Genomic DNA, 57671 nt, shown 5'->3' on the forward strand with positions numbered 1-57671 from the left:
ACGCGAGAGCAGCCACTTCCTCGCCTTCCTCGGCCTCGCCGCCGCACTGACCTGCTACAAAAAGCTGGCGAAAGCGACCACATGAGACACACTCTTACTCTGCATAACAGTGACCTCCTGTTTCCCCAAGCAGGGATGATCGCTAAGCGAGGCCCCCGACCATTCTCGCCAAAGATCCGGCCGGGGGCCTCATCACGTGCTTTTGAAGTTATAGGACGATATGCGGCAATTCAAATACCAAACCTGCGAACCACCCTTGTGTCGCAATGATTCGGCATTCCCATCCAGAAGCAATGCATATATGGGAAAAATGCATCGAAACCGAAAAACCACCCTCAGCCTTGGCCTGGCAGCGGGCACGAGCCAGGTGCGCCGGTCGGACCCCGGGCCGCAACAGCAGCTGCGGACGATCCCGTAACTACGCGACACCAGGGTCTGACCTGGGGATATTTCCCACGCCGGTTACCCTTCATGAACACCGTTGATAGATCTCAGCCGCCGAGAGGGCCCGGCGAGACCACCATCACCTGCCACCCGCCGGAGCGGGTGACCTTCTTCAGCCAGTGCGCCGGGATGATCTGGTCGGTGTCGACATTGCTGCGGCGCTGGCCCATGAGAAATACGCCCGAGAAAGTGGCTTCACCCTGGGGTGAGGACTGTCCTATACAGCCCAGGAGATCACAATTTCTTGTTTTGCGGGGGCCGTCTCGTAGATAAAACGCACCAGAAAACGCCACAATGTCCAATTCTGCCCCGAATCGTGGTGTAGCCGGTCTTGGGCGAGATCTTCACCGCCGCCCAGCCGCCGGCCGACCGCGAGGCCGGCTCCTGCCGAAGCCACGGGCTCGTGCCCCGTCGGTCCACCGGCGACTCGATGCAGAGAAACAGGATTGAACTTGCGTCCCACGATCTGATACTGCACTCCCAGGATGTGGTCCTGCGAGAGTTCCCCGGATTCTCGAAGGACCTCTGAGCGGCCATCAGCGCGTAGCAGCCTGGCCGCGCACTTGGCCATACAGTGGCAGTCAACGCCCCGACAGACCGCTGAAACGTTCGCGCGCTCGGCAACCGGTCACCGCTCGCACCTCCTCAGAGCGAGGGGTCGGTGGCCCGCCGTCCGGCCTCGGTGAGCCTGGCCACCCACCTGCGTCCTTCGCGGTCCCGTTCCGGATAATCTTCGACGGCGGCCAGGCCGAGTTTCTCCAGGGACTTGATCGTGGCGAGGTGAATACCGCCAGGCTGCTGGCCTGCTGTCAGGCCGCGGTCCTCCAGGCGGCGCAACTCGCCCAGCGCCTCCCAACCCCGCTCGGACAGTGCGCCGGTATCCACGGCCCCCGGCCCACTCTCCCTAGCCGGCATCAGGCAGCCCTCGCTGACCCGGCACCCGGGACCGGCAACCACGCCACCGGCCTGACCTCGGAATCAAGCACCCCGTCTTGAAAAATCAGCGCCGTCGCCTCTGCGCCCAGCAACTGGCGGTGCGTCAGCCCGAGCGCCCGCTGCAGCACCGGCGAGGAGACCGCCACCATGATCGCGCCCTGCCTGAAGTGGTCGAAGACCACGAACGCGGAGCCACCCGGGTCAGTGGTCATACGGACGATCCGCGCCGGGGACCGCACCGGGCGCGGCGAGGGTATGGACACGGTGCTCAGCCCCGCCTGCGCGGCTGCCCGCCACGGACACAGGCGCCGCCCCCGGAGGCGCTCTTCAGCTGTCCGCTCAGCTCGGCGCGGCCAGCACCGGTGATCCGGATGCCCTCCACGGTGGGTGCGTCCATCGGGCGCGTCCCCCTGTCTCTGCACACGATCGGTCGTGGGCCGCCACCATCGCGCACCAACGGGCCCGCCACCAGCAGAATCCCGGCACCCGAGCAGCTCACCACGCCGACGGCACTGAAGGCGACCGGCGAGCGGGAGCTGGTGACCGTCGACGCCCCTGCGGCCATGAACGCCTGTGGCGGGGCGCAGCAGCAGGTGGTGGGCGAGGTGCTGGCGGATCGGTTACCCGCGGCGGTGGCGGCGCGCGGGTCTGCCCGGCGGGGCAGGGCGGTGAGCGCGCCGGAGCATCGCCGTCGGGCCTCAAAGCGGACGCCGACGCCCCCGAGGAACGGGCCGACGCCGCGCTGCGCCTGGTCGCCCGGGACCCGCGGTAGCGTCTGCAGGTCCACCCGGTTTGCCTCGCCGCAAAAGAATCTTGGAATCAGCTCCCCGATCATGCTCGGCCTCGGCCACATATAGGCGCGGGGCACGTACCGGCCCCCGTACGAACGGGAAGGGCAGGCTCAGATGGAACCAGCTGTGACAACGGTGGCCCTGGCCGCTGTGAGCGGGGTCGCCACCTTGGGGATGGGCTGGTTGAAAGCCCGGGTGCAACAGCGGCGGGCCCGGGAGGAGTCCCGACGCCAGTATGTGCGGACCCTACCCGCATACAGTCGCATCATCGATCTCGGAGAGCACGGGATCATGATCGAGGTCGGCGCACGGGAAGGCGGGGCCGGTGGAAGCCGATGACTCGGACCCGATGCCGACCAACCTCGGCAACAGCTCCCAGGTGGGCGGGGAGATCACCGGGCAGGAGCGGATGCGCGAGAGCTTCCTGGACCTCGTCGAACGCGACTACCGCCGGGTGATCCGGATGCTGATGCTGCTCGGAGCCAGTCAGCAAGATGCTCAGGACGCGGTCCAGGACGCGTTCCTCCAGGGGTGGAACCGTGTTGTCAACGGCGACTGGAACAACGTCGACAGCCCCGGCGCCTGGATCCGACGGATCGCCATTCGCTCCTACCATCGGCCTCCCGGGCGAGCCCGAACTCAGCCGCTCATCGCCCAGGGCGTCGACCTGCCTGACCACGCGGAACATGTCCCAGGACACGCTGAGTTGACCGAGCAGATCCTATGGGTCGTTCAACTCCTGGACACGCTGCCTGCGGATCTCCGGATGGTCACGGCGCTCACCATGGACAAGCTCACCTGCACCGAGATCGCGCAGGTGATGTGGCTGAGACCCCAGCAGGTGCTGGATCTTCGCAAAAAAGCCCGCTCGGCCCTCAGCCAGCGCCTTGCCGTGACCGGCGGAAAGGAGGACGTCCGATGAACCACCCCGACGACACCCCACACGACATCGAGGAAATCGCCGCAGCGCCCACCCAGGAAGGCATCCCGGCAACCGCGGACGCCGCCGCCTGGGAGCTCACCCACTGGTCGCCCGCAGAGGCCTCCATCATCACCACCGGGCATTCGTACGAGTACCCGCTGCCAGACGATTCCCCCGACGATGCGGACCTGGACCAACTCCTGGAAGCAGCCGGCGACAGCCTCATGAACCACCTCGAGGCCACCACCGACCCATGCGACCTCCTGCTGGCCCTCCTGGAAGCCGTCCCTCAACAGGACCCTGACGAATGACCTACATGTCGCTGCTGATGCTGCTCAACTACCGGCTCCATCAGCACAACGGCAGCGCGCCGCAGGACGGACCGACCTGAGTCATGTGCTGTGCGGCGGTCCGGCCGCCTGGTGCGAGTCCTGGCGTCCGGGGCCCGCACCAGGCGTGGCACCGCCCTGGTCCCACGGTGGCCGCGCGGGCGCCCGGGAGTGCTCGGCCAGGCGCAACAGCAGATCGGCCTGCCGCTGGGGGTCCGGGATGTGCCGGGTGGCGGCGACGATGCCGGTCCAGGTCACGCTGCCACCTGGCGTCCGCGCGGATCTCGCGGGCACGCAGGTGAAGCAGCCACCGGCGGTGGCCGAAAGCGGCTGCAGCCACCGTGGCGATGAGGATCTGGAGCCAGTGCGGGAAGGGTCGCGGCGGTAGTGAGGCCGCCGGCCCAGCGCAGGACTACGGCAGGGCGGGACGGGACGGACGGCACGGAGCTGGACCTCCTGAGGAGGGCCAGCGGCAGCTACGCGGCCAGCACCCAGCAGCGGGGCCCTGACGCGAGCGTGCGTCGGCCCTCGGCGGCGTGGGCGAGGACGTCGACATGGCGCTCGGGCCCGCGCGGGGCACCGGGGCCAGGCGAGGGTACCGGTGGTCGCCCCGGACCGCGGCGGTTGAGGCCCGGACGGGCAGGGAACGACGGGGACCGGTCGCTGCAGGGTCCACCGGCGTCCCGGCCACCAGGCCGACCTGGACCACCCACTCCTCCCGGGGCCGGCTCCGTTGTCCGGTCGCCCGTGAATGGGCCTGCTGGCGCAGCTGCCGTCTCAGGGGGCACCCTGGCGGTCGCGAAGTTGGGCGAGGTCCTACGGCAGTGCAGTGCGCTGCTGGCGCCGGAGCTGGACCAGCCCCGGCTGCCAGACCGGCGGCCGGGCATCGTAGCCCTCGCACAGGGCCGGGCCCGCAGGCACTGCCCCTCCCACATACACGGGTTCCTCCACCGCTGACGCCAGTGACGCACCGACACCCCCAGGCCCACACCGCCCCTTCGGCGAACATGCGCGCCACCTCCTCGCGGGCGATCCGCGTATGCTCCAACCACTGCCGGGCCGCCTCCGCCTGCACCTCGGCCTCCCGCAGCATCTCCAGCCAGGACTCCAGCTCCTCCCGGGCCCGCGCCTCCCGGACCTCCAGCAACGCGATCACCGACGGCACCCGCACCTCCACGAACCAGACGAACCCTCCGCTGGCTGCCCACAGCCAGCCACACCGACACCACGACCACCCGAAAGCGCCAGGTCATCGAGCTACAAACCGCTTCACCACCACGCTCTAAGTGCCTTGACTGCAGGGGAGGTTGAGAGTCATGGCAGCCAAGAGGCGGAAGTTCGACGCGGAGTTCCGTGAGAGGCCCCCAGCTGTCAGCCCCGATCACTGCCACTGTCCTGATCCGAAGATCAACGCCGCTAGCCGTAGGTGATGCACTGGGATACGTCAGCTCACTCTGCGCGCTCGGGCGTGCCACCTGCTCCGCATCACCCGAGCCACGACCTGATCACTATTGCGACGCTGTCCATGTACCGTCTGACCCGACGGCCGCCGCGTAGGTACTGCTGGAGCCGTCATCAGAAGGTAACGAGACAAACGTATCCCTGGACTGGGTCACTCCCCCACCAGCTATCACCGTAGTTCCCCCCAGCATTCACCGTAGTTGCAGCCCAACGGTCGCGTCCAAGATCCAGTTGCGCGACTGGGTCAGGTCTGCGCCGGCCGGAGAAGTTGGGGGTAGCTGCGGGAAAGCGTCGCTCGCGCTGGTCGCGGTCTGCAGGTGCTGCGCGACCGCTGCTGTGGCAGGGTAGCGGGCACGACCGGCGCCGGGCTTGCCGCCCGCGTACGTCTTGCTGTCCAGTCGTGCGCTGGCCTTGAAGTACTGGCCGCGTCGAAATCCTGATCGGCCAGGGCCGCGGAATCCCTCCCGCACCAGGCCCGGGAGGTAGCCGCAGTAGTCCAGGTGGACGCGCGTCAGTACCACGGCGTGGATATCGATGGGGTTCAGCGGCAGCGTTCTCCAGTTGCGTCGCCGTAGAACTTCGGCGCGCCAAGATTCATGAATGCTCGGAGCGGAGAAGATCAGCGATCTCTTGGTAGTCCGGTTCCTCCTGCAGGATCGCCAGCAGCTCAAGGACAACCTGCGCTGTCTGCCGTGCGTCCAACGCGGCACGGATGATCTGTGCGGCCGCAGGTGCGTCTGAGGGGCTCAGTAGCAAGGTGACCGGCTCCGACGTCCGGCGTTCAGCGGCATCGCGTTGTTCAGGCACCCCTTGGGGGTAAACGCCGTTTACGTCCCAAGCCGCGTGGGGCCTGCTGCTGTCGTCCGGCAACACGGGTACTTGCTGAGGGTAAACGGCGTTTACGCCAGTCTCGGATTTGGAGCCTGCCGGTTTCCGCGACGCACGTTCCGCCCTGGCTGCTGCTCTCGCTACTTCCTGCTCCTTCGCCGCCTTTTTCGCCGCCTCCGCCCGTTGCTGCTGCTCGGGGGCTGTGAGCTTGCCGGCCCGCGCCTGGGCTCCGATCTTGCGCGCTTCCTCGATCGGCAGCCCTCCGCTGCCGGCTTGCTCCTGCAGCTCGGGCGTCAGGTAGAGCAGCGCCAGTCGCTGGCCGACCCAGGCCGCGGATTTGCCGAGTCTCCGCGCAAGGGCTGCCTGATTGCCGTCGTACACCGTGACCAGGAGTTGCTCGATGGCCTGCGCTTCCTCGAAGGGCAGAACATCCTCGCGATGCACGTTCGCTACGAGTGCGGCCTCCACCATGTCTGCGGCCGTGGCCACAAGGTCGTCGTTCAGGTCGACCCGGAGGCTCTCCAGGCCTGCCCGCTGGGCGGCCAGGAGCCGCCTGTTCCCGTCCAGCGCGACAAAATCGGCCTTGCCGAGCGCTGCGGCCTGGTCGGGGTGTGCGTCCAGGAAGGCGTAGCGGCTGACCACAGTGATCGGGACGATCTGACGACGACGGAGGCTCTCCGCCAGTTCGTCGATCGTCTCGTCCAAGATCGTCCTGCGTGGGTTGAGCGGATTGAAAATGATCGACGACACCGGGGCGAGCGAGGAACGGCGTACCCGCCCAGTGGCATCGAGCGCCTCGCTGCGGGCAGCGGACTCGGTCCTTCCACGAGCTTCGCCGTGTGTAAGGGCGTCGAAGGATCCCCCGCCGCCCTGGAGCCTCTTGGCAATGGTCATCCCAGCCTCCGGCGGATCTCGCGCATGCGCTGTGCCTGTGTTGATGTCGGTGCGTACATCAGCAGAGGCTGCTTGACGTGGACTGCCTCGCGCTGTTCCTTCAGGTCGGGGACAATCGCGACAACGGGCGGTGTACCGAGGGACTGCCAGTTTTCGAGGGAGTGGGTGGCGACGTAACCCTTGCGCTTGTCGAACTTGTTGACGACTAGTCCGAGCCGGTCGATGTCGACCTCGTAGTCCAGGCAGACCGTGCGGATCTGGCTGTCGAGCATGGCGTAGGCGTCGGCGGAGGAGTCCTCGGCTTCGACGGGGATCAGGACTCCGGATCGGTCAGCGAGCTCGCTCTTGCGGCGGTGACCGTAGTAGAGCCCGGCGTCCATCGCGAGGCCCAAGTTGGGGGGTGCGTCGATGACGATGGTGTCGAAGTGTTCTTCGAGTGGAGCGAGGGCCCGTTGCAGACTGGTCTCCCGGGGGCCGCGGACGGAGCCGAGCCGGGAGTCGAGCAGGAACGCGTCGAAGCTGGAAGGCAGGAGGAAAAGGCGCCCGTCGAAGTGCTCAGGAGCGATCGGTACCACCTGGTCGAGCAGTGCACCAGTGACGCGATCCCGGTCGACCATGTGCGTCACCAGGCTCTCTTCCCCGGAGGCCACCTGCTTGACGCCGAATTGTGAACTGAGATGGCCCTGCGGGTCGTAGTCGACCAGGAGAGTACGGCGGCCGGGCATGGCGGGTCTGCTCGTGGTGGCCGGCAGCCCCAGCGCTATGGCCTGGCCGATACCCGCTGCGATGGTGGTTTTGCCGACACCGCCCTTCTGGTTGCACACGACGATGCGGCGCGTGTACTGAGGGATCGCCAGTTCAGTGAGTGACGCGCTGTGGGAGTCAACCCACACGCGGATGGCCTGAGCGAGCCCCTGAGCATAGGAGATGTCCCGGGCTCCGCATTCGGCCTTGAACCGGTCGTACCGGCCAACAGGGAGCCAGGTGTTCCAGCTTTCCGCTCCGGCGGTGGACACCGCCGGATTGTCGCCGACGGGACGAATCAGCCACTGATCCACAGCCTCAGTGACCGCCTCCTGCATGTCGATGCCGAGTTGTGCCGCTCTGGTTTTGAGTTCCTGACGGAGGGTGACCGGCAGCTTCGACGCAACCTTTTCCCTCGTTCCTTCAGCGTAAGGAGATGCCATGGCGTCACAGTAGTGGCGTCAAGGGTGTTTGAGTGCATCTGAGGCCCGTGTGTCCGCGGCCTTTTCCCGGGGCGGAACGTAAACGGCGTTTACTCCAGACCCTGCCGATCGCCCCTCCGGCCGCGAACGTCCCAACGCAGCACCGGCGCTGAGAACGAGGGTCGGCTCGCGCGACGTCGCGCGAGCTGCCGCTGCCGGAATCGACGTCCGCACGCGGGACGCACTGCCGCGCGAGCGCCGGGCGAACCGCGTGGTCCACGTCGCCTACGGGCAGACGCTGGTCGGCTATCGCGCGCCCGTGGAACCTGTTGTACGGACCGCTCCACGGCGCTCGGTCCACGGCTCGTCAGCCGCCAAGGTAGGTAATACGCAGGACGTAGATACGCTCCTGACGACGGATGATGCTGTAGTGGAAATAGCCGTCAGGGATGAACTGCAGTCCGTCCAGGTACAGCGCCTCAGCAGCGCGGACCAACTCGTCGGCTTTCTCCTCCACCTCGGCGATCACTACCGGGGATACTCCCTCGGTGACGTACTACTCGCTGGGTGCGTACTCCCAGGCCCAGCTCACTCCTCAACCGCGGCCTTGGCCTCGTCCATGATGGCCAGCGTCTGCGACAGCGCAGACTGCCATCGGGGATCGTTGTGATCGAGGGTGTTCGTCAGGTGTTCGGCCTGGCGCATCCGCGTCCGCAGATCCGTGCGTCGCTCCACTTCCACCACCGACGCCCACCAGATGACCCAGGCGTGGATATGACCGATATTCCCGGTTTGCGCGGCGAGGGCGAACGCGTCGTCCTTGCTCTCGGCCATCTCCGCCAGTCGTCCCGGGTCGAGCTCAGCCAGAGCCGACCGCAGTGCCTCGGGTGTCTTCGGCGGCCTCGGGATCGACACGCTCAGTCGAACCTCGCGCATGTCTCGTGCGCTATGGGCACCACCGTACTGCCGAGGCGGCGCACACTGCTCCGCCTCCGAGGAAGAGCAAGCGATCCGTTTCCAGGTCCTTGGGCCGTCTATTGCGCTGAGACGGAACCAGGTGCCGCCTCTGAGGCCCGCTCGCCGTATCGGGCCGAAGCGTGGCCTCGCCACGTCATCCGAATCCGCCCACGGCCTGGCAGCATGCTCAGACCAGGGCCCGTTTGCAGAACGCCGACAGGCCGTCGACGACCGCGTTGGTGTACAGCCGCCGTGCGTAGGCCTCCCCCTGCACCTCAATGGCGAGCCGGACCAGATTCGGATTCTGCTGGGCCAGGGCGCGCAGGTCGGTCACCTCGGCGCGGGTCAGGTCCTCCAGCAGCACCTCAGGGTCATCTGGCCCGTGGACGGTGACGGTCATGACCTGCCCGGCGCGGGACACAGGCGCTGCCATGGCCTGGGCTACCTGGCGCTGGACGGCCAGGCTGGTCGGCTGGCACCAGGTGCCGTCCCACTCGGTGTGCCGCGCTGCGGCGGCTCGCCGGGAGTCACGTCGACTCTCGGCGAGCTGGTTGCGCTGCTCCGGTGTGGCGATAACCAGGTGCGCAGCCTTCACGCGGGCAGCGAGGAACGCGGAGGGGCGGCGGATGTGGTCGGGGGCGGGGGTGCTGTCCAGCCAGCCCAGCACCTCGTCAGCGGTCCAGCCTGCATCGGCGAGGTCCTTGATGACCCAGGCGATCCGGGGCACGGCTGCCCGCTGCAGCCAGGGCACCTGCCGTACGAGCTCGGCGGCCAGCTGGTAGCGGCGCCCGACGCGGTTCACTGCGCGTCGGCACGGTCCTGTGGTCCGGCTCTCCCTCACGCTGCTTTGATCGACATCCCCGTATGCGAGCTTGCTCTCAGGGGGAAGGATGGGAGAACCGTCAGGGAGACAAGTACAGCAACCGCCCTCCATTGGGGTGCAACGGCAGGACACGGTCGGGACGGCAGGAGAGCGGTGTGACGGGGTGGACCGGAGCGGTGCGGCCGACGTCTTGGACGTGCTCTTGGTCTTCCCGGCGCGGGTCGTGCGGCGGGTTGCGAGGCGGCCCAGCTTCGCCAGCAAGGTGCGGCCGGCCTCGGCGACTCCGGTCATGCGGCGCTGGGGGCCGTCGCCTGTGGTGCGCACTCCCAGGGCGGCGTCGAACGCGGCCGGGACCACGAGGGCGAATTCGGAGGCGTGGGCGTGCTGGCCGCGGCTGCGTGTGCCGCGCTCGATGTAGGCCAGCAGGCCGGCCTCGCGCAGCATGTCCAGGTGGTACTGCACGGTTCGCTCCCCCACGCCGACTCGGCGTACCAGGTAGTCGATGCCCGGGCGGCATGGGGACAGTTCGGCAAGGAGCTTGGCCAGGCGCACTGTGGTTGGCCCCATGTCCCGCGGGCCGTGGGTGCGGTGGGGGATGTAGAGGCCGGAGCTGATGACCCAGTGGACGGCCTGGAGCCAGGAGTAGCCGTCAGCCGCGATGCGGCCGGGGGTGGTCTGCAGCCACTGGTGGCGGGCGGGCACGGTCAGGGCGGGCAGGGTGTCGGCGGGGGCGCACGGGGAAAACCTCTGGGTGGTGGCCGCAGGTGTGCTGGGACGGGTGTGGTGGCGCGGGGCGGGGGGCTGGAGGGTTGGGGCGGAGTGGTTGTCGGCTGGGGTGGTCATGCGGATCCTTGGTCGGGAGCGGAAAAGGGCGCAAAAAGCCGTGCTCCGGACGGGGTGCGTTGTCCGGAACCTGAAAATGGGCGTACAAATCCGCGGCAACGAATGTGAGCTGCCGGAGGGAACACAAAACCCACGACCCGGCATGGATGGGCGCGTTGAGCGTCCAGGGCGGGCGGTGGGTCGCTATTCGGTTATGGGGCGGGCATCACCTGCTTGGGCGTGTTGGGGACAGGGTGGTCCGAACTGCTGTGCGGGGCCGTGGGCGGCGCACAGCAGCGGGGTCAGTGGACGGCTCTGGCCGGGGTGCGACGCAGCCGGGGGGTGGGGATGCCGTCGAGGGTGTCCCCGAGTTCGGCGATCCACTTCCCGATCGGGATGCGCATGGCGGTGCGGCCGCCGAGTGTGTCCAGTTCGACGGCCGCGCGTTCGCCGGCGGTGGTCGCGACGCGGACGGCGTCGGGCATCACCCACAGGACGGTGTCCTGGGTGGTGGTGCGGTCCGAGACGGCGTCGCGGGCGGCGTTGACGGCCAGGGTCTGCCACAGCTGCAGCTCGTGCTTCTCGCTGCGGGCGCGGCGTTCGCCAGGCCAAGCGAGTTGGGAGACGCACACGTAGACGCGCAGGGCGATGACGTCGTCCTCGGAGTGCGGGGCCAGGATGATGCCCGAGTCGCGGGCCTTCCAAGCCCAGGTCTGACTGACGCCGGCCGCTATCGCGACGGCGTGGGCGGAGAGCGCGCGCTTCATCTTCTGCCTTCCCAGGGGTGACATGTGTTACAGGATCACATTAGCGCAACCATAGGGGGTTTCCTTCGAGTGACACGAGAATCGCACGTGTCGGCTTGTCCGATTTTTTACGGTATCCCGACTGGTATTGCCGGTTTTTGACCCATCGTCCGACGATTTACCCTCTAGTGACACACAGATAGAGGGATGGCTAAGCAGTACTATGGTTAGGCAGAAAGACCGTCGGATCCCTCGTTAGATCGACAGTTAGACCGTGATAGGAAACGCACTAGGGATCACAACAACGATGGGTGCACCCATCGGCATAGCCGACGATGCACCCATCGTTATATCCAGCAGGTGAAAGCCCCTCAGCCCTCCCGGGCGAACATGTTCGGCGACGGCAACTCGCCCTCAACATCCAACGACAGCAGCAGCGACTCCAACGCAGCCGACACTACGAAGATGCCCTTGCGCGCGTGGTCCGCCTCCTGCAACGCCGCGTTCAGACTCGTCGCCAAGGCCTGCGCCTGCGGTCCGACCCGATAGGTCGACTGGCGCCCGGAGTCCACGACACCCATCCGCTGCGTCAAAAAAGCCTGCGCCGACGCCACCTGATCGCCCACCTCCGTCGGTGCGTTGCGCAGCGCCGCGTCCAGGTAATGGCCCACCGCCAGCTTTGAGTTCCCCGAACTGCGCCGGTCTGCGGCCAGCCGGACCTTCACCGCGTTCAGTATCTCCGGCACGATCCGGAACCCAAGGGTGATCCAGGTGTTCGACGAGATCACCGAGTCGGCGAAGCTCTCGGTCACGGCCTGGTGCGCCCACAGGCCGCCCGGGCGGCGGGAGACACGCCGACGCGGGGCCGGAGCACGGGGTGCAGCCGGCGGCGTCGCGGTGGCTGGGTCCTGTTCCGCTGCAGAACGCGGCTGGTGGGGAACGGCGGCTGCGGCAGGTCCGGCCACAGGGGGGATCTCCACTGTCGGGGCCGGGGGTACCGGAACTGACGGTGCCTCGTTGGGAACGCGCACCACCGGCCCTGGCGCGGGCGCCAGGGCCGCGAGGGGCTGCTTGGTGGCGGCAGCGGGCTCCAGCTCTGGCGCTGGGTCTTGCACCGGTTCGGCCGGCGGTGCAGCGGGCGGTGCAGCGGGCGGTGCAGCGGGCGGTTCCGTGCCGAGCGGGGCCGAGGTCTGGGCCGGGGCGGCCGTCGGCTCGGAAGCGGGTGCTGGTGCATGAACCGGCGCTGTCGGCGGAGGCGCGGCGGGCGCAGGAGCGCGGAACATGGCCGGCGGCCCGGGCTGTGCCGGACTTCCCTGGGCGATAAAGGAGTTGGCGACGACCTCGTCGGCCCCGGCGATGACCGAGCCGAACATGCTCTCGCCGCCCGGGCGTTTGAACGCGGTCGGGGTCTTCTTCTTGCGTGTGCCGTTCGCCGGCTTGCTGGCGTCAGACAACGTTCTCCACCTCCGAGAACGGCCCTGGCGCGATCTGCCACTGGTCCTGGGGCGTGTCCATGCGGGTCAGGACCTCCTGCATCAGGGCCGCATACTGCTTGCCTGGTGGCAGGTTCGTGTAGCCGAGCACGGCGGGCACCCCGCCCGCAAAGGACCGCGAGATCAAGTCGCTCTGGCGGATGTCCCCCACGAAGGGCAGTAGCCCCGAGGAGATCATGCCCTCGCGTACGTCGACTTCCTGCTGCTTCCAGTTCGAGGGCGGGTTCGACTTGTTGAGGATCGCGCCCAAGTACTGGGGTCGGCACTCATTGTCGGTGTTCTTCGCGACGAACTTCACCGATCCGGCCAGGGTGACCGCTCCGCGGACGGTCGCGTACTCGGGGAAGCAGACCGTGACAACCCAGTCCCCCGCCGCCCAGCCGACCGCGGCAAGCGAGGAGATCGCCGGCGGGGTGTCGATCACCACGAAGTCGTAGTGCGCCTCCAGGCTCAGCAGCATGCGCCGGAGTATCGGCGTGGCTGCGAAGCCGGCCCCGACCAGCAGGTCCTGGGCACGGCTCATCGTGGACTCCTCCGAGGCCAGCAGATGGAGCACGCCACTGGTCTCGAACGGCTCCAGGAGAGTGCTGCGGTCATAGATGATCCCGGGCAGGTCCGTCTCGATGCCCTGGACATAGGCCTGCAGGGCCCAGCCCAGCGACCGGGAGACCTCGGAGGAGTTGATGTTCAGGCCCAGCGCGGTGCCGGCCTGGGCCTGCGGCTCCAGGTCGACCACCAGCGTGCGGGCTCCCATCAGCGCCAGGGACGCCGCGAGATTGACGGTCGTCGTCGTCTTGCCGACTCCGCCCTTCTGGTTCGCCACCGTGAGCACCTGCATGCCCCCACCACACTCCCTATCGAATCCTGTCGAGTGACACAAGATCAGGTCCGCATACGGACCTGCGGCAACTTGAGACGCTATGTCCGTTTACTTGCCCCTGGTGTGCTGCCGAAGCAGCTCGCCAGCCCCATTTCTGTTCTCGTGTCACATGATTTTCCGCCACGACGATAACAGCAGCCACCACTCCCCCGTCAGCCGACGCGCTCATTGCCCCCACGGATGAGCAGATTCTTTGCTTTCCGCCCCTACCGGGACCGGATTCGCTGTACGGGTGGACGCGCCGGTCGGCGTCGGTTGCCAGCGCGCAGGTCCGGCAGCACGATCAGCCGGTGGACGGCGGTCAGTTCCGTTGATCGCCGGGCCGACCGTACGAGCGACCGTCCGTCGGTCTGATGCATCGGTAGCCGGTCCGCTCGGCCGTGCGTGCGCTCGCGCGTGAGGCCGTCCGTGGGATGCGTCAGCGGACCGGCCGATCGACCGATCCGTCGTCAGTTCGTCCGATCGCACGATGGTGAGCTCTCCCGTTGGTCCGTCAGATCCATAGTGCCGAAGATCGGCAGTCTGGCAGCCCGGTAGTCAGGCAGTCACCTAGCCAGGTCGCAAGTACGGCGGCAAGACAGCGAGATCCATCGCTCCGTGCCAAGCCAGGCAGCACAGCAGACAGCCAGGTCGACAGCCAGACCGAACGTACGCAAAGCAGAAAGCTGAGTCAGCAGGCCGACAGTCAGTTCGTTCAGCAGTCGGTCAGTAAGACCGGCAGATCGACAGTCACGTAGCTAGTGGGACAGGTAGACCGCTAGATCAATCGATAGTCCGTCAGTAACGCGACGAGACCGACAGTACGACGGTACGGCAGATAGAACGACCGTAAGGCATGTCGTCGGCAAGGGAGGCAGTAAGTGAGACAGCAAGGTAGGCAGGAAGAAGGGCAGATTGAAGGAAAGTCAGTAGCGCAGGCAGTCAGCTTGTGAGGCAGCTAGAAAGACAGCAAGTGAGACAGTACGGTATATAGATCGTTATAGAGTTATAGAGATCAATGCATTGATCAGTACCTTAATCACTATGCAGATCACTTCGCTGATCGTTAGATGACTACATAGATAACTCGTTCTATCGATCACTCTCTCTATCGTGAGTCTGCTCAAAATATCTCTGCCTCTAGCTATCGTTATATTGATCGATCTAGCGACCCCTATCCTGCGTGGCGCGGGCGGGCCCCGTCCTGTCGCGTCAGCTATCCGCGCGCCCGCCGGGTCCATGCCTATATCTATCGTTATAATGCCAGTTCAAGTCCCATGGGAGAGCAGCCAGGTCCCTGTAAAGCAAGGGGCTTCCCGCGCTCGCGGCCGCCGACGTGGAGCTCGCCGATCCGGGACTTGCTGCGCCGTTTCTGAGTCTGCGATGTGTGACAGCGACGCATCTGGCCGCTCTATCCAGCGCATCTGGCAAGCCCAAGCATGCCAACAGAAATGGGATATGACGGCCCACCAGCGTGCACGAGGACCCGTACGGAGAGCCCCCTGGGAGCCCCTCGAAGCAGAGTGTGAAGCGCGCTCTGCAGTGCAAGCCTCGGCCACTTCCGCGGCAATGAGCGCTCACATCGAGGCGGCAGGAACCCGGGCATCGTCCGCTCACCTCTGGTTGCCTGGTAGGGACAAAAGAGCCGAATCCCGGCACGGTCTGGGAGGCGATCTTGTTTCTCGCCATGCAGCGAACGCGCTTCCTGGAGGCAAGAAGTACAGGGAATCCCCTCCAGCAAACAAGCTCGGCGTGTGCAAACCGGATGCGAACCAGTCGCCAGAATCTGCATGCGAGGAACACGGACAGCTGCCTGGGGAGCCGAACGGAACACGGAACGGGGGCCCGGCCTACCGCAGCGCACCCGTCGCACTCGGCTCAAGATTGCTGCACAGATGTGAGGCGCAAGCCATCGACAGACGCTGAGAGGCGCCGCAGGCTCGACCGGGGGACCGAACCGAACCTGACCAGCAGTTGCCTGCGACGCCAATCTCCGCCGAGCCCGAGGCGCCGGCTGGCGCTATGGTGCTGCCCGACCAGGTCGATACCGAGTTCGTATCGGCGGCCCCGCGCAGCCGCCGCGGCCCTCGCGCGCGAGTCGCCGGTGGCCGAGGTTCACCGGATCGCCCGGGCTCGGGTACCGGGCTCGGTCTTCGGCACCGAGGAATTCCGCACCACACTGATCGTCTCCTACCTGGACGGTCGGAGCGAATACACAGGCACCACCGACCAGCCCCGCGTGCACTCCCCGCTAGGGTCGCGTAGCTCGCCGGGAACCGCCTCCGGTGTCTCTCGACCCCTACGGGGAGAGGTTGCCAGCCGAGTAACCTGATTGGTTCGAGGCGCAGTTGCGCTCAGCGGCGAGCCGCCGCAAATCTGGTGCCGCCGGTGCACGGGGGGCGAGGTGCTCACTTCCCCGCACCGGCCCGGGCAGGGTAGACGAGCAGTTCCAGTTCACCACCCACCGGTGTTCGGAACGGGCTGTCACTGCTCGGGCAGGATGGCGACCGGGCAGGGTGCGTGGTGCAGCAGTGCGTGGTTTGCCGCGCCCAGTTCCAGTCCCAGCAGTCCGCGGCGGCGTCGCGCGCCGACCACGATCAGGTCGGCGACGGCTCCCGCCCGGAGCAGGACTGCTGCCGGGCTGCCTTGCGATGCCGACCTGCGAACCTTGACGCCCATGGGCAGAGCGTCTGGCAGCGGTACCGCGTCCAGTTGTGCCCGGGCGCGTTCGGCGCCGATCCTGGCCCGGGCCACGGACGGGAATCCGGGCTTGTCCGGTACTGCCTGCCAAGCTCGGACCAGATTGAGCTCGGCCTGCCACAGGCGTGCCTCCTCGATGGCGAACTCGGTGGCCCGATCCGAGCGGTCGTCGGGGCCGCTGCCGAGCACGATCCTGCCGTGACGGGGCTCTTGAGCCTGGCCGGCGCCGCGAACCACCACGACCGGGTAGGTCGCACGGCCGGCGACGCGCAGGCTCACCGAGCCGAGCAACAGCCCAGGGAACCCGCCGAGGCCGTGTGTCCCCAGAACCAGCAGGGGGGACAGCGGCCCGAGTCCCAGCAGGGCGGGCACCGTCTCCTGGGGCACGATCTCCGTGTCCACCCGGATGCCCGGTCGGCGTGCCCGGGCCCTCAGGACGGCGTCGGCCAGCATCGAATGCACCAGGGCGTGCTCCGAGGCTGGGTCGTCCTCCTCCTCATCGGCGTCCAGTTCGTATCGCTCGCGCAGGGAGGCGTGGACCACCAGCAGGTGGACGCCGCGGCGGTCCGCTTCGTCCGAGGCCCAGTCCAGCGCGTGCAGGCTCGCGGGCGAGCCGTCGACTGCTGCCACGACGCATGTGATCGGCATGGGGCCCTCCTGATTCCGGTACAGCAGCGACCCTCGCCTCGGCGAGCGGCCGGGCAACGCCCTTGAAGGAGGCACAGCGGTTCACTGTGACCACGTCCCGGGTCATACCTCGCGCGCGGTGCGGTGCTTCATGCTCATTCTCCCCTCATGGCTACTGCCCCCGCCGAGCGAGCAGTCGAGCGTCGGGACGCTCCTTCACTCAGTCCCTCACTCCGGGGGACATCCGGCCTTTCGGCCCAACGCGACGGTGCCGGACCATGGAAGGTGGGGTCGCCGCATGCAACAACCTCGCAACCGAGTCACGGTGGACGTGAGGATGCCCGGCTCGACGAGCCGGGCGATTGGTTCAGCAGAATTCGGACGGAGGGAGCTCGCCATGGTGGCCGCCTCCGCGACACGGGAGCTGGTGGTAGTCCGCCACCGCACCACCGGGGGCTCGTGCGGAGGCTGGGCTGGGTGGGCTTGGCCGTGGCTCACATCGCCGAGTGCCCTGTCGCGGTCGTCCCGACGGATTGAGGAGGAAGACCGTGGGTGATGCCGTCCTGGGGTCTGTGGTTGAGACCCGAGCGTGGGTGGTTGAGCGACCCGGTCCGATCGGCACCGGTCCGCTGAGCCTGGTCCGGCGGGTTGTCCCGGAGCCCGGGCCGTATGAGCTGCTGCTGGCGGTCTCCGCGTGCGGGGTGTGTCGGACCGATCTGCATCTGGCCGAGGGCGATCTGGCGCCGCGGCTGCCTCGCTGTGTGCCGGGCCATGAGGTGGTGGGCCGGGTCGTGGGCCGGGGGAGTGGCGTCGAGGGGTTCGCGGTCGGCGAGCGGGTCGGGGCGGCGTGGTTGTCGGGCACGTGCGGACGTTGTCGCTACTGCCGCAGTGGGCGTGAGAACCTCTGCCCGCAGTCGCGCTACCTGGGATGGGACCTGAACGGCGGCTACGCCGGACACATCCTGGTGGACGCCCGGTACGCCTATCCGCTGCCCGGTGACCGCCCTGACGCCGAGGTCGCGCCGCTGCTTTGTGCGGGGATCATCGGCTACCGTGCGCTGCAGCGCGCCGAACTGCCGGCCGGGGGTCGGTTGGGCATCTACGGCTTCGGCGCCTCCGCGCATCTGACCGCGCAGCTGGCGCAGGCCCGTGGCGCCACGGTGCATGTGCTGACCCGTTCCGCACAGGCCCGGTGGCTGGCCCTCGACCTGGGAGCCGCCTCCGCAGGCGGCGCCGACGACATGCCGCCGGAGCCGCTGGACGCGGCAATCCTGTTCGCCCCGGTCGGCGACCTGGTGCCGGTCGCGCTGTCGGCCCTGGATCGCGGCGGGACACTGGCGGTCGCCGGAATCCACCTCAGCGACATCCCCGCCCTGAACTACAACGCGCACCTGTTCCAGGAACGCACACTGCGCAGCGTCACCGCGAACACCAGGGCGGACGGTCGTGCCTACCTCGCCGAAGTGGCCGGACTCCCGCTGCGGGTGCAGGTGACCCGCTACCCGCTGAGGCGGGCGGACCAGGCCCTGGCCGACCTTGCCGGAGACCGGGTCAACGGCGTCGCCGTACTGGTCGACGGGGACTGAGCCCGGATCCACCGGCTCGCCCTCTACCGCCACTACCTCGGCCTGCTCCTGGTCGTCGAATGCGGTCCGCGCGGCTTTGACGCTGCCCACCTCGCGTTCTGCCGGCGCACCCTCGACGGCTGGGTGGCTGACCTGCGCGATCACCAGGAGATGTCGCCGACCCGAATGCCCCGACCAGTCTGACCAGCCCAGCCAAGACGCTGAGCGACTGGCGGTCACTCGCGAGGCCAGCCGCCATCGATCCGATGGCTGTACCGCAGTGGGCCGACGCCGGGGGTTCTGGGATCTGGGGGCGGTGTAGATCCGTGCGAATGTCGGCTGCCGACTGCGGAGTGGCGGGTTGTGCGCCGCCAGGGCGGGGTCAGGTGAGGGCGGCGGCCAGCAGGGCGAAGGCGGCGGTGATGACGGCGACACGGATGTAGTGGTAGCGGTCCCAGCGGTTCGTCTGCTCCTTCCAGTCCTCGGGCCGGTTCTCGGGGGTCCAGGTCTTGCTCTGGTTGTTGATCGGGACGAGCAGCAGGATCGACATGATCACGCTGAGGATCAGCAGCGCGCCGGCGGTGACGACCAGGCCGGCGCCGTGGTGGTGCCGTCCGGCGACGGCCCGGACCGCGACGAGGACGAGCGAGCCGATGTACCAGAACGGCATCACGGCGCCGAGCATCCGGCCCCCGTGGGCGCGGCCGAGCTGGCCGCTGTCCTGGGGAAGCGCGTTGAAGATCGGGTTCATGACGAAGGCGACGGAGAACTCCACCCCCACCATCACGCCGGTGACCACGGTGGTGAAGACCTCGAGTGCGTCGAGCATGATGACCCCTCCCGGAATCTAGTGCTGCTAGCTGATGAGTCAACGCTAGTACTGCTACTGCTTGATTGTCTAGCGGTGCTAGGATCGCACCATGTCGGTACAGGAACGCAAGGAGCGCGAACGGGCGGGCCGCGAGCGCCTCATCGTGGCGACGGCCCGCGAACTCGCCGAGCAGCAGGGCTGGGACGCGGTCACCACCCGCCGGCTCGCCGAGCGCATCGAGTACAGCCAGCCCGTCCTCTACAGCCACTTCCGCGGCAAGCGCGAGATCATCGGCGCCGTCGCCCTGGAGGGCGCCGCCGAGATGGCCGCGGCGCTGCGGGCCGCGACCCGCGGGACCGCGCAGGGCCCGCGCGAGCGGGTCGCCGCCCTCGCCCGCGCCTACCTCGACTTCGCCGAGCGCAACCCGGCGGTCTACGACGCCATGTTCCAGCTCGACGGCGGCCTGGCGTTCGCGGCCGAGGACACCCCAGAACCACTGAAGGACGCCTTCGCCGCCCTGCTGGAAAGCCTCGGCGAGGTCGCCGGGGACGGCGTCCACCCGGGGCTGTTCACCGAGCTGTTCTGGGCGTCCCTGCACGGACTGGCCACCCTGACCCGGGCGCGACGGCTGCCGCCGGAGTACACCGAGTCGAGGGTGGAACTGCTGGTGGACCGACTCGCCATGGCCTGAAACTCCGCCCGGGCGGAAGGGCAGCTGGGGTCGTCCGACCCGGCTGTCGGCCTACAGCATCGCCGCCCAAGAACCACTGCACTGAGAATCTGCCAGCACGAACGAGACCGAGTGGGAATCCGACAGCTCCAAGTTGGACGCTCCCCTCTCAGTCGCGGGCATGGCCGAGCGGCGCTTTCCTGGAAGGAGGGGTAATCAATCGCCGGAGGCCGGCATGAGCGACGTCAGCGATCTCGAAGACCGCATCCGCGTGGCCAAGGACTGGGCGGAACGGGAAGCAGGTCGGCACCGCACGGTAGTCAGGGGCGGCGGCCCGGACGCAGCCGGTGAGTTGAGCAAGGCGTATGCGTATGAGGCGATCAGCCGAACGCTGGACCAGATCCTCCAACCAGCAGACTCCGGCCAGCCGGGCCAGGTCGGGCTAACCAGGCATCTCGGTCCGCTCCCACCACTCGTAGACAGGTAGCCTGCCCTCCGGCGTGTCCTCGTGCCGTGAAGTGGCCTTGAAGTGCTCGTATCCGTTGCGGAACGGAACCTTCACGTCGGTCCCCGGCGAAGCGATCGGAACGATCCGTTCAGCCAGTTCATCCGGTCCACCCTCAAGAACTGCCTTGGCACTGTTACTCACGCGTTGTTCCTCCTCCCTCTTCCGCACCCCGATCACCGGACCTGCCGTCAGCTGCCCGGCCATTCACCGGGGTGGTCGGCCCAATGGACCTGTTTCGGGTCAGTGGGGTCGATGTCGGGGCGTTCCCGGTGCAGGACATCTTCGAATTGCTGCCGGCTGGAGCACGCGACCACGACGGGGGTTGTTTCAGGACGTTCGATACGCACATGTCGATCCCGGTCCCCAGGCACCAGGGCTGAGACTTCGACGGGGTGCCCTCTGTCGAGGGCTTCGTGGATGGTCATGGCACCAGCTTCTGCCTGAACCGGGCATTGCGCATGAGGACCTGCGCAGCAGGATGCGCTGAAAGTAGCGACAGTCGGAACCCAGAGGCGCCATCGCGCGCTGGAACCGACCATGTCAGCGCCTCCGCGACGGTCCGCACGCTCGTCGGCAGGTTTGACCGGGGCATGCCTGACGATCTCGCAATGGTGGGGATCACGACCTAGCGGCGGGCCCAGGATCCAAGTCCGAGCGCGGTGCTGCGCGGCTGCCGGGGAGCCGCGCAGCGGGGGAAACCGTGGTCAGGGGGCCACGGGTGCGCTCAGTGCGACCACGGCGAAGGTGGCGCCCTGCGGGTCCTGAAGGACGGCCATTCGGCCGACCTTCTCCATGTCGAACGCGGGAGCCATCACCGAGCCGCCGGCCCGCACCAGTGCGTCGACGGTGCTGTCGGTGTCGTCCACGGCGAAGTTGACCAGCCAGTGGGGCGGAACCCCGGGTGGGAGGTTCTCCATGCCCTGCACGCCGCCGATGACGCGGCCCTTGACCATGAGCCCGGTGAATTCCGGCATCTCCGGCATCGGACCGGCCTCCAGGCCGAGCGCGGCCTGGTAGAAGGTCCCCGCGGCCTCGGGGTCCGTGGTGCTGAGCTGGTTCCAGACCAGTGCGCCGGGCTCGTTGACGATCTGGGCTCCGGGGAACTCCAGCGGCTGCCACACCCCGAACACCGCGCCCTGCGGGTCCGCGGCGATCAGCATCCGGCCGATCTGGCCCACGTCCATGACCGGGGCGATCACGGCGCCGCCGTTCGCGGTGATCGCGGCCTGGGTGGCGTCGGCGTCCGCGCTGGAGAAGTAGGTGGTCCAGACGGTGGGCGGCGGAGGCTGGTCGCCCATGGACATCGACTTCATGATGCCGGCGACCGACTTGCCCCTGAGCGTGCAGACCGAGTAGCCGCCGAACTCCTCGGAGCCGATCTCGCCCTGCCAGCCGGAGCAGTGACTTCAGACATGTGTCATCTCCAAACGGTTATCTGCCCCGGCAGGCGCCCGGGCAGGTTTCGCGTCCCCCTGTGGACCAACTTCCCCGCGCTCCACCGACGACGCCATCCGACGCACCGCAGGCGGCCCCGGCGGGGGAGGCTTCACAGCACCGGGGGGACGACGTCTCGTGTCAGCTCTTGACGGAGATCGGTGTCAAGGGCCCTGCGGGTGCCGGGTTGGGCTTTAGCACGTGGATGCCGCACTGGCCTGACCCGTGCCCCGCGACCTTGTTCGGGGCGCCGCCAACGGCACGCGTGCATTACGCAGTTGCTGACTGCTTGTGGAACGCGCCCAGGCCCAGTCGTGTGATGGCGAGGCGCACGGGTGCGGACCGGGGCATAGGTGCGAGGGTCCCGAGCGGGGGAGTGGGTGCCGGGTGGGTCGTGGTGGTCTGCGGAGCGGGAGTTGACGGCGTCGTGGGGGAGTGCGGGCGGTCGGTGCCGCAGGCGCTCATGCCCAGGCTCAGCAAGGCGGCCGCGATCCAAGCTGCGGTGGTGGCCGCCGTGAGGTGACCACCACCAAGGATGCGCTTGTCAGACACCGATGTGCCGGGTGAGGTCGGCAACCGCGGCAGCCATGCCGCCACCGCCCGCATCCACGCCGTGGCTATGACACCACCGGTGGTCCCGATCCCGGTCACGGTCCCGATCCCGGTCGCGATCGCGGTCGCACCAGCCGTGGTGGCGGTGACCGTCGTCCGTGTGGACCACGGCAATGGTGCCCGGGGCGGCCGCCTGGGCGGTGACTGGGGCGACGACACCCGCCAGGGCCGTGGCGGCCAGAGCCGCAACCAGAGCGTTGCGCAGCAACTTCATGTTTCCTCCATCGTTTACGGGGCGGCGGAAGCACGGACCCCGGTGAGCTTCCGTCAGTTGTTCCCGCTTCGATGCCGAGGCGTCGGGTGCCGGTCCCGGTTCACACCATCGGACGACCGTGCTGTGCGCCAGCTGCTGTTGCCGGCGCAGACTGCGGGGAACCAGCCAGTGAGGAAGCTCTGTGAACCTCCTCAGGGATGCACTTCCCTTTGGTCACTTGACTGTTGAACGTGTGGGGCTCTCGGGTGATCGGCGAGCGTGGGCGACTTGATCGCCAGCAACCGCGCGCCCGCGAGCCACGCAATACCGCTGGTTCAACCCAGCCGGCCCGAGGCAGCGCGCTCCGCGTCCGGACCCGGCCTCGGCGCTGTGGCCCGCCGAGCGGGCACCGATCGTGGCGCTGATGAGCCGGGCCCAGTTCGTCGACCAGCCTCGCCCGCAGATCTGAGCCCGCGAACTGGACGTGGGCCGCCACTGATGCTCCGAGCGCACGATGGACCGGACCCTGGCCGCGGCCCGAAGGAACGGGGAGCGGCGGCGCCATCCTGCCCACCCGGCCAAGACCGTTCCACAACTCGTGGCCACCGCCCCGTGCCAGGTGCTGAGCTGGGACATCACCAAGCTCAAGGGTCCTCCACAGAAACCTCGATGGGGCTTCGTCAGTCCATGCTCTGACGAAACCCCATCGACCGGTTGTCTCGCCGAACCGGCTGCGGTTGACTATTCCGACAGCCGGGGGCCCGGAAGTCAGCTAGGGCCGTGCTGCCCAGAGTCGGCACTGCTGTGCAACGCCGAGGCAGTCATACCCTTTCCGGATCCAAATGGCGGCGATCCCCGGACCACCAGCGTCCGTCCCCGTCCCCTGGGTGGACGTCACGGATCCGCGGTGGGGGGCCTGGGGAAGGAGTGCGCGTGAGAGTGCCGATCTGGCCGGGCGGAATCCGAAGAGGCCGGTCACTGCAGCCCGCGAGAAGTGTTCTCGTCCCCGGCCGATGCCGCGGCCGGGAGTTGGCATGCATGCGTGGCGCTCGGATCCCTTGTCGGCTCAGGCAGTCTCCAACACCTCACCCTGGTAGGTCTGATGCAGTACAGACGTGCGGCGATGCAGATGCAGAGAGTCTGCTGCCGTGCTCATCGCACGGGGCCGCACTTCACGTCGGTGGTGTGGAACCCCCGGAGTCGATCCGACCGACACGGCACCGGGGGTCCGAGAGGAACGAACTTGCCTCCCTGGAGGCCTAGTCGTCCTCCTCCTCGACGTGCAGCGTGGTGTTCTTCGCGAAGAACAGGACCTCGGACTGGGTGAAGTGGATGTTGAGCTCGTCCGGGAAGTGAGCCTTCGCGCCGACGTGGGGAGTCACCATGTTCGCCTTGAGGGCCGTGGCCTTGGCGCCGACGGCCGGCGCCTTGGCGCTGATCGCCGTGTGGGGCGCGATCACAACACACGGCGCCGCCATGGCCTGCCCTCCCGCCACCATGATCATGCCCGACGCCAGAACCGACGTGCCCACCGCAGTGAGCACACGACTACGCGCTGAACCAAGCATCAAACTGCTCCTTACGCTTTTGCCAGACAGGTGCGGTTTTCCGAACCAGCCACCAACATCTCTACGGTGATATAAGCGAACTGACACGCTGGCCCCGGCAAATACCGCTGAACAGGGCATCAGGTTCCCCCGGGCGGCGGATCTCTCAGCTTGCTGTCTGAACTTGGGGAGCTTGAATCCGTGCCCGCCCTGCACCACCCCGCTCCATCGCGAGGCAGCGGCCGCCTAGAACCGACCCGACCCCGTGATCTCGGCGACGAGCTGCTCGCCGGTCAGGGCCCGGCCGCCGATGCCCCAGCCGCCTTCCGGGGCATTGAGGATGTTGACCCAGGTGTTCTCGCGCAGATGGTCGGGTCCGGTCAGTTCGTCGACAACGTCCGTCGCGGCGTGCACGAAGGCGGCGCGGGATTCGATGCTGGGCAGGCCGATGTTCGGCAGCTTCAGCTCCACCATGATGACCGGGCGGTTCTCGCCGCCGGCGTAGACGTCCGCCGCGGGCAGCACGTGCACGGTGCCGCCGACGAAGGCCAGGAACGCCTTGTTGTCGGCAAGCCCGCTCGCTTCGGCGAGCGCGGTGGTCAGTCGGGGCAGGATCTCGCGCTCGCCGGCCGGAGCGAGCACTCCGCGAGGGGCGGTGACGGTGATGGGCATGGGAGTTCCTCCCTGGAACCTAGCTAGTACGTACGTCCTAGATTCGCCAGCATGGGCTAGGATGCTCGTACTAGTCAAGGCTCTGCTTGGAGGATCCATGGCCGGAGACACCCGGGACCGGATGATCGAGGCCACCGTCGACGCCCTCCAGCGGCACGGCGTCTCCGGCATGTCCTTCACCGAGGTCCTGCGCGGCAGCGGCGCCGCGCGAGGCGCGATCTACCACCACTTTCCGGGCGGCAAAGGTCAGTTGGTCGCCGAGGCGGCCGCCAGGAACGGACGCGATGTCCACGCCCTCCTGGCCGCGCTGCCCAGCGACGACCCGATGACGGTCGTCGAGTCCTTCCTCGCCCTGACCCGCCCGGTCGTCGCCGCCTCCGCAGACGGTGGCGGCTGCGCGGTCGCGGCGGTCACCGTTGCCCCGGGCGAGCCCACGGAGAGCGCGTCGCTGCGCGCGGTCGCGGCCACGGCCTTCACCTCCTGGACCGATGCCCTCGCCTCCCGCCTCACCGCCTCCGGCCTGGCCGCGGACGCCGCCCACGACCTGGCCACCACGCTGCTCGCCCTCCTGGAGGGCGCCCACGTCCTGTGCCGCGCGGCCGCCTCCATCACCCCGTTCGACCAGGCCGCCCGCACAGCCGCGGAACTGACCCGGAGCCGGTTCGGCAACGGGGCCGCGGCAACCGGAGCGGCTACGCCGTAGCCCGTTCGGACCCAGCCGTGGACAGGGCAGGCTCAACACGCGATCTAGTGGCGGCGGCGAGTGCGGCGGTAGCCGACCAGGGCGAGCAGGCCGAGGGCGGTCAAGCCCAGCGATGCTGTGAGCAGGGTGGTGATCGGAGTGCCGGACTTGGCCAGGGCTGATGCCGGGAGGTGGGAGGCGGGAGGCTGGTGCACATCATCCCCGCCCTCAGGCTCGGCCGAGGTGCTGGGCGGCGGGGTTGAGGGGCTGGGAGTGACGGCGGGGTAGTGGAGGCAGAGGGTTTGGTGGTCCACGGTGGCGCAGATGCTCTGGGGGCGGGGCTGGCCGGCGGGCCACAGAGTGTGGGCGTGCAGGAGCGCGTCGGTGGTGACCTGATGGGGCGTCACCGTGCCGGGGTCGGCGGTGAAGGTGGTGAGGACCGGGTGGAAGAACGGCCCGGTGGGTGTCCCGCCGTTGGAGTCGCCCTGCAGGTCGGCGTTGATCCGGGCGCCGGAGCCGGCGGGGATGTCTGTGGGTACGGAGTGCAGGGACAGGATCAGCCAGGGGTGGAAGGACAGGAAGCCGGTGGCGGCGCGTAGCCGTCCGGCGGGGGCCTCGGTGAGGTGGTCGCAGCCGGTGCCGCTGGGCAGGCTGTTGCAGCCCCACCAGTTCCAGCGGGCGTCGATGTTCGCGTCGGCTGCGTGGTTGACCAGGCCGTGGCCGGCACCGCTGTCGACGATGCGATTGAACTGCACGGTCATCGGCCCGGTGTAGGTGTCGGCGGCGACGGTGATGGCTGAGCCGCCGGATCCGCGGATGGTGTTCTCGGTGAGGCTGGCGTCTGTGCTGGCCACGCTCTGGTTGCGGGCGGTGAAGCCGACGGCGTCGTGTCCTGAGTGCAGGATGAGGTTGTCGCGGATGGTGACGCCGCTGCTGCGGGAGACCTCCACGGCGTAGCGTCCGGGGATCGTGCCGGTGCGCTCGATGGTGTTGTGGTCGATCGTGATGGCGGTGTTGGTTACGGCGGCGAAGCCGGTGAAGAGCAGGATGCCGCCGCGGGTCTTGTCCTTGATGGTGTTGTCGGTGATGCGGACGTCGTGGCAGGCGCCGGAGACCTGGACGCCGCTCCAGCCGCCGATCATGCTGTTCCCGGAGACGACGATGCGGGAGACGGCAACAAGAGTGACGGGGAACTCGCCGTCCATGTCGTTGTCGGCGATGGTGATGTCGTGCGAGCCGCCGAACACCTCGCCACCCGCGATATTGACGGACGCGTTGTGGTTGCCCAGGAACCTGCTGTCCTCGAACCGGGCGTTGGCCAGCGGTCGGTAGGTGAAGACGCCGTTGCCCTGATGACCCGGGGACAGGGCGACGTTGTTGTTGTCGACGAAGAGGTTGCGTGTGAAGACCGACGGGCTTGCGCCGTTCGACGAGGGGGCGAAGCCCTTCAGATTGTTGCTGAAGATGGTGTTCTCGACCCGGTAGCCGCTGAACTGTTCGCTGGTGGACACACCTGCGCCGGCGGCGTTGCCCTCGAAGGTGAAGCCGTCGATGGTCACCCCGTTGGCCTGCGCCACCCACAGATCCCGGGCGGTCGGGCCGTTGACGGTAGTGGTGACCACCGTCTCGCCGGATCCACCTGAGGTGCGCCCGCGGGCGTCCACGCCCGCCTTTGCCCCGACGAAGTGCAGGTCGGGCTTGGCGATGACCAGCGGAGTGTTCGCGTCGTAGGTGCCGGCAGCGATCCGGATGGTGTCGCCCGCAGCGGCGCGGGCATAGCCGGCGGTCACGGTCTTGCAGGGGGTCGCGGCGCTGCCGCATCCTGCGGTGTCCGACCCGCTGGGTGCGACGTTGATGACGCTCGCGGCCGCAGCCGGGGTCACTGCCCCGAACACGGGGGTCATCGCGGCAAGGGCCCCTGTGAGGAGGCAGGCCAACCATCTCCGGTTCATTCCGACTCCGCACTAAAAGCGTCAATATGATGACATGCAGTGATGAATCGGAGGTTAACTTCACCCCGGGAAGGACTGCGATTGACGACACGCCACGTCCTGCGCCTGACGAGAATGTCATCCAAGTGGGTCAATCCGTGCCACTTGGCCAGCTGCCGGATCCGCAACTGGGGCGCGCAAACCCCGAAGAGGCGTTGCCGTCGGCGGTTGTAGCTCTGCGGACGGCCGGGGTCTCAAGACTCGGCTCGCTCCGAGCAGGCCGCTGCCGGCTGAGAGGGCGCCACGGCTTCGCTGCGTGGTTCTGGCACTGTTGCGGGCGGGGCCCAACCGTCCGCCGGGGCCGGGGTCACCAGTCGACGTCGCCCCGTGGTCCGAGGCCAGGCGGAGGCTCCTGCCAAGGCATCCCACTCCTGGTCGTCCTGGCCCGGCACGGTCCGTCCTGTGTCGGACCACCGCCGAACGAGCTCATTGAAGATCGGTTCCTCGGGCAGCAGCAGAATCGTTTCGCTGCTTGCGGCCTTGGGCCGCCACAACACTGTCATCGCCGTCACAGCCCTTCAACGCCGACCACGGCCGCCAGGTCACCGGGTGCCGGCGGTGGTCGCCCGAACGAGGTCCTTGGTCTGGTCCCGATGTGCCTGTCGGCGGACCTGGGACCGACGGGGCGCGGGGTTTGCCGTGAGGCTGGGGCGAGTTCAGCCGATCTCCAACTGAATTGAACTCAGCGACGTTCGTACGTCTTTCCGATGGAGATTCGCTCGACCGTCCCGGGATGGAGAGCCACGTGGTCGTAACCCGCCACAGGTGGGGAATTTCGTGAGCGCCGACAGACGGGTGAAGCCATTGCGCGCGTCGCCTGACGAGGTGTGAGGGTGGCCTGTTATCTTCGTGGCGGAAACCGCGTGACACCAGAACAGAATCGAGAATTGCCACTCGGGCAGCCGTCAAGAAGCGGTTAGAAGTTGCCTTTCTCGCATGTCTCAATAGTCAATAGATTCTTGTGTCACTTGACTGAATACGAATGAGGAGCGTGGTGGGGGCATGAAGGTACTTACGGTGGCCAACCAGAAAGGAGGTGTCGGTAAGACCACGACGACCGTGAACCTGGCGGCCTCGCTGGCTCTGATGGGTGCCCGGGTGCTGGTGGTGGACTTGGAGCCGCAGGCGCAGGCAGGGACCGCGATGGGCATCAACATTCCGCGCGGGGAGAACTCACGTTCCCTGGGGTGGGCGTTGCAGGCGTACGTGCAGGGGATCGAGACGGATCTGTCGGGCATCATCTACGACCGGTCCTCGCTGTTGGAGGGCTGGGAGGATCCAGGTGTCCTGCACTTGTTGGCGTCGGAGGAGTCGACGATGAGCCGGGCGCAGGACCTGTTGGTGGGTGCGGGGTTCGCGGCGACGCCGATACTGAGGCGGATGCTGCTGAGCCTGGAGGACTGCTACGACTATGTAGTGATCGACACTCCTCCGGCGATCTCGTCGCTGGCCGCGGTGGGCTGGGCTGCGGGGGACTGGGTCCTGACGGTGTGCTATCCGGAGTACGCCACCGTGCGCGGTGCGGTCACCTTGGCCGGTTCCGTCAACTACGTCGCGAAGAACACCGACAACGAGTGCAATCCGCAGTACCTGGGGGCGGTGCTGAACAAGTCGAACCCGCCCTCGGGCTGGAAGCAGCAGGAGGTCGACGTCCGTGCGGGCATGGTCACCTCGGGGCTGCTGCCGTTCGTGCGCGATATCCGCCAGGACAACCGCATCTCACGGTCATTCGGCGGTGGTGTGCCGGCGGTGCTGGCGTTTGCGAACATGCCTCCGGGCAAGAACTACGCGGCGTTGATGCACGAGGTGCTCAGCCGGATGAGTCTGCCGCGTGAGGGGTGGGAAATCGCTCCTCCCCTGATCGAGGAGGAGATCGTTGCCTGACGCCGCGGGCTCGGGGAACCGGACACCCAAGAAGAGGAGCGCGAGCGCTCTGAGGCGACCTGCCTCCGGCGTCTTCAACGCAGTCATCGCCGGCGCAGACGAGGTGGTGGCCAACTCGTTCATCGCCCAGGGCGTTTTCAATGCCTCAGCGACCGGGCCGGCGCCCGGCACACCGCCCCCCGCCGCTCCCTCCCATCTGATCGCCCTGGGCCCACAACGGGTCCCCAATCCCGGGTCCTCATCGTCCGCCGCCATGAGTGCCGTGCTCGATTCTCGACGATCACCCGCGGACACCCCGGTGTTGAGTGGTTCGTTTCCGGTGCGGACGGTGGCTGCGCCGGACAATGCGGGCGAGCCTCCCGCGCCGACGCACGACGACGGCGCGAAACGGCGAGCAACCGGCCGACGTTCCGGGACACCGTGGGCTCAGCAGGCTGTGACCGAGAGCTTCGTGGACGCTGTGGTCTCCTCCAACACCTGGACCACCCACGGTTTTCGCATCGTGCCCGACGTACTGACCGCACTCAAAGTCCGCCTCGCCATGGACCGGAGAACCTGCGCCAACCCCAAACTGGCCGTCGGCCACTACCTCGATGCAGCTCTGCGCCACGCTCCCACTGACGTCGCCGAACAAGTCGCCTCTGCCCAAGCCTTCCTGTCCCAACGCATGGGCATCGTTGACTCCGGTCGGCAATCCACCTACCGCATCGGCCCCCAAGCACGAGCCCTGGCCACCAGTCTCAATGCGGCACTCCAAGAAGCCGACCACGGCCGAAAAGGCATCTTCGTCGTCTCCGCCTCCCTCCAAACCCTCCTCCAGGCCCTGGACGCCGAGGGCCCACTCCAACGCCCCCCGAACCCCAACCACACCCACCTGTTTTGACATCCGCTCCTCCGGCCGGTGATGACACGCCACCAATATGCCCATAACGGACAAATTGGGACGTGATTGGTAGCCTCGCCGAATGCGCTTCAAGCAAGGCCCTCAGTGGCCAAAGGGTGCGATGCCCACTCATCCGGGCGGCATCGAGTGGTGTGGCAGTGGGAGGCGATCGTGGCCCCGACTGTTGAGGACCATCGTCGGGTTGTCGGTCCTGCAGACGCGGACAGTACCCGGCCGGCCACGCCCGCTGCACTTGAGGCAGACGTCGGCCGCACAGGATCGGCCCAAGGTGAATGCCGAACAGATGATGCAGCGTCACGCCATTCCAACGCCGCGGAAAGCCACCTCGAGCCAAGCCCTGGAGCGTGGCCTGGACTGGAGGGCCGGACTGCCGGGCGTGCCGCAGCAGGCAACCCGAAAGCGTCTACGTAGTGTGTTGGTGGCTTTTCCCAGAGAAGTCCCCAGCCAACGGCAGTCGACCCCAGTACCTACGTGCGGTCACTGCTTCACGCGAGGCACATCGATCACCGCGCGCTGGCTCTACTTCCTCTTCACATGGTCGATGAGATACCACGGTGATCGGGGCCAGCGCCCTGAACCGAGGCGGATGGAAAAACACGAGAAATCACGCAGCAGCCGCCCGAGAAAGATCTCCGCTGCCCGGTGAATCCAGCGGACTCCGTGACCGACTCCTTCGCCGCAATCAATGAGCGATGATTCAATAGGAGCTTCTATGTCGGCATCCAGGCGGGTGCTTGCGATAATTCTCGCTGCATTGTTCATCCTGGCCTCCGCTGAACAAGCCTTCGGCGCCGCGACCCTGAAACAGGACTCTCTGGGGCCGGTCACGTCAACGCCGGAAGCCCCGTTCGCGGCCACCCTGAGAGTGCATTCATCGGCATGTACTCATGTGCAGGCGCTCGGCGTGGCGGTGCGCGACGCCCAGGGGAACAATCTTGACTTTCCCGGATCAACGGGCCCCGTGGTGATTTGCCCAACCGGGTTCAAGCTCACCACGGCGGCGCGCTCCTTCCGCGCCGGCACCTACACCATGTTCGGCTTCTACCGCGACGCCGCCGGCTACCACAACTTCCCCTCGAAGAACCTGACCGTGGGCCAGGCGCCCGGAACCACCCCGGGAACTGGAAAAACCCCCTACTGGAGCGAAGAGTTCAACCATCCCCTCGCCTGGGGCTGCCGCTGGACGGGAAACACCACAAGCGCATACCAGTACGGCAACCACAACCCCGCGGACGACAAACTCGACTGGCTGAACCCCGCCAACGTGAAGGTGGCCAACGGCGTTGCCACCTTCACCGCACGGCCGAGCTCGCACATCCTGGAGAACGGGCGCCAGGCGTGGGACACCGGGCTGCTGACTACAGAAGGATCTACCGAAGGCTTCCAGATCAGGACGGGTGACTACGTCGAGACCCGAGTCCAGCTCCCCACCAGTATCGGAGCCTGGCCTGCCCTGTGGACATGGAAGAACGGCAACAACGAGATCGACACCTTCGAGTACCACGTCGACAACCCGAACCTGCTCGAACTGACCGATCACATCAACAGCAACCAGCTCTACTGGACCAACACGCATGCGGTTCAACCCGGAAAATGGATCACCATCGGTGTCTACTACGGAGCCAGCAGCCACGACTGGTACGTGAACGGCACCAAGATCTTCGCAGACAGGAAGCCGGCCCCTTCGGGCTTCTCGGCCTATCTCATCCTGAACCTGTCCATCGTGGCCGGCACTTACCACCCCGCACCGACGAGTACCGACCCCATCACCTTCGCTGCCGACTACATCCGGGTCTACCGGTGACGGCGGGACCCACCCCATTCCCTTCACAGCGCAGGACCCCCGGTCGGCACTGCTGCGCTATGCCGTCAAATCGATGTCACGAAAACCGAAGAGGTGTCGCAGAGCATGCCTGATCGAACCCACCTGATTCGCATGGGCCTGTGTGCCGGGCTCGCCCTGGGCGCCACCCTCGCCACGCCCGCGATTGCCGTGCCCGCACTGTCGACTTCCAGTGCGCAATCCCAACACGCCGCGCGCCACGCTGACATGGCGGTCGAGCATGTGGACTCCCTGCCCGCCAGAGCTGGTGGGCAGACCATGGTCAGGGCACTGGTGTCCAACCGCGGAACCGTGCGTGCACCCGCCTTCACGCTGACGGTTACGCTCCCGAAGGGAGCGACCGTGGACGGTGCGACGTTCCCTGCACGGTGCGCGGTCGACCCCACCCGGCGCAAAGTCGCCTGCCCCTTTCCCGCGGGACTGGGCGGAGGCGGGCGCACCGCCGTGGCTCTGGTGCCGGTCCGCATCGCCGCCGACATCCCGCCCGCCACTCACTTGGGCGGTGGATTTGCAACCGTCAGCAGCAACCTCGGTGACGTCAGCAGGACAGACAACAGGATGGCCTTCACCCTCCTGGTCTCCGCAGCCGGGGCGTCGCTCTAGTAGTCCGCGAAAATGTGGGCTGACCTGCGGAATCGACACTGCGTTCTTGCGGGGATCGTTCAGGGTGGCCCGGCCGGGCCACCCTGAAGTGTTGATGGACGCCCACCTGCTGGAGACTGTCAAGATCAAGTCCAGCTGATGTCAGGAGTGGCCCAGAGACCGGTAGGTCCAGCCCGCCTCTCGCCAGTGGACGGGGTCAAGGGTTCCGCGCCCGTCGATGACCTGGGGGGAGGCGACACGACCGCTCAGATGGTGAGGATCAAGTTGCGAGAATTCCGGCCACTCGGTGAGGTGCAGTAGTAGCGCTGCCCCTTCCACAGCAGCGGTGGCATCGTTGGCGTAGTCCAGTTGGGGGTACAGCTTGCGGGCGTTGTCCAGGGCCATGGGGTCGTAGACGGTGACGTTGGCGCCCATCTGGTGGAGCGTCTGGGCTACGGCCAAGGCGGGAGAGTCGCGGACGTCGTCGGTGTTCGGCTTGAAGGCAGCACCCCAGACGGCGATGCGCTTGCCCTTGAGGGTTCCTCCGCACTGCTCGCGGGCCAGGTCGACCATGCGGGACCGCCTGCGGGTATTGATCGCGTCGACCTCGCGCAGGAAGGACAGGGCCTGGCCGGCTCCGAGTTCGCCGGCGCGCACCATGAACCCGCGGATGTCCTTTGGCAGGCAGCCGCCGCCGAACCCGAGGCCGGGCTGCATGCCCGCCGGCCCGATCCGCACGTCGTGGGACAGTGCGAAGGCGAGTTGATGGACATTGGCGCCGGCGGCTTCGCAGACCTCGGCCATGGCGTTGATGAACGAGATCTTCGTGGCTAGGAAGGCGTTCGCTGCGGTTTTCACCAGCTCTGAGGTGACCAGGTCGGTGACGATGAAAGGAGTCCCACGATCGAGGAGCGCTGCGTAGATGGTCCGCAGCAATGTCTCGTCGGCACCCCCGCTCGGGTGGAGGCCGACAACGATGCGGTCAGGGTTCAGCGTGTCCCTGATGGCGAAGGACTCGCGCAGGAACTCAGGATTCCAGGCGACACGGACCGCCTGGCCTGCGGGGGCGGTCGCATGGAGGAGATCGGTGATGCGGGCGGCGGTACCGACTGGAACGGTGGACTTTCCGACGATCAGGGCGGGCCGGTTCAAGCAGGGCGCCAACTGGGTTACGGCGTTGAACAGGTGTGAGAGGTCGTAGGCCTGCTCACCGTGCAGCTGGGGTGTTCCCACGGCGAGAAAGTGGGTGTCGCCGAAGTCTGCCGCTTCGGCGTAGGAGGCCGTGAAGCGGAGTCGGCCGGTCGCGGTGTGCTTGGCCAGCAGGTCGTCCAGACCCTGTTCGAAGAACGGGGCCCTCGCGGAGTTCAGGGCATGGACCTTGTCGACGTCGCTGTCCATGCCCAGCACTTGGTGGCCGAGTTCGGCCATGCACGCAGCGTGGGTCGCACCGAGGTACCCGCAACCAATGACGGTGAGTTTCACTAGCTTTGTCCTTCCGCAGGGCGGTGGATCCGGTTCCAGGGGTGGGTTGGGCCGGGGAGCCGGGAGAGTCAGAGTCGGCTGCGTACGCGACCTGTGGAGCACTGGCGCTCAGATCCGCACGGTGCCCGCTGCGAGGTGCTCCAGGTACCAGGCGTAGGTCTGGGAGATCCCCTCCTTGAGCTTGATCTGTGGGGCCCAGCCCAGGTCCTGGATCCGTGAGATGTCCAGGAGCTTGCGCGGGGTGCCGTCGAGCTCGTTCGTATCCCATGCCACGGCGCCCGCGTAGTCGACGACCTCTGCGACCAGGGCGGCGGCTTCCTGGATGGTCAGGTCGGTTCCGGTGCCCACGTTGACGGGCATGTCGCCGTCGTAGCGTTCGAGCAGGAGCAGGCACGCTCGCGCCAGGTCGTCGACGTGGAGGAACTCGCGGCGCGGTGTCCCGGTGCCCCAGTTGCGCACGAGTGCCTCACCTGCCTCTCTGGCCTGGTGGAAGCGCCGGATCAGGGAGGGCAGGACATGGGAGTTCTCGGGGTGAAAGTTGTCACCGGGTCCGTAGAGGTTGGTCGGCATGGCGCTGATCCATGGCAGGGCGTCCTGTCGGCGGACCGCCTGCACCTGCAGGATTCCGGCGATTTTGGCGATGGCGTAGGCATCGTTGGTCGGCTCCAGCGGGCCGGTCAGCAGGGCGTCCTCGCGGATGGGCTGGGTCGCGTGCTTGGGGTAGATGCAGCTGGAGCCCAGGAAGAGCAGTCGGGTGATCCCCTGCCGGCGGGCCGCGTCCAGCACGTTGACCTGGATACGCAGGTTGTCGGACAGGAACTCGGCAGGACGGGAGGCGTTTGCCTTGATGCCGCCCACACGCGCTGCACTCAGGATCACCACCTGAGGTCGTGTCGCCGCGAACCAGTCGAACACGGCGCCCCGATCGCGCAGATCGAGAGCCGCAGAGCTGGGACCGATGAGGTCGGTGAAGCCCTCCTGCACCAGGTGGCGCCAGATTGCAGACCCGACCATGCCGTGTGCCCCGGCCACGTACACGCGCGCCGAGCGGTCCAAGGGGCGGTGATCAGTCTGCGGCTTGCCTGCGGTCGTGGTACTCAACGGGTCGAACTCCGTTCGGCCGCAGCCGGATGCGGCTGCCTGTCGAGGGAGGGGGCGATGATGGTCGCCTCGCCGGCGGCCGCGTGGCGCGGAGGGGGACCGGTGGGGGCCGGCGCGAGGGGCCCGCTGGGCCGCACGCGGCTGCCGCGTCCTCGGCCCAACAGCCTGGAGATGGGTGTCGCCGCGGTGTGCTCGGGCTGGTATTCGTACGCGTAGCCGTAGGTGCCCCCTTCCCCCTTGATCGGCGCCCTGTTGAGAACGACGCCCAGCAGGGGCGTGCCGACACGGTCAAGGGAGCGAATCGCGTCGGTGACCTGGCTGCGGGTGGTCCGCTGAGCGCGCACCACCAGCAGGTATCCGTCGACAGCGGGAGCGATGACCGAAGCGTCCGCGACCGGGAGCACGGGGCCCGTATCGACGACAACGTGGTCGAATTCCTCGGCCAGGGCTCGCAGGGTGGCGCGCAGTTGTTCGGTGCTGAGCAGCTCGGTCGGATTGGGCGGTACTGCGCCGCTGGTCAGCACAGCGAAGGACGGGGTGCCTTGCAGGACTTCGTGGATCTTGGCGATGCCGATCAGTACGGTGGTCAAGCCCGCGTCGCGGACCAGGCCCAGGGTGCCGGCGATGGAAGGGCGCCGCAGGTCTGCGTCGACCAGGCACACCGAGGCGCCGGATTCCGCCAGCGCGGCGGCGAGGTTGACGGCGACACTCGTCTTCCCCTCGTCGGGCAGCGCGCTGGTCACCGCGATGACCTTCGTCTGCCGGTCGACGTTGGCGAAGTGCAGGTTGGTGCGCAGCCGGCGGAAGCCTTCGGCCCGGCGACCGTGCAAGTCCTCGCGTGTCGCCAGCGGACTGCGCGGGGCCTGCGGGTCGTAGGCGATGCTGCAGAGCACCGCTGGTCCAGCGATCCCGGCCAGGAACTCGGACAGGGCCTGAGAGTTGCGCACCGAGGTGTCGAGCGATTCCAGGAGTACGGAGAGGCCGATGCCCAGAGCCAATCCGGCTACGAGCCCGAGCGCCAGGTTGAGGGTGGTGTGGGGTGAGAAGGGGGCATCCGGGGGAGTGGCCGGCGCGGTGATGCTCAACCGTACGGGGGACTGGCGGGCCGTGGAGGGGCGCTCCAGATCGGAGATCACCTCGGCGAAGCGGGCCGCCACGGCGTTGGCGATCCGAGCGGCTCGCCTTGGCTGGGTGTCAGTGACGCTGACGTGCAGGAGAACTGTGTCGAGGGGCACCTCGGCGGTGATCCTGCCGCTCAGCTGCGCCGGTGTCATGTCGAGCCCCAGGGACTGCACGACCGGGCCGGTGACCTGGGGGCTTGCCGCAACCGCCGCGTAGGAGCGCACCCGTGCCTGAGCGAAGCTGTTTCCCTGGTTCATCGCCGCGGTGTCGGCCCCGGCCTGCAGGGACACGAAGAGCGTGGCAGTGGCCTGGTACTCCGCGGTAGCGGTGTACGTGGCGCAGGCGCCGAGGAAGGTCCCCAGCAGGGCAAGCGCGGTGATGGCACGCCAGCGGCGAGCGAGGACCCGTAGGTAGGCGCGCAGATCCAAGGTGTCCGTCCCTTTCCGACCACGAACGATGGAAGCCTCAACATATGCCCTAACGGGGCAAAGACCTCGTGTCGCCACGAAATGCAACAACATATCCCGAACGTTCCGTAGGCTGACGGTGTGGCGGGAGTCGGGCGCCTGCCTGTCCGCCGCTCCCGCCACCGAGCGCTCAGATACGAACAGGAATGCGTGTGACGAACAGAACGGCGCTGATTACGGGCATCACCGGTCAGGACGGCTCCTATCTCGCGGAGTTGCTGCTGGAGAAGGGGTACCACGTACACGGAATCGTGCGTCGCGCCTCCACCTTCAACACGCACCGCATCGACCACCTCTACCAGGACCCGCACGATCCACAGGCGCGCCTCTTCCTGCACCACGGGGACCTGACGGACGGAACCCGGATGGCCAACCTGCTGGAGCAGGTGCGCCCGGACGAGGTGTACCACCTGGCCGCTCAGTCGCATGTGCGAGTGTCGTTCGACGAGCCCGAGTTCACCGGAAACACCACCGGACTCGGGACGACCCGGCTCCTGGAGGTGATCCGGGTCATGGGCCTTCCCTGCCGCTTCTACCAGGCGTCCAGTTCGGAGATGTTCGGCGCGACTCCGCCGCCGCAGCACGAGGCCACGCCGTTCCACCCGCGCTCGCCCTACGGCGTGGCCAAGGTGTACGCCTACTGGGCGACGCGCAACTATCGGGAGGCGTACGGCCTGTACGCCGTCAACGGCATCCTGTTCAACCATGAGTCCCCGCGCCGTGGCCTCACCTTTGTCACCCGAAAGGCGGCCGTTGCTGCTGCCCGGATCAAGGCCGGTCTGCAGGACGTGGTGTACCTCGGCAATCTCGAGGCCCGCAGGGACTGGGGCTACGCGGCCGAGTACGTGGAAGCCATGTGGCGGATGCTGCAGCAGGATTCTCCGGACGACTACGTCGTGGCAACCGGCTCCAGCTACAGCGTCCAGGACTTCGTCGAACAGTGCTTCGCGCATGTCGGCCTGGACTGGCGGGACCACGTACGATTCGACGCGCGATACCTGAGGCCCTCCGAGGTCGACAACCTCGTCGGCGACGGGTCCAAGGCCGAGCGCCTTCTGGGGTGGCGGCCCCAGGTACTGGCACCGCAGCTGGCACGACTGATGGTCGATGCCGAAGTCGCCGCGCTCCTGCCGCATGCCGCCGCGGAACCGGCGTCGGTCACGCGCCCACTGTCGCCGACACCAGGGCTGACCGTTGCCCTCTAGCCGGTCCATCGGGCCTCGAAGAGCTCAACTCCGTGGCGCAGATGGCGCGTTGACGCCTCCGCCCGGCGGTCCCTCCGGCAGGCGGCCGGCGGCGGCAGTCAGGTCTTGCGCGCCCGGACGTGCAGGCCGTGCGCGAGCAACTCGTGCGAGCCGGTGTCCGCCGCGGACAAGGCCCGAAGGCGTCTGAGCAGTGCCAGGGTCACCCAGTCGTCCAGCCGGCTGCTGGTGCGCCGCGGTGTGTAGCGTCGCGCGACCTCGTCGGCGCGCACGACCTCCTGGGCCACGAACTGGAAGTAGTCCCCGTTCGCGCTGATCTCGATGACCTCGAGACCCAGCGCGGGCAGATGGGTCTGGTAGAAGTACCGGCTGTAGCCGTTGTAGAAGTAGTACGGCGCGAAATGCGTCAGCGAGGAGACCGGTGTGGTCACGATGAGCTCTCCGCCCGGCCGCAGAAGTCGTGCGAACTCCTGGAGTGCATCGATAGGCCTGGGCACGTGCTCCAGCACCTCGACGCACAGCACCGCGTCGAAGGACGCGTCCGGCTCGGGGATGGCGGTGATGTCGCAGACGATGTCCAGCCGTGAGCTGTCCCATGCCTCGGTCTGGAGGCCCGTCGCGTCACCGGTTCCGTCGTACTGCGCGAAGTCCTGGCTGACGTAGTCCAGATGCCGGCACAGCGGCTCGTACTGCAGCTCTCCGGCGCCGGCGTCCAGGATGCGGCTGCCCGTGCGGACATCGGCAAGAGCCTTGGCCAGCCACTGGTCGCGGTTGGTCCTGTTGCCCGTGCCCGCGCCGAGTTGAGCGACGGACTGTTCGAAGAGACTGCGCCGCCGTGATTCCTGGGCGATGAAGACTGAACGCAGCGTATTGGGGCCGCCCTCGACGGCTCCGCGAAGCTTCCTCTTGATCCCTTTCATGGGGCCACGTTAGGTGATCGAACAGTGGCTCTGCGGTGTGTCGGCGTGCCCGCGTGTCGTCACTGCGGGTGGCCGATATGCACGGATTAGACGGATACATGATGGATAGTCAGTTATGATCTGAAATCGGACGTACCGGGTGCAGCGACAGCGGTCCCTACCGCCTCCGCCGCCCGACGGAAGGAGCCGTACCGATGTCGCCTTCGACTGCTCGAACCTGTGTCGGCAGTCCCGACCTGCAGGTGCCGTCGTGACGGTGGCCGAACAGGCAGGCAGTACCGTTCTGGGCGCGCTCGGCAGGAGCGGCGGGCACCGGGCGATCCAGACCTACCGTCAGGTCCTGGCAGGGCACCGGGGAGCCGCATACACGGCGGTGTCGGTATCGGTCGCCGCCGGCGCCGCAGAAGCGCTGGGGCTGGCCTCGCTGGTTCCCCTGCTGCAGCGCGGTGTGGCCCATGCCAGTTCCGGCGGCGCCCTCTACGTCCCGCTGTTCTTCCTCTGCACCGTCTTCGCCGTGGTCCTGCGAGTCGGCGCCGAGGTCCTCATCGCGCGCCTCAGCGGTTGTCTGGAGCGGAAGCTGCGCATCGAGCTCCTGGACGGACTTCTCCGGATCGACTGGCGCCAGTTCGCGTCGCTGCGCTCCGGAGACCTCGTCTCCGCCCTGATGTCCGAGGCGACCCAGGTGGCCAATGGCGCCTCCGCCCTCCTCACCGGAGTATCAGCCCTCACCGTGGCACTGGTCTTCGCCGTCACGGCAGGCGTGCTCGGCGGCACTCTCACCGTCGGCGCGGTGATCGTGGTAGCCGCCTCGGTATGGATCTACCGACGTGCCACCCGTGTCGCCACCCGCTGCCAGCAACGATTCGGGCACGAGATCGCGGACCTCAACGAGGAAGTGACCACACTCCTCCACGGCCTGAAGTACTTCCGCTCCAGCGGGACGACGCACCGCTGGCAGAAGCAGCTCTCGCAAGGAACCGAACGAGTCCGCCGACTCCAACTGCGCAACATCTCGACCCCGCTCGTCACCCGAGGCGCCGTCGAGTCCATCGGAGCCCTCTTCCTCGCAGGCGTGCTGCTCACCGCGATCCTCCGCGGCCGCGACTTCGCCACCGCGCTGCTGTTCGTCGCGGTCTTCTACCGAACCATGCCCAAGATCCAGGCGGCCCAGGGCCAACTCCTCACCGCCAGAGCCCAGACCATCTGGTGGGACAGATGGTCCAGCCGCCGCGAATGGATCGCCGAGACATCCGACCGACGCGACGGGCGACGGGCAGTCCCCGAGGCGATCCGCTCCATCGAACTGCGGGACGTCACCGTCCAGGTCCCCGGCCGAGCCGAGAGCGCTCTGCACAACGCGTCGGTGCACTTGCGCTGCGGCCGGACCTACGCCGTCATCGGCGAGACCGGCAGCGGCAAGTCGACCCTCCTCGACGTGGTGACCGGCCTCATCCGCCCCGACCAGGGCAACATCCTGGTCGACGGTGTACCTCTCGACGAGTACAGCGTCCATCAATGGCAGAACCGGATCGCCTTCGTTCCGCAGGAGCCAGTGGTCTTCCACAACACCATCGGCCACAACATCCTGTGGCCGGACACAGGCGGCGACCAGGAATCAGTGCACGCGGCACTGGACGCCGCGCAGCTCTCGGCGTTCGTCGCGACCCTCCGCCACGGCCTCGAAACCTCGGTGGGCCAGCACGGCGGAGCGCTCTCGGGCGGGCAGCGCCAACGGCTCGGAGTGGCGCGGGCCCTGTTCGCCAACCGTCCCGTACTCATCCTCGACGAAGCCACCGGCGCGCTCGACCCCGACACCGAAGCCCGCCTCCTCGACGAGGTGATCCTCGCATCGGCGGACCGGATCACGCTGTTCGTCACCCACCGCCATGAGGCCGCGCGCCGCGCCGACGAGGTCATCGTGGTCCACGAGGGCCGGATCACGATGACCGGCAGTCCTGAAGAGATCCTGGGAGGCACCCGTGCCGCCGTATGACGCAAGCGCAGACCGCGCCCCCCGACGCGGGTCGCGCCACGCGGTGCTGCTGGCACTCGCCGACGACTACGGGGATGCCACCGCCGGACCGAGCTTCGAGTACGAGACATTCCTGCCGGTGCTCCGCCGATTCTTCGACAGGGTCACCCTCTGGCCGATCGACCGGCTGCTGCGCGCCAACGGCTACTTCCAGATGAACTCGGACCTGGTGTCCTGGGTGCGCCGCGAGGAACCCGACTTCCTGTTCTGCGTACCCTTCGAGAACCAGATCGACTGGCGCCTGCTGGGAGAACTGCGTGGCTCCAGCACCACCACAGTGGCGTGGATGTGCGACGACCACTGGCGGTTCGAGCCCTTCTCGCGTCACATCGCCCCGCACTTCGACTTCGTCGCCACCACCGACCGCACCGCCTACGTCCGCTACCTCGGGCTCCCCGGCGTACGTCCGATCCTCACCCAGTGGGGCTACGACCCGGACAGATTCCGACCCACCGACGAGGCACGCATCCACGCCGTGAGCTTCGTGGGCGCTCGCCGCCCGCACCGCGAGCGCCACATCGCCGCGCTGCGGCAGGCCGGTGTCAGCGTGCACGTGCGCGGGCGCGGCTGGCCCGAAGGCCGCGCCAGCACCCGCGAACTGAGTACCGTGCCCGCACGGTCGCTGATCAGCTTGAACTTCGCTGACTCGACGGTGCAGCACCGCGCAGGCCGCACCCAGCTGAAGGCCCGCCCCTTCGAACTGGCCGGAACCGGCACCTGCGTGGTCACCGAGTTCGACCCGCAGCTGCCCTCCTACTTCGACGTAGGCGAGCAAATGGCCGCCTTCCAGACGCCCGCCGAGTGCGTCCGCGTCGTGAAAGCACTCCTGGACGACCCCGAGCGAGCCCGCCGGATCGGCCGGTCCGGGCTACAGCGGGCCGAACAGGAACACACCTATGAGAGCCGGATGAGCCGCCTGCTCGCAGCTGCCAACATCCGTGGAATGCAAAGGAGTTCGGATGGTGCGGCATGCGTCATGAACTAGTCGTCTGCACCAGGAACAGGCCGGACGACACCCTCCGCTGCCTGGAATCCGTCGCCACCCAGACCCGCAGCCCCGACCGCGTCATCGTCGTGGACAGCAGCGACACGGACGCAACCAAGCACGTCACCGAAACCTTCGCTCGCACAAGCGGCCTGGCCGTCGACTTCTTCCACTCCGCCCCCGGGCTGACCCTTCAGCGCAACGCGGCGCTCGACCACCTGGACGAGTCGACCGACGTCGTCCACTTCGTCGACGACGACGCCATCCTCGATCCGGCCTACCTGCACGGGATCCTCGCCGCCTTCGAGGACCACCCGCAAGCCGGCGGCGCGGGCGGGCGCATCTGCAACCTCCCCGAGCACCTGCCGAACCGGCTTCGCCGCATCTTCCTGCTCAACAGCCGCAACCAGGGTGTCCTCCTGCGCTCCGGCGTCAACGTACTGAGCTTCACCGGAGACCGGCCGCGGCGGGTGGGCTGGCTCTCCGGGTGCTCCATGTCGTACCGCTGCCGCTCGATCACCGGCCTGCGCTTCGACGAGAGCCGCTCCGGCAACGGCGTAGGAGAAGACGTGGACTTCTCCGCCCGAGTGGCCGCGCGGGCCGAGCTGGTATGGACACCACTGGCCGTCCTGGAACACCGACAGTCACCGATCAACCGCGAGGATCAGGCAACGGTCATGCGCCGCGTCATCCGCAGCCGCTGGCGGCTCGCCGCCGACCGCGTCGGCCAGGTCTCGCGCACCGCCGTGCTCTACGCGATCGCAGGCGAGGTACTCATCTCGCTGACCAAAGCCGGGCGCCACCGCTCCCGCGGACTTGCCCGCCACGCCTTCGCACACCTCGCCGCAGTGGGCGACATCATCAAGGGGACGCCCGTATGAGTGGTTCCGTCGCCGTCGTGGTGCCCACCCGCAACCGCGCCTCCTACCTGCCCGGCCTCCTGGCATCACTGGAGAAGCAGTACTTCCGGCCCGCCCGGATCACCGTGGTCGACTCAAGCGACGACCAGACCGCCTCCGCGACACGAGAGGCCATCGCACAGACAACCATCCCGACGGAGTACGTCCATACCCGGATCGCCTCCGCCCCCGCACAGCGCAACCTCGGCGTGGACGCCGTCCGACGCGTCGGCGACCCGCCGTACGTCCTGTTCCTCGACGACGACGTGCGCCCGGCCCCCGACTACCTGCGACGCCTGGTCGCCCTCCTGGAATCGGACACCGTGGGAGCCATCGCGGGCGCATCCGGAGTGTCGGGCTGGATGCACCCGCAACTGAGCACGCGACGACGCATCTTCCTGCGTCTGTTCGCACTCGACGGCGACAAAGCCGGGCGACTGCTGCGCTCGGGAGTGAACCTGCCCGTACCCAGCGACACACAGGACCCCGTACTCGTCGACTGGCTGTTCGGATGCTCACTGTGGCGCACCTCCGTCTTCGACCGTCACCGCTTCCGGGACGACATGCCAGGCGGAGCCCTCTACGACGATGTCGAATTCTCCGCCAGGATCGGGCGCTCCCACGCCCTGGTCGTCGATCCGCAGGCCCGCCTCGAACACCTACTCGCCCATGAAGGCCGCGCCGACATGCGTCTGCACTACCACCGATGGATGCGCAACCGGCACGCCGTCGTGAAAGCCGTGTTCGGCACCCGCAGCGCTACCGCGGCCTACTGGTGGAGCTCCATGGGTACTGCGCTGTCCGTAGGCCGACACGCCCTCACCGACTCCGGCGACTACCGCGAGCGCCTCACCGGCCTGGTCACCGGAGCCATCGCCGTGCTGCGGCAGGAGCCACTGCGATGACCATCACCGTCCTCGTCCCCAGCCACCGGCGGCCCCAGGACCTCCGCCGGTGTCTGGCCGCCGTCGGTCCGCAACTCGCCGACGGGGACGAACTCCTGGTCGTCTACCGCCTCGGCGACTACGAAACCCAGGTGGCGGCTCAGAAGGCGTGGCACGACACACACCTGGTTCCCGTCGCCGAACCCGGTGTATGGCCGGCCTACGCGTCCGGGATCGCGGCCGCACGGAGCGAGACGGTCGCGTTTCTCGACGACGACGCGATTCCGATGGAAGGCTGGCTCGACGCCCTGCGCCGGCGACTGACGCATGACCCCTCGATCGGGGCGATCGGCGGCCCGATCCTCAACTTCCGGGACACCCGGACCAGCAACGGATTCTTCGAGGGGAGCTCCATCACACAGGTCACAGGCCGCACCAAACTGCGGACCCGACTGCATGAGATCCCTGCGCGCAGCCGGGTCGAGGAGGTCGACTTCCTGCCCGGCAGCAACATGGCGGTGCGCCGCGCGCTCATCGACCTCGACCGCTATCCCATGATCGGCATGGCGCCGGCCATCGAATGGCGGATGGCACTGGCCGTACGACGCCAGGGCCACCGCGTCGTCTACGACTCCGACATCAGGGTGGAACACCACCCCGCACCTCGCGAACTGACTCGCTGCGACCGCGAGCGGGTCGCACGCGACCTGGGCTACTCCATGACCGCGATCGTCGGAGCGGAGTACCCCGCAGGCCGGCGGCTGCGACCGCTCACCTGGTGGGTGCTCGCGGGCAGTCGGCAATCACCCGGACTGCTGCTCGGAGCCGCCGCCGCCCTGCGAGGCCGCAGTTCATTCAGGAAGTGGCGCGCCGCGATGCACGGCCGGATCCTCGGAGCTGCCTGCGCCCGCCGCGCCAGGGCCGGGGCATAGCCGGCCATGCCCACGAGTCTTCCCGCCGCCGTCCAACTGGCCTGGGGCTGGTTTCCACCGCTGGCCTTCCTCACCGGCACCGCAGCCGTCGTCGCGGTCGCTCTCTCACGTCGCCGGTCGTTCCCCAGGGGCGCGCGACCGCCGTCATCGTGGTTGGGAGGTGTCCTGCTCACGTCTGCCGCTCTCGCGGCCGTGATCACCGAGACCCAGAGCGGACGAAACGGTGTCCCCGGGCCGTTGAGCAGCCTCCCCCACGCCCATCTCCTGGTCCAGGCGTCGCGGCTCCTGGTCATGGGCATCCCGCTGGTCGCAGTGGCCTGCGGTATCGCGTGTGCAGGCGAGCGACTCGCACAGGGCGGTAGCCGGATCACGCGGTCGGCCGCGGCGACGGCGCTGCCCTTCGCCTGCGCCTGGGCCATGTCGGCCGGCTTCGGCGCGTGGAGCGGCGCCAACGCCCAAGCGTGGGCCGCATGGGCCACGTTCACCGCGCTGGCGTGCCTGCCCGTCGCCGGAACAGGTCCAGCGCAGCAGGCGCGCGTCCTGCTGCGCGTACTGATCTGGGGTTCACTCGTCCTCGCCGTACTGAGCCCGTCGTGGGCCTTCGCCCCCTACCAGCTCTGGCCCGGCGGCTGGCGGGTCGGGGCTCCACGGCTCCAGGGCCTGATGCCGCAGCCGAACCCGCTCGGATGGCTGGCCGCCTTCGCCGTTCTCCTCGAGTGGAGCCACGTCCGTAGGCTGAGCCTCCGGCTGGCGTGGACTGCCCCTGCACTCGCCTGCCTGCTTCTCAGCGCATCGCGGACGGCGTTGTTCGCACTCGTGGTCGGCGGCCTGTTCTACGAGTCGGCACCGGGCCTGGGCGCCGAACAGCCGAGGGTGAACAGCCGATGGACGCGACGGGCGGCCTTGGCGGCAGCTGCCGCCGGACTGGCGATACTCTTCCTCGGAAGCGGCGCACCCGCAGAAGGAACCTTGAACGGCCGCACCGGGTACTGGCTCAGGGCCGTCGAGCTGTGGCGCAGGTATCCCCTCCTCGGCACCGGCCCCGGTGCCTTCTACGAATCCCATGACCCCGCCCAAGCGGTCGGCTACGCGCACAACCAACTCCTGCACACCGCCGCCGAACTCGGCACACTCGGGCTGCTGGCGCTTGTGTGGTTCACGACGCGGGCGCTGTCGAACACCTGCCGTTCGGTCGCCGGCAGACGTGTCGCCCTGCCCGTGCTGGTCACTCTGACCGCGCTCTATGCCACGGAGAACCCGCTGCGCTTCACGAATCTCACGTTCGTTCTGCCGATCCTTCCACCGCTCCTGATGCTCCTGGCGGCGCAGGGTGCCGAACCCGCAGTCGTACGTGCGGACGACAGCTGCCCCGCTGGTGACGGAGCCACGTGGGCCGCAGCACCGCGTCAGCCGGTCCCGGGTCAGACCGGCACATGCGGAGAGGAGACAGGAAGTCCGACCAGCTTGTCCCCGTTGAACAGCGGATCGGCTTCGTCTCCGCGCAGGCAGACGGGCCCGAACTCCGTGTCGAGAGTGATCCACACCCCTGGCCACACAGGATGACGATTTGTCAGGTAGATCCCGCACAACTGGCATCGAACAACGGCGAACCCGCTCGCCCGAAACAGCTCGTCAGCCTCGGTGTCGGCATATGAGAACCCCTCGATCGCGTCGAGCAAGGGCCTGGAGAGGTCTTCCAGACGTCCCCTCAGGTCACCCCATCCCTCCAGGTCTCCGGCGGGAACGGTGATCCGGTACCCGAAACGCGGCAACGTGCCCTTCGACGGCTCCTGGATTGCCTCGATATGGTCACCTCTCGCCGCCACGGGCAGGAGTTCCCACAGCAGATCTCGTAGTACGTCGGCCATCCCCTGCGCCTCGGGGTTGTTCAGTAGCACGGTCACCAAGAGTTGTTGCACGTGGAGCGGGACGTAATAGGTGTCCTGGACGAAGGGGCCCGCGGCGTCGACGCACACCGCCCGATGATGGACGTGACTGCCGTTGTCGCTCTGGACCTCGACCTGACGCCCGGCCGTCGCGGCCTCCACCGCAGCCGCCGGGGTGGGGTACACACGAAGGAAATCGTCCCAGACGTTTTCCTCGTGTTCGCCACCGAACTCATCAAGACGCAGGGCTGCTGGTATTGCGACGGCCTGCGCACGGCTGTTCTGTGCCTTCCTCTGGTGGACCGCACTCTTGACGTTCCGGCTCGAGCTCTTCTTCCGCTTCCTCACGGTTCGCCTTCCTGGTACAAGCCTTGACACTTCATCAGGCCCCCGAACGCTAACCATCCAACCCGACGCCGCGCGCCAGCTACAAAGAGAGGTCCCTCTATTGGGAACCGGGCCCAGCGGATCAAACAAAGGGTGTAGTATGCAATACTCCGTATCCGACCAGACCCTCTGTCGCCCACGACTGTCTGCCTCGGGATGCCGATCTGGCCGGCGGCCGGGACGCTGATGTCATGAGCGAGACCACCAATCCACACAACCACCACCATCACGCGCACGTCGTGGTGCACCCCGTCGAGGACACCGCCCCGCCGTATCGCCGCGTCGACATCCTGGGCACCCAGGTCGGCCAGGCGTACGCGCTGAGGGACGTCGTCGAGTTCTGCCGCCGTGTCGGCCTGGAGGACCTCGACATCGAGGCACCCGGGAGCGTGCAGTGGATCGGAGGCGGAGCCCACACCTGGGGCGTCCGGCCGGATTGAGGACCACAGGGCCGCTGCCGTGACCGCACCATGCCCGGCACCCACCGTCAGGAGTTCCGTACCGCCTCCAGAAGCACGATGCCGGTATCACCGTAGTCGGGCAGAGTCGGGTCGGAATCGAGGCGGCTGACGTCGAGGTAGGCGCTGTACGGCCGGAACACGCTGCGGACCGCGTCTCCGTCGACGGGGCAACCAGGCCAAAACGGTCCGTCACCCAGTCGGTAGCGCGGCATGTTCTCCATGAATGCTGCGACGAGCAGTCCACCGGGCCGTACGGAGTGGATGAAGGTGCGGCAGATCGACGCGAACTCCTCGAAATCCTCGGTGATGCTTTCGGCCACGAAATGCATCGACGCGAGATCGTACGTCCCTTCGGGCAGGTCCCGGACGTCCGCGTGCTCGATCCGTACGCGGGACAGTGCCTCGGTCAGGGTCGGCGGCAGCGCCGGGTCGAGGTCACGGCACAGGGTGTAGAACGCCTGCCAGCTCTCGTCGGGGCCGTCGGTCAGCTGGCCGGTCAGGTAGGCGATGTTGGCAGCACTCGACTCGACGGCGTGGATCCGGCGACTGGCAGCGGCAGGGAGCATGAGGGGGTAGAGATTCGGGCCGGCCCCGAACTCCAGCGACCGGTTGATACTCCCGGGAGCCAACTGCCGGTAGAACGCCGAATGGTGCCGAATGACGTCGGCATCGCAGGGGTGGAGCTCGCGGTAGTTCTCGGCGAGGTAGTCCTGAACCGGCCAGCGGTCCCAGTCCGCGTCGTCATTGCGCCTCGGGACGGGTGGATCTTTCGGGGAATGGGTCATGCGGTTTCTCCTTGCCTCCGGATCGGCCGGGCGGTCGACGGTGTCGGCTGCGCGACGGGGACTGCGGTCGCGTTCCACTTCGCGCATGCCCGGCAGGAAGAGAAAGGGCAGGGTGGCCAGGGCTCCGAGAACGCCGGCACCGATGAGCGTCCGGCGGGCGCCGACAGCCTGGGCGACCGGCGCGGTGAGGGCGTAGGACAGGGGTACGAGCGAGATCGAGACGAACCAGTCGACGCTGGAGACCCGGCCGAGCACCCGGTTCGGTACCAGCCGCTGCTTGGCACTGGCCCAGGCGATGATACCGGCGGTCTCGAAGCCGTTGACGACCGAACAGGCGAGGGCCAACTGCCAGGCACGGGTGGCGAGGCCATAGCCGGCGACCGCGAGGGTGGCGAGCGTCCACGTGCCGTACATGAACGTGATGAAGCGGCGCGGCAGACCGGTCTGCCCGACGACCAGGGCGGCCACGACGGCGCTCGCACCTCCGCCGGCCAGCACGAGGCCGAGCTCCGCCGCCGATCCATGCAAGAGGTTCTTGACCACATAGGGGAGGAGGACTTCGGTCGGACCCAGGAAGAGCAGATAGGCGAAGGTGGCGGACACGAAGGTGCCCCAGAGCCACGTGTTCGCGCGCACGAATGCGACTCCCGCGCGCAGGTCCGCCCACAGCGAGGGTCCGTGCTCGGCCGAAGGGGGTGGCATCGGCCGGATGCACAGCACGCAGCTGACGGACACCACGAAGGTCAGCGCGTCGAAAGCAAACGCCCACCCTGGACCGGCGGCCGCGACGAGCAGCCCGCCAAGGGCAGTTCCGCCGATCTGCAGCGCAGCGGGGCGGACGAATTGGTCGAGGGCGTTGGCCGCGACAAGCTGGTCCGCGGGAACGAGGCCCGGCACGATCGCGTCGAAAGCCGGGGGGAAGAATCCGGACGCGGCCCCGTACAACGCGGCCACCGCGACCAGGTGCCACAGCCGTACGGTGCCGCTGAGAGCGAGCGCCGCCAGGGCGGCCAGGCACGACCCGCGCACCAGATCGCTGCCGACCATGACCCGCCGCCGGTCGAACCGGTCACTGGCGACACCGCCCAGCAGTACCAGCGCAAGCTGCGGGGCCGCCAGGGCCACTCCGACCAGGGACATCCCGCTCGGCGAGCCGGTCAGCGTGTACACCTGCCAGGCCAGCGCGACGAGCAGCACGCCGTCACCGAGCAGCGAGGTACTCATGCCCAGCCACAGGATCCGAAAGTCGCGAAGGGCGAGGGGCGCGAGGAGGTGAACCCGCCGGCCGCGGCCCGAAGGGTCGATGACGGACATTCAGGCCTGCGGCTGGAGGTCGAACCGCTCAGCCAACGCCGAGAGCGTCTCGTTGAGCCGGTCGATCTCCTCGTCGGTGTTGGCGGCCGTAACCTGGATCCGGAACCCGACCCGGCTACGTGGCACCAGGGGATAGGCCGCCAGGGTGACGTAGACGCCGTGGTCCCACAGGAACGAGCCGACCGATTCGAGGTCGGAGCTCGAAGCCAGGGGAATCTCGATGATGGGCAGCCCGCTGGTGTTCGGGGTGTGGATCCCGAGCGCCGCCAGATGCCCCAGGACGCGTGCTGACCGGCGCCACAGGTCGGCCCGGATCGTGTCACCTCGACTGGCGTTCACGTCGAAGCCGGCGAGCGCCGTGGCGAGCGACGCCGTCGGCGACGGCCCGGAGTACAGATAGGGGGCGGCGGCGACTTTGAGGTGCTCCTTCAACCAGGTGGGAAGGGCGATGAAGGCCAGGAGCGAGGAGTAGGCCTTGGAGAACCCGCCTACCAGGACGAGGCCGTCATACGTCTCGCCGAAGTGCCGGACGATGCTGTTGCCCCGGGATCCGTACGGGCAGGACTCGGCCGGGCCCCGTTCGCCGACGATCCCGAAGCCGTGCGCGTCGTCGATGTAGAGCAGGGCGTCGTAACTGCGGCACAGGCGCGCCAGCGCCGGCAGATCGGCGAGGTTCCCGGACATGCTGTTGACCCCGTCCACGCACACCAGGCGGGACTCGTTGGCCGATGCGGCCCGCAGAAGCTGCTCGAGTTCGACCAGGTCGCCGACGTGGCACCGCTTCACCGTCGCGCCCAGTCCACGGGCCATCAAGCACCCGTCGTAGACCGTCCGATGAGCTTCCGCATCGACGAAGACGGTGCCCGTGCCGACGATCACCGGGATCACCGAGGAGTGGATCAGAGTGATGGTCGGGAGTACCAGCGTGTCCGGCGCGCCGAGCAGTTCCGTCAGCCGTTCCTCGATCTGCGGGTAGAGCCGGGGGCTGCCCAGCAGCCGGGACCAGCTGGGATGAGTGCCCCAGCGGCGGACCTGCGGATCGATCGCGTCCATGATCTCCGGGTCCAGGTCGAAGCCGAGATAGTTGCACGAGGCGAAGTCGGTGAGCCAGTGGTCGCCGCAGCGGATCTGACGGCCGCGCACATCATCGATCACCGCGTCGCACATGGGACTGGACCGCCGAAGACGTTCCAGGTCGCCCCAGCGCGAATCGCGACGCGTGCCGTCCGCCGCTTTGGAGGTGTCGGTCATGGGGTCCTCGCTCCTATCGTCCTCCTCCGGCCGCCCGTCGGAGGCTGGTAGTCAGGAGTGGACGGCGGGGACTGCCCTGCTCTCGCAGGAGGCGCTCGCTCGCTTCCGCCGTCACCGGTGGTGAGAACAGGAATCCCTGCCCGAACTCGCAGCCCATGGCCGCGAGTAGAGCCTGCTGCTGGGCGTCCTCGATGCCTTCGGCGATCACCTTCATGCCGAGCGTGCCTGCGATGCGGACGATGCCCTCGACCAGCGCGACCTGCTGCCCGTCGATCAGGATCCCATCGACGAACGACTTGTCGATTTTCAGGAGGTCGATCGGGAAGTCCCGGAGGTAGCCGAGTGAGGAGAAGCCGGTTCCGAAATCGTCGATGGCGATCCTCACTCCCAGGTCCTTCAGCGTCCTCATGTCTGCGCGGACCTGATCGTTCTGGCGCATGAGGACGGTCTCCGTGAGCTCCAGCACGAGGGACCCCGGTGCCAGACCGGACTCCCGGAGTACCCGGCTCACCTCGCCCACGAACCGGGAGTCCCGGAACTGGCGGGCGGAGACGTTCACGTTGATGTCCAGCGGGACCGGCTGCGGTACCGCCCGCTGCCAGGCAGCGGTGCAGCCGGCGGCCCGCTCCAGGATCCATGCACCGAGCGGCATGATGTGACCGGTCTCCTCGGCGAGGCTGATGAAGTGCTCCGGCAGCACCAGGCCCAGACGCGCGTGCGGCCACCTGGCCAACGCCTCGAAGCCCACCACTGTCCCGCCCGACAACTCCACGATGGGCTGGTAGAGCAGCGTGAACTCCTCCTCCGCGATGGCGTTCTCGAGACTGGCCCGCAGCTCGTGGCGCTCCATCATGCCTTGGTGCAGGACCGGCTGGAACCGTCGCCACTGGCGCTTGCCGGCTGCCTTGGCCGCGTACAGGGCCAGGTCGGCGTGGCTCAGGAGTTCCTCACCGTCCGAGCTGTCCAGCGCGGTGGCGATCCCTACGCTGGCCGACACGCTGATGGATTCGCCGTTGAGGTGGAAGGGCCGAGCGAGGGCATCCACGACATGGTCGGCGATCGCCTCCGCCTCGGACGGCTCATGGATTCCCTTGATCAGCACCGCGAACTCGTCGCCACCCAGCCGTGCCGCTGTGTCGCCGGCCCGCAGTGTCGCCACGAGCCGCTGCGCCGCAGCGACGAGGAGCTCGTCCCCGACCGTGTGCCCCCGCGTGTCGTTGACGACCTTGAAGTCGTCCAGGTCGACGAACAGGAGGCTCGCCAGCGTGGAGTCGCGGCGCTCGGCAACGAGTGCGTGCTCGACCCGGTTCATCAGCAGGACCCGGTTCGGCAGGCTGGTCAGTGCGTCGTGGAGGGCTCGATGGGTGAGCTCGCGCTCCAGTTTGCGCTGCTCGGTCACGTCACGCAGGGTGACCACGAGCCCGTGCACGCTCTGATCCTGGCGCAGATTGCTGCACCTGACCTCGACCTCGATGGGTCTGCCGTCCTGACGAATCACCCGCCAGTCGTCGAACATGTCCTGGTCGCGGTCCCCCTCGCGCATCTCGCCCAGTGCGAGGACGGCACGACGCATGTCGTCGGGGTGGATGAGCTCGGTGAATCTCCTGGCCCCCGCCCCGACCTCGGGGCCGAACATGGAGTCGGCCGAGGGGCTTGCGTACCTGGCGGTGTCGTCGTCGTCGAGGATGAGGATCACGTCCGACGCGTTGTGAATGAGCGTCCGGAAATACGCCTCACTGTTTCGACGGGTGATCTCCTTGACGAGCCTGACGCGCTCCAGCGCCAGTGCGACCTGGGCCGCCAGCGTCTCGAGCACGCTGCGCAGCTCATTGAGGTCAGCCTCGGGACCCGCGACGGCCAGGGCACCGAAGAGTGACTCACCCGCCGGCCGGTCCTTGAGGATCAGCGGGAACAGCAGAGCTGTCCGAGGGTCGTTGCGATCCCCTTCAGGCATGTCCCCGAGCCTGTCGACACTGATGATCTGAGATTTCCCGGACTGCAGCGCGCCCAGCCACGTGCCGCCCAATTCGTCCATTCGGGTCACCCGCCAGTCCGGCGGCAGGGGAGGGGCGGCGTGCACGGTGTGCAGGCTCTGGGCATCGCCGAGCGCGAGCACGGCCTCGTGCCTCACCTCCGGTCCGAACAGTGTCGCCGCCGCCGTGCGTACCAGGCCCGCGATCTCCTCCACGCTCACCGCCGACACCAGTGAGGCGGCTGAGGCGCCCAGGGCCCGCTCCCGGATCATGGCCCGCTGGTGGGAGGAGACCAGGCCCGAAAGGCGGGAGAGCACGAGCAGGAACATGACGCCGGAGAACACCGCGATCACGCCCGCGTCGCGTACCTGCCCCTGAACGGCCTCGTAGAGCAGCATGCCGGGAGCGATGAGCGAAGCCAGGGCGAGCGCGCCGAGCCGTCGGCTCGGAAGCCCGGCCGGCCGACGTGGCACCGGCTGCGTCAGCCCCACCATGGACGGATGGAGCGCGGAGAGCCCCCACGCGGTGTAGAACACCACCCAGCCCAGATCCATCGGCGTGCCGACCTGCCAGGTGCCGTTGACCTGGTACAGCCCGTACAGGACATCGGAGACGAGGATCCCGAGCGTTCCGACGGTGAGCAGCTGGACCGAACGCGTTCGTGCGCTGCCGCCGGTGAGCAGGCGGGCGAGCATCGCCAGCATCAGCACATCACCGAGCGGATAGGCAATCGAGATCGCCTTCTCCAGCCAGGTCGTGCCGACGGTGCGGGTGTTCGGTTCGATCAGGTAGATCCACGAGAGCAGCGCCAGACCCGAGGTCAGGGTCAGAGCGTCCAGCAGACTTCCCCAGTCGCGCTCGACCGAGCGGCAGCGGATGAAGACGAACAGCCCTGCTGCGAAGAGCGGATAGGTGGCCAGATAGAACGCGTCCGCGACCGAGGGGAAGGGGTTCGGCTCACCGACCACATTTTGCAGCACGTTGTAGCTCGTGTCGCCCGCGGCGAAAGCGAAATTCGCGGCAGCAAGCAGCAGCCACGGCAGTCGGCGGGACGGCCGATGAATGCGAACCCCCGCGATGATGGCGCCCACGCTGCCGAAACCGATTCCGGCCCAGGTCGCGATGTGCCAACCGGATCGCAGCAGGTAGCAGACTGTCAACACGGCGACGCAGCACAGATAGCCGACCGCCAGGAGTCGCAATCGTGTCAAGGGGACCGTCCTTCATGGCGCCGCGCCGGGGCCCTGCGGCCTCTTCGGGCATGAGGCACTCCCGATCCAGTAAAGAGCACTCGTGGCGCGACGGCACGTCAGGCTCGCGCCGGCGTGGCCCGGCGTGACCCGGCATAGGCCGCCGCCCGAGCAGTCCTGCCCTATCCCTTGTATTCAGCCGACAGGAAATCCGCACGAATGGTGGGGAAATTCAGGGATCACGACCAGGGCCGTTTTGCCGCGGCGCAGGTGGGCGGCGAGAGAGGGATTCGCCACTCGCGCCACCCCTTCCTGCCGATCGCGGAATCTCTAGCATTCACCAACGAACAGCAATATCCGCGCTCGGCGTCCGGAGGAGTCTCATGAATCAGCGTTGCAGGAGAACTGCGGACTGGCTGTCGGCGGCAGCCCCCGGTCCCACCGCGCTGGCGTGGCGCTGGAATCAGAACGAACTGGGGACCGAACTGCTGCCCGCCGGACGCCTCTGGGACGTGCTCATTCTCCCGCTCCAGCATGGGTTGCAGGTGTTTGGCGTCCTACTGCGCAACACCGGCATACCTGGGCCGGTACTTGCCGATTTCACCCGCGGGCAGGTGGGCTTCTTCGTTCCGTCCAATACGGTGGCGGCCTGCGTGAGTACCGGCAGTCGGCTGGCCGGCCGGGAGACATGGATAGTCGTCCCGCAGCCCGGGCACGCGTGTTCGCGGGTCCTGTGGCTGTTCCCTCCCGACGGCGAGGGAACCCTCAACGAACCCGGAGCGCTGAAAGCAGCCCTCCAGATCACGGCAGAGCTCACGGACCACACCGTGGCCAAGGACCACCGAGCAGAGGAGTCTCTGATGAACCACGACGGTACCGCCGCGCGCACGGACCGCTTGGCAACCGGGCCCACCTCGACGGAACAGTCACGTGCCCCGCTGCCGAATGAGTCGATTCGCGAGCACCTGCTGGCGTTGAACCGGATGTTCTGCGACCGGCGACTCACTCTCCGGCAGTTCGCCGAGGCCGGGGGGCGTGTCCTCGACGGTCAGCCCGTGCAGGTCGGCGCACTCGCGGACAGTTGAGTCGACCGGATCTCCCGGTTGGTGCGCCTAACGTCGTCGCGCACCAACCGGGCATCGACGGGCTTCACCGGATTCCGGCTGCGATGAAGTGGGTCGCGTCGTACGATCCCCAGCCGGCGACGAAGTCCCACCCATGTGTGGCTGTATAGGCGCCGTTGCCACCGCGGGTGATGTCATGGAAGTCAGTGGTGTCACCGCTGGCCCGGCCCAGGCTGTAGATCAGCGGATTGGCGAAGCCCAGGGGTGCTTTGCCTCGCGCTTGTGCTCTCTGGTTGTAGAGGGCTGCGAGGGCGGCCCAGTCGGGGGTGGCAGCGCTGGTGCCGCCGATCGATGTCCAAGCTCCTCCCGTATAGACAGAGATGCCGGGCTCCGGGTCGGCCTCCGCGGCCACGTCGGGTACCTGGCGTCGGCCTCCTCCGGCCGCTTTGCGTACCGGGACCTGCCAGGTCGGGATGGCGAAGACGGATGAGGCTCCACCGCCGCCCAGCGGCCAGGCGACCTCATTGCTCCACGTGTTGTTCGATGTGAGGCTGAGCCGAGTGCCGCCCACACCGGTGACATAGGGGTCGCTGGCGGGGTAGTCGACGGATAGGCCACCGTCGCCTGCGTCATCGGAACCGTTGTCGCCCGCCGCGGCGAAGAAGCTGAGGCCCTCGGCGGCGCCTTGCTTGAACACCAGGTCGAGGGCGGACATGTTCCCGGCCGTGCGTTGTGTCTCCGCAGCCCCCCAGCAACTCGAAGTGACACGGGTGCCGCTGTCCACGATCGCTTGGTAGACGTCGACCTCACCGGCATCGGTATTCGGTGTCTCGAAGACAGCGACATGTGCCTTTGGCGCGATCGCCTGCAACGCTTCGATGTCGAGTTCGACTTCGACCTGGCCACTGCCGAGTGCACCGGAGCCGCCGTCCACCTCGTGCACGGTCGGCGCGGGTGGGCGAAGGCCGTAATGGTTGTCGTACGAGGTGATGTTGGACTGCTCAAAGCCGTCGAACTCCACCACAGCGACCGTCTGGCCGCTTCCGTTCAAACCGGTGGACGCCAGCGGAGCGACACCGTAACCCCCTTTGAGCTGGGCCGGGGTGAGCCCACCTTTCGGCCCCAGGCGTGGGGAGACGCCTCGCACCAGGCGGTCGTTCAGACCGGAGACATCGAGAACCAGGGCGCCCAGGCTCGAGGGGAGGCTCGGAGCCGTCTCGTTGGCGTAGAAAGCCCGGCCCGTCCGGGAGTCCCGCCACGTGTTCAGGTGAGTACCGAATGCCATCTCCATGTCGGCCGCAGTCCCGGAGGCGTCGATGAGCAGGTTGCCGTCGTGCACCTTGTCCACCTTCAGGCCCTGGGCGTCCAGGTAACGCGTTATCCGCCCGACTTCAAGGGCGGTCCGGCCGAACCGCGTGGCGAATTGGTCCTTGGTGAGGTACTGGCCGTGCAGTCTCGAACTGGGGTCGCTGACCTGGGCGATGAACGCGTTCAGGCCCGCGTCGTCGCGGGGTCTGAGGGTGATGGCGACCCTCAGGCGAGTGGAGGAGGCCAGGCGGCCGGTGACCCGCGTGGTCTCGCGGAGACCTGGCACGGCGTCACCGGCCAGCCTGAAACGGGCTTCGGGCGGCGGCCTTGTTGCGGTGTGTGCGATGGGCATGCCGGCGATGAGCAACGGCAACGGAGCCACGAACAGACTGAACACTCTGCGATGGTCCCTCAAGGTTCCTCCTCCGGTGGCCGGGCGAACGGCCATCCTGCGCTTGGTCTGGCCTGCGGTGCGATTCAGCTCGCAGTGTTCATTAATGTCCCGGAGGTCAAATCGTCGCTATTCGAGGTGCTGCCACTCGGCTTAGTCGGGGTGATGAAGTTCGGCGATTATCCTCACTTGGAACGTCAACTGATGAAAGCAGAACGAGAACTGTGTATCCTATGAGTTCGAGTACGGACGGGAGCTGACGGACCGATGACCTACGGCGAACCGGCAGGGCCGCCGAACGCGAGAGCTCCCTACCGCGTACTCGTGGTGTGCACAGGCAACGTGCACCGTTCTCCCTTGGCGGAGCGTCTGTTCACCCAACGGCTCGGCTCAGCCAGCCAGTTGATTCAGGTCAGCAGCGTCGGCACCGCTGCCCGGCAGGGGACTCCCATGGCCCCGCAGTCAGCCGCCCTGCTTGCAGAAATGGGCGGCGATCCAACCGGCGCGGTCGCGCATCGACTGACCGCCGACCTCGTTCGATGCTCCGACCTCGTACTTGGCGCCGCTGCTGAGCATCGTGAGGCAGCCGTACGCATGTCGCCGCAGTGGGCGCTGCACCGGGCCTTCACCCTGCGGGAACTGGCGCGCCTGCTGCGACTCGAGGACGCTGCGGGCGTGTCCGGCCCGATCGCTCGCGCCACTGCCCTGGTCGAGGGCGCCGCACGCAGGCGCGGTTCGGCCGGCGGAACAGCCGACGATGACGTGGCAGACCCGCAGGGCGCGCCGCTGGAGGTGGCGCGCGCGTGCGCGGTACGAATCGAGGAGGCTGTGGAACGTATCGTCAGGGCCGTCCTGGGTTGACGCCTGCCGGTTCTGCTGCCCTGCGATTGACGGTCTCCGCCCGGGCGAGGGTCCTGACAGTGGCCCGCAGAGGTCCTG

The 57671-nt window shown here is 67.7% G+C and carries 52 protein-coding genes (1 of these 52 running past the window's edge); 19 read left to right on the top strand and 33 right to left on the bottom strand.

Annotation, left to right across the window (positions count from 1 at the left end):
* Positions 1-491: 491 nt before the first annotated feature.
* The 5 genes from ABH941_RS36270 to ABH941_RS36290 all read right to left on the bottom strand — a co-directional run bounded on the left by ABH941_RS36270 (position 492) and on the right by ABH941_RS36290 (position 2167).
* Positions 492-614 carry a hypothetical protein gene (locus ABH941_RS36270; RefSeq protein ID WP_370134938.1) on the bottom strand — a complete coding sequence of 41 codons (123 nt, stop codon included), beginning with the start codon at positions 612-614 and terminating at the stop codon, positions 492-494.
* Positions 615-661: 47 nt separating this feature from the next.
* Positions 662-907, bottom strand: coding sequence for a hypothetical protein (locus tag ABH941_RS36275; RefSeq protein WP_370134685.1), 246 nt, complete (start codon positions 905-907; stop codon positions 662-664).
* A gap of 182 nt (positions 908-1089) precedes the next feature.
* Complete coding sequence (locus ABH941_RS36280) at positions 1090-1329, bottom strand: hypothetical protein (RefSeq protein WP_370134687.1); 240 nt, start codon at positions 1327-1329, stop codon at positions 1090-1092.
* A 29-nt stretch (positions 1330-1358) separates the two neighbouring features.
* Entirely contained in the window at positions 1359-1592 is a 234-nt protein-coding gene (locus tag ABH941_RS36285; protein WP_370134690.1) for a hypothetical protein, read from the bottom strand.
* 56 nt (positions 1593-1648) lie between these two features.
* Complete coding sequence (locus tag ABH941_RS36290) at positions 1649-2167, bottom strand: hypothetical protein (protein ID WP_370134692.1); 519 nt, start codon at positions 2165-2167, stop codon at positions 1649-1651.
* A gap of 383 nt (positions 2168-2550) precedes the next feature.
* Here ABH941_RS36290 and ABH941_RS36295 point away from each other — a divergent pair, with 383 nt between their 5' ends.
* A complete protein-coding gene (locus tag ABH941_RS36295) occupies positions 2551-3093 on the top strand; it encodes an RNA polymerase sigma factor (protein ID WP_370134695.1) in 543 nt (180 codons plus the stop codon).
* Positions 3090-3404 (top strand): hypothetical protein, encoded by a 315-nt coding sequence (locus ABH941_RS36300; protein ID WP_370134697.1) that lies wholly within the window; start codon positions 3090-3092, stop codon positions 3402-3404. The genes ABH941_RS36295 and ABH941_RS36300 overlap by 4 nt, the downstream gene beginning before the upstream one ends.
* A gap of 81 nt (positions 3405-3485) precedes the next feature.
* Here ABH941_RS36300 and ABH941_RS36305 read toward each other — a convergent pair whose 3' ends face one another.
* The 11 genes from ABH941_RS36305 to ABH941_RS36355 all read right to left on the bottom strand — a co-directional run bounded on the left by ABH941_RS36305 (position 3486) and on the right by ABH941_RS36355 (position 16819).
* Positions 3486-3680 (bottom strand): hypothetical protein, encoded by a 195-nt coding sequence (locus ABH941_RS36305; RefSeq protein WP_370134700.1) that lies wholly within the window; start codon positions 3678-3680, stop codon positions 3486-3488.
* A gap of 1394 nt (positions 3681-5074) precedes the next feature.
* The gene (locus tag ABH941_RS36310) at positions 5075-5404 is read right to left on the bottom strand and encodes a hypothetical protein (RefSeq protein WP_370134704.1); all 330 of its coding nucleotides are present in this window, start codon (positions 5402-5404) and stop codon (positions 5075-5077) included.
* A 73-nt stretch (positions 5405-5477) separates the two neighbouring features.
* On the bottom strand, positions 5478-6605 hold the full coding sequence (locus tag ABH941_RS36315; protein WP_370134707.1) for a ParB/RepB/Spo0J family partition protein: 1128 nt from the start codon (positions 6603-6605) through the stop codon (positions 5478-5480).
* Positions 6602-7792, bottom strand: coding sequence for a ParA family protein (locus ABH941_RS36320; protein WP_370134710.1), 1191 nt, complete (start codon positions 7790-7792; stop codon positions 6602-6604). Before ABH941_RS36320 ends, ABH941_RS36315 begins: the two co-directional genes overlap by 4 nt.
* Before the next feature lie 346 nt (positions 7793-8138).
* A complete protein-coding gene (locus ABH941_RS36325) occupies positions 8139-8300 on the bottom strand; it encodes a hypothetical protein (RefSeq protein WP_370134712.1) in 162 nt (53 codons plus the stop codon).
* A 59-nt stretch (positions 8301-8359) separates the two neighbouring features.
* The gene (locus tag ABH941_RS36330) at positions 8360-8707 is read right to left on the bottom strand and encodes a hypothetical protein (RefSeq protein ID WP_370134715.1); all 348 of its coding nucleotides are present in this window, start codon (positions 8705-8707) and stop codon (positions 8360-8362) included.
* Between the two features lie 208 nt (positions 8708-8915).
* Positions 8916-10394, bottom strand: a complete 1479-nt coding sequence (locus ABH941_RS36335) for a transcriptional regulator (protein ID WP_370134717.1) — start codon at positions 10392-10394, stop codon at positions 8916-8918.
* 281 nt (positions 10395-10675) lie between these two features.
* A complete protein-coding gene (locus ABH941_RS36340) occupies positions 10676-11164 on the bottom strand; it encodes a hypothetical protein (protein ID WP_370134720.1) in 489 nt (162 codons plus the stop codon).
* 326 nt (positions 11165-11490) lie between these two features.
* Positions 11491-11931 (bottom strand): hypothetical protein, encoded by a 441-nt coding sequence (locus ABH941_RS36345; RefSeq protein WP_370134722.1) that lies wholly within the window; start codon positions 11929-11931, stop codon positions 11491-11493.
* Positions 11932-12565: 634 nt separating this feature from the next.
* On the bottom strand, positions 12566-13450 hold the full coding sequence (locus ABH941_RS36350; RefSeq protein ID WP_370134725.1) for a ParA family protein: 885 nt from the start codon (positions 13448-13450) through the stop codon (positions 12566-12568).
* Positions 13451-15955: 2505 nt separating this feature from the next.
* Positions 15956-16819, bottom strand: a complete 864-nt coding sequence (locus ABH941_RS36355; RefSeq protein WP_370134727.1) for a universal stress protein — start codon at positions 16817-16819, stop codon at positions 15956-15958.
* Between the two features lie 572 nt (positions 16820-17391).
* On the opposite strand from ABH941_RS36355, the gene ABH941_RS36360 reads away from it, so the two are divergent.
* On the top strand, positions 17392-18384 hold the full coding sequence (locus ABH941_RS36360; RefSeq protein WP_370134731.1) for a zinc-dependent alcohol dehydrogenase family protein: 993 nt from the start codon (positions 17392-17394) through the stop codon (positions 18382-18384).
* Positions 18385-18745: 361 nt separating this feature from the next.
* Here the strand turns inward: ABH941_RS36360 and ABH941_RS36365 are convergent, their stop codons facing one another.
* On the bottom strand, positions 18746-19192 hold the full coding sequence (locus tag ABH941_RS36365) for a DUF1772 domain-containing protein (RefSeq protein ID WP_370134734.1): 447 nt from the start codon (positions 19190-19192) through the stop codon (positions 18746-18748).
* Positions 19193-19283: 91 nt separating this feature from the next.
* On the opposite strand from ABH941_RS36365, the gene ABH941_RS36370 reads away from it, so the two are divergent.
* Complete coding sequence (locus tag ABH941_RS36370) at positions 19284-19865, top strand: TetR/AcrR family transcriptional regulator (protein WP_370134737.1); 582 nt, start codon at positions 19284-19286, stop codon at positions 19863-19865.
* 421 nt (positions 19866-20286) lie between these two features.
* On the opposite strand, the gene ABH941_RS36375 is transcribed toward ABH941_RS36370, so the two are convergent.
* The 6 genes from ABH941_RS36375 to ABH941_RS36400 form a co-directional block, all read right to left on the bottom strand.
* Positions 20287-20493, bottom strand: a complete 207-nt coding sequence (locus ABH941_RS36375; RefSeq protein WP_370134740.1) for a DUF5988 family protein — start codon at positions 20491-20493, stop codon at positions 20287-20289.
* A 47-nt stretch (positions 20494-20540) separates the two neighbouring features.
* Complete coding sequence (locus ABH941_RS36380) at positions 20541-20777, bottom strand: hypothetical protein (protein WP_370134744.1); 237 nt, start codon at positions 20775-20777, stop codon at positions 20541-20543.
* Positions 20778-21056: 279 nt separating this feature from the next.
* Positions 21057-21656: a VOC family protein gene (locus tag ABH941_RS36385; protein ID WP_370134747.1), complete on the bottom strand. Its 600-nt coding sequence runs from the start codon at positions 21654-21656 to the stop codon at positions 21057-21059.
* A gap of 674 nt (positions 21657-22330) precedes the next feature.
* On the bottom strand, positions 22331-22612 hold the full coding sequence (locus ABH941_RS36390; protein ID WP_370134750.1) for a hypothetical protein: 282 nt from the start codon (positions 22610-22612) through the stop codon (positions 22331-22333).
* Between the two features lie 1238 nt (positions 22613-23850).
* Entirely contained in the window at positions 23851-24159 is a 309-nt protein-coding gene (locus tag ABH941_RS36395) for a hypothetical protein (RefSeq protein ID WP_370134753.1), read from the bottom strand.
* A 225-nt stretch (positions 24160-24384) separates the two neighbouring features.
* Entirely contained in the window at positions 24385-24810 is a 426-nt protein-coding gene (locus ABH941_RS36400; RefSeq protein WP_370134756.1) for a 4-oxalocrotonate tautomerase family protein, read from the bottom strand.
* 97 nt (positions 24811-24907) lie between these two features.
* On the opposite strand from ABH941_RS36400, the gene ABH941_RS36405 reads away from it, so the two are divergent.
* Positions 24908-25513 (top strand): TetR/AcrR family transcriptional regulator, encoded by a 606-nt coding sequence (locus ABH941_RS36405; RefSeq protein WP_370134758.1) that lies wholly within the window; start codon positions 24908-24910, stop codon positions 25511-25513.
* A 44-nt stretch (positions 25514-25557) separates the two neighbouring features.
* On the opposite strand, the gene ABH941_RS36410 is transcribed toward ABH941_RS36405, so the two are convergent.
* Positions 25558-27396, bottom strand: a complete 1839-nt coding sequence (locus ABH941_RS36410) for a nitrous oxide reductase family maturation protein NosD (RefSeq protein WP_370134761.1) — start codon at positions 27394-27396, stop codon at positions 25558-25560.
* A 1089-nt stretch (positions 27397-28485) separates the two neighbouring features.
* Here ABH941_RS36410 and ABH941_RS36415 point away from each other — a divergent pair.
* From ABH941_RS36415 to ABH941_RS36430, 4 genes are all read left to right on the top strand, one after another.
* Positions 28486-29367 (top strand): ParA family protein, encoded by an 882-nt coding sequence (locus tag ABH941_RS36415; RefSeq protein WP_370134764.1) that lies wholly within the window; start codon positions 28486-28488, stop codon positions 29365-29367.
* Between the two features lie 253 nt (positions 29368-29620).
* Entirely contained in the window at positions 29621-30250 is a 630-nt protein-coding gene (locus tag ABH941_RS36420) for a hypothetical protein (RefSeq protein WP_370134767.1), read from the top strand.
* A 733-nt stretch (positions 30251-30983) separates the two neighbouring features.
* Complete coding sequence (locus tag ABH941_RS36425; RefSeq protein WP_370134769.1) at positions 30984-32075, top strand: hypothetical protein; 1092 nt, start codon at positions 30984-30986, stop codon at positions 32073-32075.
* 105 nt (positions 32076-32180) lie between these two features.
* Positions 32181-32717, top strand: coding sequence for a hypothetical protein (locus ABH941_RS36430; RefSeq protein ID WP_370134771.1), 537 nt, complete (start codon positions 32181-32183; stop codon positions 32715-32717).
* Positions 32718-32858: 141 nt separating this feature from the next.
* Here ABH941_RS36430 and ABH941_RS36435 read toward each other — a convergent pair whose 3' ends face one another.
* From ABH941_RS36435 to ABH941_RS36445, 3 genes are all read right to left on the bottom strand, one after another.
* Entirely contained in the window at positions 32859-34124 is a 1266-nt protein-coding gene (locus ABH941_RS36435) for a UDP-glucose/GDP-mannose dehydrogenase family protein (RefSeq protein WP_370134773.1), read from the bottom strand.
* A 162-nt stretch (positions 34125-34286) separates the two neighbouring features.
* On the bottom strand, positions 34287-35279 hold the full coding sequence (locus tag ABH941_RS36440) for a GDP-L-fucose synthase family protein (protein WP_370134776.1): 993 nt from the start codon (positions 35277-35279) through the stop codon (positions 34287-34289).
* Complete coding sequence (locus ABH941_RS36445; RefSeq protein ID WP_370134779.1) at positions 35276-36829, bottom strand: polysaccharide biosynthesis tyrosine autokinase; 1554 nt, start codon at positions 36827-36829, stop codon at positions 35276-35278. Before ABH941_RS36445 ends, ABH941_RS36440 begins: the two co-directional genes overlap by 4 nt.
* 185 nt (positions 36830-37014) lie before the next feature.
* On the opposite strand from ABH941_RS36445, the gene gmd reads away from it, so the two are divergent.
* Positions 37015-38073, top strand: coding sequence for a GDP-mannose 4,6-dehydratase (gene gmd, locus ABH941_RS36450; protein ID WP_370134782.1), 1059 nt, complete (start codon positions 37015-37017; stop codon positions 38071-38073).
* 98 nt (positions 38074-38171) lie between these two features.
* Here the strand turns inward: gmd and ABH941_RS36455 are convergent, their stop codons facing one another.
* A complete protein-coding gene (locus ABH941_RS36455) occupies positions 38172-38990 on the bottom strand; it encodes a class I SAM-dependent methyltransferase (protein ID WP_370134785.1) in 819 nt (272 codons plus the stop codon).
* A 250-nt stretch (positions 38991-39240) separates the two neighbouring features.
* On the opposite strand from ABH941_RS36455, the gene ABH941_RS36460 reads away from it, so the two are divergent.
* The 7 genes from ABH941_RS36460 to ABH941_RS36490 all read left to right on the top strand — a co-directional run bounded on the left by ABH941_RS36460 (position 39241) and on the right by ABH941_RS36490 (position 47435).
* Positions 39241-40983: an ABC transporter ATP-binding protein gene (locus tag ABH941_RS36460; protein WP_370134788.1), complete on the top strand. Its 1743-nt coding sequence runs from the start codon at positions 39241-39243 to the stop codon at positions 40981-40983.
* Complete coding sequence (locus ABH941_RS36465; protein WP_370134792.1) at positions 40970-42007, top strand: glycosyltransferase; 1038 nt, start codon at positions 40970-40972, stop codon at positions 42005-42007. The genes ABH941_RS36460 and ABH941_RS36465 overlap by 14 nt, the downstream gene beginning before the upstream one ends.
* Complete coding sequence (locus ABH941_RS36470) at positions 41992-42888, top strand: glycosyltransferase family 2 protein (RefSeq protein ID WP_370134795.1); 897 nt, start codon at positions 41992-41994, stop codon at positions 42886-42888. Before ABH941_RS36465 ends, ABH941_RS36470 begins: the two co-directional genes overlap by 16 nt.
* Complete coding sequence (locus ABH941_RS36475) at positions 42885-43811, top strand: glycosyltransferase family 2 protein (protein WP_370134797.1); 927 nt, start codon at positions 42885-42887, stop codon at positions 43809-43811. The genes ABH941_RS36470 and ABH941_RS36475 overlap by 4 nt, the downstream gene beginning before the upstream one ends.
* Positions 43808-44722, top strand: coding sequence for a glycosyltransferase family 2 protein (locus ABH941_RS36480; RefSeq protein ID WP_370134800.1), 915 nt, complete (start codon positions 43808-43810; stop codon positions 44720-44722). The genes ABH941_RS36475 and ABH941_RS36480 overlap by 4 nt, the downstream gene beginning before the upstream one ends.
* A gap of 6 nt (positions 44723-44728) precedes the next feature.
* Complete coding sequence (locus ABH941_RS36485) at positions 44729-46285, top strand: O-antigen ligase family protein (protein ID WP_370134803.1); 1557 nt, start codon at positions 44729-44731, stop codon at positions 46283-46285.
* 901 nt (positions 46286-47186) lie between these two features.
* A complete protein-coding gene (locus tag ABH941_RS36490) occupies positions 47187-47435 on the top strand; it encodes a hypothetical protein (protein ID WP_370134806.1) in 249 nt (82 codons plus the stop codon).
* A 47-nt stretch (positions 47436-47482) separates the two neighbouring features.
* Here the strand turns inward: ABH941_RS36490 and ABH941_RS36495 are convergent, their stop codons facing one another.
* The 3 genes from ABH941_RS36495 to ABH941_RS36505 are packed head-to-tail and all read right to left on the bottom strand — an operon-like array spanning position 47483 to position 53990.
* Entirely contained in the window at positions 47483-49555 is a 2073-nt protein-coding gene (locus ABH941_RS36495; RefSeq protein WP_370134809.1) for an MFS transporter, read from the bottom strand.
* Positions 49556-50806, bottom strand: coding sequence for an aminotransferase class I/II-fold pyridoxal phosphate-dependent enzyme (locus ABH941_RS36500; RefSeq protein WP_370134812.1), 1251 nt, complete (start codon positions 50804-50806; stop codon positions 49556-49558).
* 13 nt (positions 50807-50819) lie between these two features.
* The gene (locus tag ABH941_RS36505; RefSeq protein ID WP_370134813.1) at positions 50820-53990 is read right to left on the bottom strand and encodes a putative bifunctional diguanylate cyclase/phosphodiesterase; all 3171 of its coding nucleotides are present in this window, start codon (positions 53988-53990) and stop codon (positions 50820-50822) included.
* 491 nt (positions 53991-54481) lie between these two features.
* Between ABH941_RS36505 and ABH941_RS36510 the strand changes: the two genes are divergently transcribed.
* Positions 54482-55054, top strand: a complete 573-nt coding sequence (locus tag ABH941_RS36510) for a hypothetical protein (protein ID WP_370134816.1) — start codon at positions 54482-54484, stop codon at positions 55052-55054.
* A 64-nt stretch (positions 55055-55118) separates the two neighbouring features.
* Here the strand turns inward: ABH941_RS36510 and ABH941_RS36515 are convergent, their stop codons facing one another.
* Positions 55119-56738: a protease pro-enzyme activation domain-containing protein gene (locus ABH941_RS36515; RefSeq protein WP_370134819.1), complete on the bottom strand. Its 1620-nt coding sequence runs from the start codon at positions 56736-56738 to the stop codon at positions 55119-55121.
* Positions 56739-56999: 261 nt separating this feature from the next.
* Here ABH941_RS36515 and ABH941_RS36520 point away from each other — a divergent pair, with 261 nt between their 5' ends.
* Entirely contained in the window at positions 57000-57593 is a 594-nt protein-coding gene (locus ABH941_RS36520) for a low molecular weight phosphatase family protein (RefSeq protein WP_370134821.1), read from the top strand.
* Here the strand turns inward: ABH941_RS36520 and ABH941_RS36525 are convergent.
* A protein-coding gene (locus tag ABH941_RS36525) for a DUF4012 domain-containing protein (protein WP_370134823.1) crosses the window boundary here: on the bottom strand, positions 57574-57671 show its end. The gene runs 1795 nt beyond the window's last position; 98 of the gene's 1893 nt are visible here — the last part of the coding sequence; its start codon lies beyond the right edge, outside the window; its stop codon occupies positions 57574-57576. The genes ABH941_RS36520 and ABH941_RS36525 overlap by 20 nt on opposite strands.

It is taken from the genome of Streptacidiphilus sp. EB103A, from assembly GCF_041261405.1.
GTDB lineage: Bacteria > Actinomycetota > Actinomycetes > Streptomycetales > Streptomycetaceae > Streptacidiphilus.

Excerpts from the sequence above, each read along its gene's own strand:
- ABH941_RS36270 (WP_370134938.1), bottom strand. The coding sequence starts at position 614 with ATGGGCCAGCGCCGCAGCAATGTCGACACCGACCAGATCATCCCGGCG.
- ABH941_RS36285 (WP_370134690.1), bottom strand. The coding sequence starts at position 1,592 with ATGACCACTGACCCGGGTGGCTCCGCGTTCGTGGTCTTCGACCACTTC.
- ABH941_RS36300 (WP_370134697.1), top strand. The coding sequence starts at position 3,090 with ATGAACCACCCCGACGACACCCCACACGACATCGAGGAAATCGCCGCA.
- ABH941_RS36315 (WP_370134707.1), bottom strand. The coding sequence starts at position 6,605 with ATGACCATTGCCAAGAGGCTCCAGGGCGGCGGGGGATCCTTCGACGCC.
- ABH941_RS36320 (WP_370134710.1), bottom strand. The coding sequence starts at position 7,792 with ATGGCATCTCCTTACGCTGAAGGAACGAGGGAAAAGGTTGCGTCGAAG.
- ABH941_RS36330 (WP_370134715.1), bottom strand. The coding sequence starts at position 8,707 with ATGCGCGAGGTTCGACTGAGCGTGTCGATCCCGAGGCCGCCGAAGACA.
- ABH941_RS36335 (WP_370134717.1), bottom strand. The coding sequence starts at position 10,394 with ATGACCACCCCAGCCGACAACCACTCCGCCCCAACCCTCCAGCCCCCC.
- ABH941_RS36340 (WP_370134720.1), bottom strand. The coding sequence starts at position 11,164 with ATGTCACCCCTGGGAAGGCAGAAGATGAAGCGCGCGCTCTCCGCCCAC.
- ABH941_RS36350 (WP_370134725.1), bottom strand. The coding sequence starts at position 13,450 with ATGCAGGTGCTCACGGTGGCGAACCAGAAGGGCGGAGTCGGCAAGACG.
- ABH941_RS36355 (WP_370134727.1), bottom strand. The coding sequence starts at position 16,819 with ATGCCGATCACATGCGTCGTGGCAGCAGTCGACGGCTCGCCCGCGAGC.
- ABH941_RS36365 (WP_370134734.1), bottom strand. The coding sequence starts at position 19,192 with ATGCTCGACGCACTCGAGGTCTTCACCACCGTGGTCACCGGCGTGATG.
- ABH941_RS36370 (WP_370134737.1), top strand. The coding sequence starts at position 19,284 with ATGTCGGTACAGGAACGCAAGGAGCGCGAACGGGCGGGCCGCGAGCGC.
- ABH941_RS36380 (WP_370134744.1), bottom strand. The coding sequence starts at position 20,777 with ATGACCATCCACGAAGCCCTCGACAGAGGGCACCCCGTCGAAGTCTCA.
- ABH941_RS36385 (WP_370134747.1), bottom strand. The coding sequence starts at position 21,656 with ATGTCCATGGGCGACCAGCCTCCGCCGCCCACCGTCTGGACCACCTAC.
- ABH941_RS36390 (WP_370134750.1), bottom strand. The coding sequence starts at position 22,612 with ATGAAGTTGCTGCGCAACGCTCTGGTTGCGGCTCTGGCCGCCACGGCC.
- ABH941_RS36395 (WP_370134753.1), bottom strand. The coding sequence starts at position 24,159 with ATGCTTGGTTCAGCGCGTAGTCGTGTGCTCACTGCGGTGGGCACGTCG.
- ABH941_RS36400 (WP_370134756.1), bottom strand. The coding sequence starts at position 24,810 with ATGCCCATCACCGTCACCGCCCCTCGCGGAGTGCTCGCTCCGGCCGGC.
- ABH941_RS36405 (WP_370134758.1), top strand. The coding sequence starts at position 24,908 with ATGGCCGGAGACACCCGGGACCGGATGATCGAGGCCACCGTCGACGCC.
- ABH941_RS36410 (WP_370134761.1), bottom strand. The coding sequence starts at position 27,396 with ATGACCCCCGTGTTCGGGGCAGTGACCCCGGCTGCGGCCGCGAGCGTC.
- ABH941_RS36415 (WP_370134764.1), top strand. The coding sequence starts at position 28,486 with ATGAAGGTACTTACGGTGGCCAACCAGAAAGGAGGTGTCGGTAAGACC.
- ABH941_RS36420 (WP_370134767.1), top strand. The coding sequence starts at position 29,621 with ATGAGTGCCGTGCTCGATTCTCGACGATCACCCGCGGACACCCCGGTG.
- ABH941_RS36425 (WP_370134769.1), top strand. The coding sequence starts at position 30,984 with ATGTCGGCATCCAGGCGGGTGCTTGCGATAATTCTCGCTGCATTGTTC.
- ABH941_RS36430 (WP_370134771.1), top strand. The coding sequence starts at position 32,181 with ATGCCTGATCGAACCCACCTGATTCGCATGGGCCTGTGTGCCGGGCTC.
- ABH941_RS36435 (WP_370134773.1), bottom strand. The coding sequence starts at position 34,124 with ATGGCCGAACTCGGCCACCAAGTGCTGGGCATGGACAGCGACGTCGAC.
- gmd (WP_370134782.1), top strand. The coding sequence starts at position 37,015 with ATGCGTGTGACGAACAGAACGGCGCTGATTACGGGCATCACCGGTCAG.
- ABH941_RS36455 (WP_370134785.1), bottom strand. The coding sequence starts at position 38,990 with ATGAAAGGGATCAAGAGGAAGCTTCGCGGAGCCGTCGAGGGCGGCCCC.
- ABH941_RS36470 (WP_370134795.1), top strand. The coding sequence starts at position 41,992 with ATGCGTCATGAACTAGTCGTCTGCACCAGGAACAGGCCGGACGACACC.
- ABH941_RS36475 (WP_370134797.1), top strand. The coding sequence starts at position 42,885 with ATGAGTGGTTCCGTCGCCGTCGTGGTGCCCACCCGCAACCGCGCCTCC.
- ABH941_RS36480 (WP_370134800.1), top strand. The coding sequence starts at position 43,808 with ATGACCATCACCGTCCTCGTCCCCAGCCACCGGCGGCCCCAGGACCTC.
- ABH941_RS36485 (WP_370134803.1), top strand. The coding sequence starts at position 44,729 with ATGCCCACGAGTCTTCCCGCCGCCGTCCAACTGGCCTGGGGCTGGTTT.
- ABH941_RS36490 (WP_370134806.1), top strand. The coding sequence starts at position 47,187 with ATGAGCGAGACCACCAATCCACACAACCACCACCATCACGCGCACGTC.
- ABH941_RS36495 (WP_370134809.1), bottom strand. The coding sequence starts at position 49,555 with ATGTCCGTCATCGACCCTTCGGGCCGCGGCCGGCGGGTTCACCTCCTC.
- ABH941_RS36500 (WP_370134812.1), bottom strand. The coding sequence starts at position 50,806 with ATGACCGACACCTCCAAAGCGGCGGACGGCACGCGTCGCGATTCGCGC.
- ABH941_RS36520 (WP_370134821.1), top strand. The coding sequence starts at position 57,000 with ATGACCTACGGCGAACCGGCAGGGCCGCCGAACGCGAGAGCTCCCTAC.